The organism is Streptomyces sp. NPDC101166 (assembly GCF_044768125.1).
Lineage (GTDB): Bacteria > Actinomycetota > Actinomycetes > Streptomycetales > Streptomycetaceae > Streptomyces.
Genome location: NZ_JBIWPF010000022.1, coordinates 1 through 53179 on the forward strand (window position 1 = coordinate 1; position 53179 = coordinate 53179).

General features: G+C 71.1%; 37 protein-coding genes and 2 tRNA genes. 25 read left to right on the plus strand and 14 right to left on the minus strand.

Going from position 1 to position 53179, the window contains the following annotated elements; translation table 11 throughout:
- Positions 1–91 precede the first annotated feature (91 nt).
- Positions 92–1354 carry a GNAT family N-acetyltransferase gene (locus ACIRS4_RS30265; RefSeq protein WP_404202068.1) on the minus strand — a complete coding sequence of 421 codons (1263 nt, stop codon included), beginning with the start codon at positions 1352–1354 and terminating at the stop codon, positions 92–94.
- 162 nt (positions 1355–1516) lie between these two features.
- On the opposite strand from ACIRS4_RS30265, the gene ACIRS4_RS30270 reads away from it, so the two are divergent.
- Positions 1517–2710: a PP2C family protein-serine/threonine phosphatase gene (locus ACIRS4_RS30270; RefSeq protein ID WP_404202070.1), complete on the plus strand. Its 1194-nt coding sequence runs from the start codon at positions 1517–1519 to the stop codon at positions 2708–2710.
- 147 nt (positions 2711–2857) lie between these two features.
- Positions 2858–3313 carry an HD domain-containing protein gene (locus tag ACIRS4_RS30275; RefSeq protein ID WP_404202072.1) on the plus strand — a complete coding sequence of 152 codons (456 nt, stop codon included), beginning with the start codon at positions 2858–2860 and terminating at the stop codon, positions 3311–3313.
- Positions 3314–3322: 9 nt separating this feature from the next.
- On the opposite strand, the gene ACIRS4_RS30280 is transcribed toward ACIRS4_RS30275, so the two are convergent.
- Positions 3323–4495 (minus strand): acyltransferase family protein, encoded by a 1173-nt coding sequence (locus ACIRS4_RS30280; protein WP_404202074.1) that lies wholly within the window; start codon positions 4493–4495, stop codon positions 3323–3325.
- A gap of 441 nt (positions 4496–4936) precedes the next feature.
- Between ACIRS4_RS30280 and ACIRS4_RS30285 the strand changes: the two genes are divergently transcribed.
- Complete coding sequence (locus tag ACIRS4_RS30285) at positions 4937–5131, plus strand: hypothetical protein (RefSeq protein ID WP_404202076.1); 195 nt, start codon at positions 4937–4939, stop codon at positions 5129–5131.
- 145 nt (positions 5132–5276) lie between these two features.
- Here ACIRS4_RS30285 and ACIRS4_RS30290 read toward each other — a convergent pair.
- A tRNA-Gly gene (locus tag ACIRS4_RS30290) sits at positions 5277–5347 on the minus strand.
- A gap of 164 nt (positions 5348–5511) precedes the next feature.
- Between ACIRS4_RS30290 and ACIRS4_RS30295 the strand changes: the two genes are divergently transcribed.
- The 5 genes from ACIRS4_RS30295 (at position 5512) to clpX (ending at position 10374) form a co-directional block, all read left to right on the plus strand.
- Positions 5512–5588 (plus strand) — tRNA-Pro (locus ACIRS4_RS30295).
- A 199-nt stretch (positions 5589–5787) separates the two neighbouring features.
- Positions 5788–7167, plus strand: coding sequence for a trigger factor (gene tig, locus ACIRS4_RS30300; RefSeq protein WP_404202078.1), 1380 nt, complete (start codon positions 5788–5790; stop codon positions 7165–7167).
- A 390-nt stretch (positions 7168–7557) separates the two neighbouring features.
- Positions 7558–8163 carry an ATP-dependent Clp protease proteolytic subunit gene (locus ACIRS4_RS30305; RefSeq protein WP_351091287.1) on the plus strand — a complete coding sequence of 202 codons (606 nt, stop codon included), beginning with the start codon at positions 7558–7560 and terminating at the stop codon, positions 8161–8163.
- A gap of 67 nt (positions 8164–8230) precedes the next feature.
- Entirely contained in the window at positions 8231–8896 is a 666-nt protein-coding gene (locus ACIRS4_RS30310; RefSeq protein WP_358794277.1) for an ATP-dependent Clp protease proteolytic subunit, read from the plus strand.
- Between the two features lie 191 nt (positions 8897–9087).
- Complete coding sequence (clpX, locus tag ACIRS4_RS30315; protein ID WP_404202080.1) at positions 9088–10374, plus strand: ATP-dependent Clp protease ATP-binding subunit ClpX; 1287 nt, start codon at positions 9088–9090, stop codon at positions 10372–10374.
- Positions 10375–10667: 293 nt separating this feature from the next.
- Here clpX and leuA read toward each other — a convergent pair whose 3' ends face one another.
- From leuA to ACIRS4_RS30365, 10 genes are all read right to left on the minus strand, one after another.
- A complete protein-coding gene (leuA, locus tag ACIRS4_RS30320; protein WP_404202082.1) occupies positions 10668–12392 on the minus strand; it encodes a 2-isopropylmalate synthase in 1725 nt (574 codons plus the stop codon).
- 72 nt (positions 12393–12464) lie between these two features.
- Complete coding sequence (locus ACIRS4_RS30325) at positions 12465–13910, minus strand: DHA2 family efflux MFS transporter permease subunit (protein ID WP_404202084.1); 1446 nt, start codon at positions 13908–13910, stop codon at positions 12465–12467.
- Positions 13907–15070 carry an AMP-binding protein gene (locus ACIRS4_RS30330; protein WP_404202086.1) on the minus strand — a complete coding sequence of 388 codons (1164 nt, stop codon included), beginning with the start codon at positions 15068–15070 and terminating at the stop codon, positions 13907–13909. Before ACIRS4_RS30330 ends, ACIRS4_RS30325 begins: the two co-directional genes overlap by 4 nt.
- Positions 15067–16071 carry a RimK family alpha-L-glutamate ligase gene (locus ACIRS4_RS30335; protein ID WP_404202088.1) on the minus strand — a complete coding sequence of 335 codons (1005 nt, stop codon included), beginning with the start codon at positions 16069–16071 and terminating at the stop codon, positions 15067–15069. The genes ACIRS4_RS30330 and ACIRS4_RS30335 overlap by 4 nt, the downstream gene beginning before the upstream one ends.
- 7 nt (positions 16072–16078) lie before the next feature.
- Positions 16079–16879: an alpha/beta fold hydrolase gene (locus ACIRS4_RS30340; protein ID WP_404202090.1), complete on the minus strand. Its 801-nt coding sequence runs from the start codon at positions 16877–16879 to the stop codon at positions 16079–16081.
- 5 nt (positions 16880–16884) lie between these two features.
- Complete coding sequence (locus ACIRS4_RS30345) at positions 16885–18381, minus strand: class I adenylate-forming enzyme family protein (RefSeq protein ID WP_404202092.1); 1497 nt, start codon at positions 18379–18381, stop codon at positions 16885–16887.
- Positions 18378–19058: a class I SAM-dependent methyltransferase gene (locus tag ACIRS4_RS30350; RefSeq protein ID WP_404202094.1), complete on the minus strand. Its 681-nt coding sequence runs from the start codon at positions 19056–19058 to the stop codon at positions 18378–18380. Before ACIRS4_RS30350 ends, ACIRS4_RS30345 begins: the two co-directional genes overlap by 4 nt.
- Positions 19059–19077: 19 nt before the next feature.
- Positions 19078–20334, minus strand: coding sequence for a vanadium-dependent haloperoxidase (locus ACIRS4_RS30355; RefSeq protein WP_404202096.1), 1257 nt, complete (start codon positions 20332–20334; stop codon positions 19078–19080).
- Positions 20335–20470: 136 nt separating this feature from the next.
- Positions 20471–24718: an amino acid adenylation domain-containing protein gene (locus ACIRS4_RS30360; protein WP_404202098.1), complete on the minus strand. Its 4248-nt coding sequence runs from the start codon at positions 24716–24718 to the stop codon at positions 20471–20473.
- Between the two features lie 455 nt (positions 24719–25173).
- Positions 25174–26121 carry a hypothetical protein gene (locus tag ACIRS4_RS30365; protein WP_404202100.1) on the minus strand — a complete coding sequence of 316 codons (948 nt, stop codon included), beginning with the start codon at positions 26119–26121 and terminating at the stop codon, positions 25174–25176.
- Positions 26122–26257: 136 nt separating this feature from the next.
- On the opposite strand from ACIRS4_RS30365, the gene ACIRS4_RS30370 reads away from it, so the two are divergent.
- From ACIRS4_RS30370 to ACIRS4_RS30415, 10 genes are all read left to right on the plus strand, one after another.
- Complete coding sequence (locus tag ACIRS4_RS30370; protein WP_404202102.1) at positions 26258–28888, plus strand: valine--tRNA ligase; 2631 nt, start codon at positions 26258–26260, stop codon at positions 28886–28888.
- Positions 28889–28992: 104 nt separating this feature from the next.
- Complete coding sequence (locus ACIRS4_RS30375) at positions 28993–30513, plus strand: bifunctional folylpolyglutamate synthase/dihydrofolate synthase (RefSeq protein WP_404202104.1); 1521 nt, start codon at positions 28993–28995, stop codon at positions 30511–30513.
- Positions 30514–30517: 4 nt separating this feature from the next.
- Positions 30518–30883 (plus strand): DUF4233 domain-containing protein, encoded by a 366-nt coding sequence (locus ACIRS4_RS30380; RefSeq protein ID WP_404202106.1) that lies wholly within the window; start codon positions 30518–30520, stop codon positions 30881–30883.
- A 64-nt stretch (positions 30884–30947) separates the two neighbouring features.
- Positions 30948–31361 carry a nucleoside-diphosphate kinase gene (ndk, locus tag ACIRS4_RS30385; RefSeq protein WP_404202108.1) on the plus strand — a complete coding sequence of 138 codons (414 nt, stop codon included), beginning with the start codon at positions 30948–30950 and terminating at the stop codon, positions 31359–31361.
- A 358-nt stretch (positions 31362–31719) separates the two neighbouring features.
- Complete coding sequence (locus ACIRS4_RS30390) at positions 31720–32739, plus strand: rod shape-determining protein (protein ID WP_130436780.1); 1020 nt, start codon at positions 31720–31722, stop codon at positions 32737–32739.
- A gap of 164 nt (positions 32740–32903) precedes the next feature.
- On the plus strand, positions 32904–33845 hold the full coding sequence (mreC, locus tag ACIRS4_RS30395) for a rod shape-determining protein MreC (RefSeq protein ID WP_404202110.1): 942 nt from the start codon (positions 32904–32906) through the stop codon (positions 33843–33845).
- 13 nt (positions 33846–33858) lie between these two features.
- Positions 33859–34530: a rod shape-determining protein MreD gene (gene mreD, locus ACIRS4_RS30400; protein WP_404202112.1), complete on the plus strand. Its 672-nt coding sequence runs from the start codon at positions 33859–33861 to the stop codon at positions 34528–34530.
- 151 nt (positions 34531–34681) lie between these two features.
- Positions 34682–36949 carry a penicillin-binding protein 2 gene (gene mrdA, locus ACIRS4_RS30405; RefSeq protein ID WP_404202114.1) on the plus strand — a complete coding sequence of 756 codons (2268 nt, stop codon included), beginning with the start codon at positions 34682–34684 and terminating at the stop codon, positions 36947–36949.
- The gene (rodA, locus tag ACIRS4_RS30410; protein WP_404202116.1) at positions 36946–38145 is read left to right on the plus strand and encodes a rod shape-determining protein RodA; all 1200 of its coding nucleotides are present in this window, start codon (positions 36946–36948) and stop codon (positions 38143–38145) included. The genes mrdA and rodA overlap by 4 nt, the downstream gene beginning before the upstream one ends.
- 77 nt (positions 38146–38222) lie before the next feature.
- Entirely contained in the window at positions 38223–40172 is a 1950-nt protein-coding gene (locus ACIRS4_RS30415) for a TIGR03960 family B12-binding radical SAM protein (protein ID WP_404202118.1), read from the plus strand.
- A gap of 81 nt (positions 40173–40253) precedes the next feature.
- On the opposite strand, the gene ACIRS4_RS30420 is transcribed toward ACIRS4_RS30415, so the two are convergent.
- Positions 40254–41369, minus strand: coding sequence for a hypothetical protein (locus tag ACIRS4_RS30420; protein WP_404202120.1), 1116 nt, complete (start codon positions 41367–41369; stop codon positions 40254–40256).
- A 197-nt stretch (positions 41370–41566) separates the two neighbouring features.
- Between ACIRS4_RS30420 and ACIRS4_RS30425 the strand changes: the two genes are divergently transcribed.
- The 7 genes from ACIRS4_RS30425 to ACIRS4_RS30455 all read left to right on the plus strand — a co-directional run.
- A complete protein-coding gene (locus tag ACIRS4_RS30425; RefSeq protein ID WP_404202122.1) occupies positions 41567–42499 on the plus strand; it encodes a hypothetical protein in 933 nt (310 codons plus the stop codon).
- 48 nt (positions 42500–42547) lie between these two features.
- Positions 42548–43312 (plus strand): TIGR03936 family radical SAM-associated protein, encoded by a 765-nt coding sequence (locus tag ACIRS4_RS30430; protein WP_404202124.1) that lies wholly within the window; start codon positions 42548–42550, stop codon positions 43310–43312.
- A 277-nt stretch (positions 43313–43589) separates the two neighbouring features.
- A complete protein-coding gene (locus ACIRS4_RS30435) occupies positions 43590–47903 on the plus strand; it encodes a ribonuclease E/G (protein WP_404202126.1) in 4314 nt (1437 codons plus the stop codon).
- A gap of 281 nt (positions 47904–48184) precedes the next feature.
- Positions 48185–48505, plus strand: coding sequence for a 50S ribosomal protein L21 (gene rplU, locus ACIRS4_RS30440; protein WP_004931419.1), 321 nt, complete (start codon positions 48185–48187; stop codon positions 48503–48505).
- 14 nt (positions 48506–48519) lie between these two features.
- Positions 48520–48774: a 50S ribosomal protein L27 gene (gene rpmA, locus ACIRS4_RS30445; RefSeq protein ID WP_130436790.1), complete on the plus strand. Its 255-nt coding sequence runs from the start codon at positions 48520–48522 to the stop codon at positions 48772–48774.
- Positions 48775–48882: 108 nt separating this feature from the next.
- Positions 48883–50319 carry a GTPase ObgE gene (gene obgE / locus ACIRS4_RS30450; RefSeq protein WP_404202128.1) on the plus strand — a complete coding sequence of 479 codons (1437 nt, stop codon included), beginning with the start codon at positions 48883–48885 and terminating at the stop codon, positions 50317–50319.
- 1577 nt (positions 50320–51896) lie between these two features.
- Positions 51897–53179 (plus strand): trypsin-like serine protease (locus tag ACIRS4_RS30455; protein WP_404202130.1); only part of this gene is annotated, 1283 nt, incomplete at its 3' end.

A 53179-nucleotide genomic window follows, 5' to 3' on the forward strand; every position in this document is an offset into this window, starting at 1 on the left:
CCACGCTCGAACCGAACTCGCGCGGGAGGTGCCCCCATCGCCGCCGCGAGCCCCGCCCTCCGGGCGGACGACGCTACTTTCGAAACACGCCCTAGAAGCCGTGCGGCAGCCAGGGCGCCGCCCAGCCGCCGAACGCCACCGACGCCTCCTGAAGCGCCCCCGGGCGCAGCTCCCGCACCCGGCCGGCCGCGCCCAGCGATCCCAGGCTCACGCCGCCGAGATACACCGCCCCCAACTCCCGTACGGAAAGGGCGAGATCAGCCGCGTCCGTCGTCCGCTCACAGCTCGCCCCCTTCGCGTCGCCTGCCAGCCGCCAACGCCCCGTGTTCCATGGGCAGAAGGCGTCCTCGACCTCCAACACCACGTCCACCGGGGCCGGATACGTCCGCGCCTCGAGCGCGGCTCCGACGTCGACCGGCCGCACGTACAGCGAGTCCCGCACCCGCAGGTCGCACCGGCGGATGTCCGAGACGAGGTGCTGCCAGCTCTCGTCCACGGGCCGGCCCCGCACCTTCAGCGAGGTGGTCAGGTCGATCCCGAACAGGAACCGCCACAGCGCCGCGCCCGACTCGGGGTCCGCCGCGACCAGATCCTGCAGCGTCACCTGTCCGTTGTGTCCGGCGTCCGTCCACCGCGGACTCACCCGGAACCGGGCGTACCCGGTGATCTCGCCGTCCCGTTCGGCGAGCACGCACTGCAGCGCCGACGCGCCGCCCCGCGCGCTCTCCGGGTCGAGCACCCCCAGCCGCTCCCACCCGGGCCGCCGCGCCAGCATCCCCGGCCGCAGCGGCACCGTGCGCGCGTACAGCGCCTCGCACACGTCCAGGCTGCTCAGGGGATCGGCGTAGCGCAGGCGTACGTCATCGGCGCCGGGCGGGACGGACAGCCGCACCCGGCTCGTGTCGATCTCGGCGTGGAGGGACGAGGTCGCCGCGCCGTACCCGAACCGGCCGTAGATCGCGGGCTCGGAGGCGGTGAGGACGGCCAACGGATCGCCCCACGCGCGTATGTCGTCGAGCTGGCGCCGCATCATCGAGGTGAGGACGCCGCGCCGCCGGTGCGTGGCCGCCACGGAGACCATCGTCACGCCCGCGGCCGGCACCGAGGCCCCGCCGGGCACCGTCAAGCGGAAGTCGAACGCCCCCGCGGTCCCCACCAACAGGTCGCCGTCCCAGGCGGCCAGGGAACGCTGGTGGGGAGTGAGCGCTCTCCACAACTCACGCTCCTCGCCGGGTTCGTCGACGCCACCGAAGGCGCGGACCAGATTGTCGTACCATTCGTCCCAGCCATCCTGCCGCAGCACCGTGAGGGCTGCGGCCGGAAGGGCCGCACGCCCCGTCGCCTCAGTCGTCATGAATCATGCCTACCAGCGCAATGCGGGACGAGCCAGGGAATTTCTCCCTCCTCGCGGCGGAATCGCTTTCCGTGCCGTTCACTGTGAAGTCGAAGCTCGGACGGGGGACAAGTGGGACCTCCCGTGCCAAGCGGCGGGTCGGATGGATAGGGTCCCGAACTAATGGCGGCAGGACTACAGCGGCGCGCGGAAGCCGAGACGTCGACGGCCCGGTTGAAGCACCTGGTGCACCGGGTCCGCACCGGCGTGCGCCGGAGCGCCGTCGACTACTTCCGCGGCGACGGCTCGGACTGGATCGCGCTGGCCGGACTGCTGCTCACCGTCCCCCTGATCGCCGCCACCACTCTCGCCAACTCCGTGTGGTGCTCGCCGGCCGCGCTCGTGCTGCCGATCGTCGCGGGCGGCCTCCTGCTGCGCCCGGCGAGCCTGTTGGGCCTGTACGCGGCGGCCGCCACGGCACTCATCGTGGAGTCGGTGCAACTCGGCCCGTACACCGAGGGCCCCTCCCGGGTCACCCCGGGCGTCGTGCTCGTCGTCGCGGCCTGCGGTCTCTTCGGGCTGCTCATCGCCCAGTTCCGCAGCCGGGTCGGCGTGCCGTGGCGGCGCGGCGGCACGATGCTGTTCGACCTGCGTGAACGCATCCGCGTACAGAGCAAGTTGCCGACGCTGCCGCAGGGCTGGCACCGCGAGATGGCGCTGCGGCCCGCCGGCGGCCAGTCGTTCTCGGGCGACTTCGTCGTCGCCGCCCGCACCAACGGCGGCCGCACCATGGAGGTCGTCCTCACGGACGTCTCCGGCAAGGGCATGGACGCCGGCTCTCGCGCCCTGCTGCTGTCCGGCGCCTTCGGCGGCCTGCTCGGCTCGCTGCCCCCGCACGCCTTCCTGCCCGCCGCCAACGGCTACCTCCTGCGCCAGGACTGGGACGAGGGCTTCGCCACCTCCATCCACCTCGTCCTGGACCTCGACTCCGGCGACTACGAGCTGTACTCGGCCGGGCATCCGCCGGGCCTCCAGCTCAGCGCGGGCAGCGGCCGCTGGGAGGAGAAGGCGGCCGAGGGCCCGCTGCTCGGCGTGTACGAGGGCGCCCAGTTCGACCCGGTGAAGGGCGCCCTGCGCCCCGGCGACGTGCTGATGCTCTTCACGGACGGTCTGGTGGAGACCTCCGACCGGGACATCGTCGAGGGCATCGACCGCCTCACCGGCGAGGCCGACCGCTATGTCGCCGGCGGCTTCCAGGGCGCCGCCTGGCATCTGATCGAGGCCGTCGCCAAAGACGTCAACGACGACCGCGCCCTGCTCCTGATCTGCCGCGAGGGCCCCACGGCCCAGACGCCGCCGCTCTTCCAGGGCCGCTAGGGCGCGTGTGGAAAGTCCTTCCCCCACTGCCTCCAGGGCGTGGGAGGTGCGTGCGGGAGGCGCCCCCATCGCGCCGCGAGCCCGCCCTCCGGGCGGACGACGCTACGTTCGAAACACGCCCCAGCCGACACGAGGGAGAGGCCCCGCATGCTCACGCTGACCGAGGTGGAGGCGCTCGCCCGCGCCGCGCACGAGGGACAGACCGACAAGGCGGGCCGCCCCTACGCCGAGCATCTCCAGGCGGTGGCCGAGGGCGTACGGGACCGGGGCGGGGACTCCGACCAGATCGCCGCCGCCTGGCTGCACGACGCCGTCGAGGACGACGCCCTGACCGAGACCTGGCTGCGCGAGGCCGCGCTGAGCGACCGTACGAAGGCGGTCGTGCTGGCCGTCACCAAGCGGGCCGGGGAGACGCCCGAGGCGTACGCGGGGCGCGTCCTCGCCACCCCGGGCGCGCTGCTGGTGAAGGAGGCCGACCTGGCGCACAACGCGGACCCGGCCCGGCTGGCCGTCCTGGACGCCCCGACCAGGTCCCGGCTGACCGAGAAGTACGCGCACATGCGCGCGCTGCTCGGCCTCACCGACGGCGCCGGGACGCCCTAAGGACAGCCTCTAGGCCGAGACGCTCTCGCGCCGCTGCTCTCCGGCGCGGAGACGTTCGCGGTCCCGCTCCTGCTCCCGCTCGCGGGCCTCACGGCCGGCGTCCCGGCGGAACGCCCACTCCATCTTCGGCTCCACCACGCACCGGAACACCCGCCGGACGGGCTCGGTGCACAGCAGGGTGACGGCGGCGCCCACGGTCAGGCTGACGGCGATCACGCCGAGCGGGCCGTGCAGCCAGGCCGGCTCGAACAGCCCGGTGTAGATCGCGCTCTTGAGCAGGAAGCCGTGCAGCAGATAGCCGTACAGGGTGCCCGCGCCGAGCGGGGTGAACCAGGTCGTGCGACCCGGAACCAGCGCGAGGAAGCAGGCGGTCAGCAGCAACGAGCAGCCGAACATGGCGAGTTGCATGACCGGGCCGGTCCACCAGGGCGCGCCCATCTCCTGCGCGGAGTCACGGTGGTAGAACCAGGCGTGGTCCATCCGCGGCACCGCCCAGTAGGCGAAGGCCAGCGCGAGGGCGAACAGCGGCACCGCAGCGATCCGCGCCGAACGGCGGCGCACCAGCTGGAAGTGCTCGGGCCTCAGGCACAGCCCCAGCACGAAGAACGGCAGGAACTGCAGCAGGCGCTGGAGGTCGAGGTCGTCGCCGATGGCGGGGGAGAGGGACGCCAGCATGGCGACGGCGAGCGCGACCGGCAGCGGACGGCGGAGCAGGTTCCACACGGGGGTGGTCAGCCGCCAGACGAACAGCGCGCACAGGAACCAGGTCAGGTAGTACGGGTCGAGGAGATTGAGCTCCTGGCCGGGGTCGCCGCCGGCGTAACGCGCGAAGAGGGTGTAGCCGGCCTGGAACACGACGTATGGCACGGCGACGCCGGTGACCAGCCGCTTCAGCCGGTTCGGGCTCGCGTCGAAACGACGGGAGAAGTAGCCGGAGATGACGATGAAGGCCGGCATGTGGAACGCGTACACGACGAGATACGCCGCCTGGAGCGGCCGGTCGCCGCCCTTGAGCGGCTCCCAGGAGTGAGCGACCGCGACCAGCACGATCGCCAGGTACTTGGCGTTGTCGAAGAACGCGTCACGCTGCTCGGGCCGTCTGTCGGGGGACTCCCGGCGCTGATCTTTCTCGCTCGGGGAAGAGCGCGGGCTCGGCACGAGAGACGAAGCGGCGTGGAACATCTGAGGCACCCTAGCGTTGTCCGCGGCGATACGTGAAACGCGTGAGTGCGCTTCTCCTTATCCGCGCCCGGCTACCCGCGAATTCGCCGAACTCGACGCTCCCATTGTTGTCTTGTGGGTCACAGGCCGCCCCGAATGTCATGAATCATCCAGACTAAAAAGTACATACCGCCGGTTGTGCGCCCGTGGCCATCCGCCTCCCTCACAATTCGAATCAATTACGCAGCAGTTGTGAACGAATCGCGGGAACGAGCCCTCGAATTACGGTGCGGCGCCTTTTCCGGCGGCCTCGCCCGCGGTACGTGACGGACGGCCGGTGTCGAGGATGCGTCACGGGCCGCATATAAGGGCCCTGTTGGTGGCACGATGGTCTCTGCGGGGTACGCGGGGTCGCGACCCCGGGCCGGCAGTGCGGAACCGACCGAGGGTGCGTGATCAGTTGTGGCCATCTCACTGTCAGTGGTGCTGCTGTTGGCGATCGTCCTGGTCGTCCTGATCCGGGGCGGCTCCATCAAGCCGGGCCCCGCCGTCGTGGCGATCCTCTTCGGCTTCTTCCTCGCCTCGACCGGCATGGCCCCCTCGATCAACCGCTTCCTCAACTCCCTGGCGGAGACGATCAACCAGATCAGCTTCTGAGGCGCGCGGCCCCGGGTGTTCGTCGGGGCGGCGGAAGGGCCGCGGGAGGGGCACGAGAGGGGCACGGCGGGCTGCCCGGCGCCCCTGGAACTGATCAGGGCCAGGCCGGAGGAAAGATCCTCCGGCCTGGCCCTGAGTCGTACAGAGCGGGCGACGGGAATCGAACCCGCGTAGCTAGTTTGGAAGACTAGGGCTCTACCATTGAGCTACGCCCGCGCAGGACGCGCCGCGGTCCAGGCCGCGGCACTGCAGGCATCGTAGCGGGTCCGGCCGTCTTGTCGCACACCGTGGTCCTCGGGGCGCGTCACCGCTCGTCCGGCGGCTCGGCGAAGGCGGCGGTCGGGCGGGCCGCGGGCATGTACCCTACGTGTCGCACCAGACGGGGTGTGGCGCAGCTTGGTAGCGCGTCCGCTTTGGGAGCGGAAGGCCGTGGGTTCAAATCCCGCCACCCCGACCACCTGCGCGAACCGCCTGCGCGATCCCGCCGTACGCCTGGCCGTTGATCGTCTTTTGGGCGGTCCCCCGGCTGCGGCTACTATGCAAACTGCGCGCCCGTGTGTCCCGAGCCCACTCGGCCTGAGAATCCCGGGCGGCGAATCGCCGGACCTGTCTGGCTCCGGCGAAACCCAAGAAGTCAGCCACAAGGAGACCGAACCGTGAAGAGCGCCGTGGAGACCCTGAACCCGACCCGGGTTCGGCTCACTGTCGAGGTGCCCTTCGAGGAGCTCAAGGACAGCCTCGACGCGGCGTACAAGAAGATCAACCAGCAGGTCACGGTGAAGGGCTTCCGCAAGGGCAAGATCCCTGCGCGCGTCATCGACCAGCGGTTCGGCCGCGGTGCGGTCCTGGAGGAGGCCGTCAACGACGCGCTTCCGAAGTTCTACACCGAGGCGGTCAACGAGGCCGAGATCGACGTTCTCGGCCAGCCGGAGGTCGACATCACGGAGCTGAAGGACGGCGAGACGCTGAACTTCACCGCCGAGGTCGACATCCGCCCCTCCCTGGACCTCCCGGAGGACTTCTCCTCCATCGAGGTCGAGGTCGACGCCGTCGAGGTGACCGACGAGGACGTCGAGAAGTCCGTCGAGCAGCTCCGTGAGCGCTTCGCCTCCACCTCCCCGGTGGAGCGGGCCGCCGAGGACGGCGACGTCGTCACCGTCGACCTCGAGGCCAAGGTCGACGGCGAGGTGCTGGAGGACGGCGTCGCGAGCGGCGTCTCCTACACCATCGGCTCCGGCGAGCTCCTCGACGGCATCGACGAGGCCGTCAAGGGCCTGGAGGCCGGTGGCGAGACCACCTTCACCTCCGAGCTCAAGGGCGGCTCCGCGGCCGGCAAGGAGGCCGAGGTCACCGTCAAGGTCACCCAGGTCGCCGCGCGTGAACTGCCCGAGCTGGACGACGACTTCGCGCAGCTCGCGTCCGAGTTCGACACGCTCGACGAGATGAAGGCCGACAGCCGCAAGCGCCTCGCCGACATGAAGCAGTTCGACCAGGCCACCCAGGCCCAGGAGCGCGTCCTGGAGAAGCTCCTGGAGCTCGTCGAGGTGCCCGTCCCCGAGAAGCTGCTCGAGGACGAGGTCAACACCCGCAAGCACAACCTGGAGCACCACCAGCTCGGCCAGATGGGCCTCGACCTGGCGAAGTACCTGGAGATCCAGGGCAAGACCGCCGAGGAGTTCGAGACCGAGACCCGCGAGGCCGCGGTCAAGGGCATCAAGACCCAGTTCGTCCTGGACGAGCTGGTCAAGCGGGAGAAGCTCAACGTCAACCAGGAGGAGCTCACCGAGCACCTCATGCGCCGTGCCGCCTCCTCCGGCATGTCGCCCGACCAGTTCGCCCAGGCCGTCGTCGAGGGTGGCCAGGTGCCCCTCCTCGTCGGCGAGGTCGCCCGCGGCAAGGCCCTGGCGCTGGTCGTCGAGTCCGCCACGGTGAAGGACACCAACGGCGAGGTCATCGACCTCGACGACGAGGACGAGGAGACCGAGGAGACCGCTTCCGCCGAGGCGGAGACCTCCGAGGACAAGACCGAGGCCTGAGTCGCCGAGCGTCACCGCTGAGGCGGTCGAAAGGGGCCCTGGGGCGATCAAGCTCCGGGGCCCCTTCGCCGTACGCCGGGGCAGCGCCCCAGCGGCCCGGCCGGCCCGCTGTGCGGCTCCGCCGCGCGGGCGCGCCGGGCCGCGGTCGCTCCCGCGGCCCGAACACCACCGAAGGGCCCCCGACGATCCGCACCGCCCCTCCGGCGGAGCTCTACGCCCCCGGCGAACACTCACCTCTCCGGGATTCCCCGAAGGGACCCGCGCGTTAGGGTCCATGAATACGAGGGCAGGGGAGTCGCCGAACCGCCGGACGGCCCCACGCCCCGGCAGAACACGTGAGACGGCCCGGCGCCGTCGTAAAGACGAGCAGGTGGATACGTGACGAATCTGATGCCCTCCGCCGCCAGCGAGCCTTCCTTCGGTGGCGGCCTCGGTGACCAGGTCTACAACCGGCTGCTCAACGAGCGAATCATCTTCCTCGGACAGCAGGTCGACGACGACATCGCCAACAAGATCACCGCACAGCTGCTGCTCCTGGCCGCGGATCCGACCAAGGACGTCTACCTGTACATCAACAGCCCCGGCGGCTCGGTGACGGCAGGCATGGCGATCTACGACACGATGCAGTACATCCCGAACGACGTGGTCACCATCGCCATGGGCATGGCCGCGTCGATGGGTCAGTTCCTGCTGACCGGCGGCGCGGCCGGCAAGCGCTTCGCGCTGCCCCACGCCGACATCATGATGCACCAGGGCTCCGCGGGCCTCGGCGGCACCGTCTCGGACATCAAGATCCAGGCCGAGTACCTGCTGCGGACCAAGAAGCGCATGTCCGAGCTGACCGCCCAGCACTCGGGCCAGACGGTCGAGGCGATCATCCGCGACGGTGACCGCGACCGCTGGTTCACCCCGCAGGAGGCCAAGGACTACGGCCTCATCGACGAGATCATCACGCATGCCTCCGGTGTTCCGGGAGGCGGCGGCACCGGAGCCTGACCGCCCCGGCCTCGCCACGCACCGCCGAGACTTCAGCCCGAAACGCACCAGGATGGTGAACACGCACATGAGCAACTTCCCCGGCGCCGCCAGCGGCCAGTACGAAGGGCCCCGGCCCGACAGCCGCTACGTGGTCCCGCGCTTCGTCGAGCGCACCTCCCAGGGCATCCGCGAGTACGACCCGTACGCGAAGCTCTTCGAGGAGCGCGTGATCTTCCTCGGCGTCCAGATCGACGACGCCTCCGCCAACGACGTCATGGCGCAGCTGCTGTGCCTGGAGTCGATGGACCCCGACCGGGACATCTCGGTCTACATCAACAGCCCCGGCGGCGACATGACCGCCCTCACGGCCATCTACGACACGATGCAGTTCGTGAAGCCGGACATCCAGACGGTCTGCATGGGCCAGGCGGCCTCCGCCGCGGCGATCCTGCTCGCCGCCGGTACGCCGGGCAAGCGCATGGCCCTGCCGAACTCCCGCGTGCTGATCCACCAGCCGGCCGGCTCCACAGGCCGCGGGCAGCTCTCCGACCTGGAGATCATCGCCAAGGAGTTCACCCGGATGCGCGACCAGCTGGAGAACATGCTGGCCAAGCACTCCAACCAGCCGCTCGAGAAGATCCGCGAGGACATCGAGCGCGACAAGATCCTCACGGCCGAGGAGGCGCTGGAGTACGGCCTGGTCGACCAGATCATCTCCACCCGGAAGATGAACAACAGCGAAGTACGCTGACGCGGGCGTGGTAACGTCCGCCGCCCCTTGGCGCGGTGTGTGACACGGTCCACGTGCGGTGGGTCGCAGTGAACCGTGCCAAGGGGGGCCCGAACGGGGGGCCCGGCAAGGTACCGTCGGACATAAGGCAGCACCAGGAGCCGCTGGACTCTTAGCGTCCAGGCGTCTCCCAGGCGAAGGGGAAGCACACCGTGGCACGCATCGGTGACGGCGGCGATCTGCTCAAGTGCTCGTTCTGCGGCAAGAGCCAGAAGCAGGTCAAGAAGCTCATCGCAGGGCCCGGTGTGTACATCTGCGACGAGTGCATCGATCTCTGCAACGAGATCATCGAGGAGGAACTCGCCGAGACGAGCGAGGTGCGCTGGGAGGAGCTCCCCAAGCCCCGCGAGATCTACGAGTTCCTGGAGGGGTACGTCGTCGGCCAGGAGCCCGCGAAGAAAGCCCTCTCCGTCGCGGTGTACAACCACTACAAGCGGGTCCAGGCCGGCGAGAACGGCGGCGCCCAAGGCCGTGACGACGCCATCGAGTTGGCGAAGTCCAACATCCTCCTCCTGGGCCCCACGGGCTCCGGCAAGACCCTGCTCGCGCAGACCCTCGCGCGCATGCTGAACGTCCCGTTCGCGATCGCCGACGCCACCGCGCTCACCGAGGCGGGATATGTCGGCGAGGACGTCGAGAACATCCTGCTGAAGCTGATCCAGGCCGCCGACTACGACGTCAAGAAGGCCGAGACCGGGATCATCTACATCGACGAGATCGACAAGGTCGCGCGCAAGAGCGAGAACCCCTCCATCACGCGTGACGTGTCGGGCGAGGGCGTCCAGCAGGCCCTGCTGAAGATCCTGGAGGGCACCACGGCATCGGTGCCGCCGCAGGGCGGCCGCAAGCACCCGCACCAGGAGTTCATCCAGATCGACACGACGAACGTCCTGTTCATCGTGGGCGGCGCCTTCGCGGGCCTGGAGAAGATCATCGAGACTCGGGCCGGCGCCAAGGGCATCGGCTTCGGCGCGACGATCCGCTCCAAGCGGGAGCTGGAGGCCAAGGACCAGTTCGAGGACGTCATGCCCGAGGACCTGGTCAAGTTCGGCATGATCCCCGAGTTCATCGGCCGCCTCCCCGTCATCACCTCGGTGCACAACCTTGACCGCGAGGCCCTGCTCCAGATCCTCATCGAGCCGCGCAACGCGCTGGTGAAGCAGTACCAGCGCCTCTTCGAACTCGACGGCGTGGAGCTGGACTTCGAGCGCGAGGCCCTCGAGGCCATCGCCGACCAGGCCATCCTCCGCCAGACCGGCGCGCGCGGCCTGCGCGCCATCATGGAGGAGGTGCTGATGTCGGTGATGTACGAGGTGCCCTCCCGCAAGGACGTCGCCCGCGTCGTCATCACCGCCGACGTCGTCCACTCCAACGTCAACCCCACCCTCATCCCCCGCGACGCCCGCGGGCGGGGCTCGGGGGAACAGAAGACGGCGTAGCGGTCCCGTACGCGGATCAGGGCGCCCCGGCCTCGGCCGGGGGCCCTAGGGCCTGTCTGACAAATCCCCGCCTGCTCTGCGGCGTCCGGTACGCACGCTCGCCGCGTTGCCGAACCGCCCACGTGACTCCGCCACCCGGGCGCCCCGGCGTCTTGCGATCGCACGCACCGGACGCCGCAGAGCCCGCCCTTCGGGCGGACGACGGGGATTTGTCAGACAGGCCCTGATCCGTTCCACGGCGCTCCCGGGCCGGCCTGCGCCGGTCCCGGTCGCGCGCTGACCGCGCGGCGCGGTCACACGCCTTCGCTGCGGTGCAGGGCGGTGCACACGGCCCTCAGCGTGGCCGTGGTCCCGTCCGGGCCGAAACCGCAGCCCCAGTGCCCGGCCCCGCCCGCGGCGCACCTGATGTAGGCGAGGGTGCCGTCCTGGCCGTCGAGAGTGACCGGCTGGGTCGTGTGCTCCAGCACCTCCAGCCGCCGTCCCTCGCCCGCGAGCGCGTCCGTGAAGGCGCTCAGCGGGTCGGGGCCGGAACCGCACACGGTCCGGGACTCCCCGTCGAGGGTGATCTCCGCCTTCAGCGTGGTCTGTTCGGCCGGGCCCGTCGACGTCTCGTGGCGCAGCAGCGCGACGCGCGCCGCAGAGGGCAGGAACTCCCCGGTGAACAGCGACCACAGTTCCTCCGGGGACACCTCGCGGCCCTCCCCGTCGGACAGCGACTGGACCATCCGGGAGACCTCGGCCTGCAGGCCGCGCGGCAGCCGCATGCCGTACACGGAGTTCAACAGGTAGTCCACACCGCCCTTCCCGGACTGGCTGTTGACCCGGACGATCGCCCGGTAGGAGCGGCCGATGTCCTTGGGGTCCACGGGCAGGTAGGGCACGTCCCAGGCGAACTCCGAGAGGGGGACCCCCTCTTCGGCTGCGCCGCGCTCCAAGGCCTTCAGCCCCTTGTTGATGGCGTCCTGGTGCGAGCCGGAGAACGAGGTGTGGACCAGCTCGCCCGCATACGGGTAGCGCTCGTGCACCCGCATGCGCGTGCACTCTTCGGAGATCTCGCGGATCGTGTCGAGGTCGGAGAGGTCGACCTGCGGGTCCACGCCCTGCGTCATCAGGTTCAGGCCGAGGATCACCAGGCAGACGTTGCCCGTTCGCTCGCCATTGCCGAACAGGCAGCCCTCGATGCGGTCGGCGCCCGCGAGGATGCCCAGTTCCGCCGCGGCGACGCCGGTCCCGCGGTCGTTGTGGGGGTGCAGGGACAGGCACACGTGTTCACGCCGGGAGAGGTTCCGGCTCATCCACTCGACCTGGTCGGCGAAGACGTTGGGCGTCGAGCATTCCACCGTGGACGGCAGGTTGAGGATGATCTCCCGTCCCTCCTCCGGCTCCCACACGTCCATCACGGCCTCGCAGACCTCGAGCGCGAATTCCGGCTCCGTCTGCGAGAACGACTCGGGCGAGAACTGAAAGCCGATGCGGCCCGGACGGCGGTCGGCCAGGTCGCGGCAGAGCCGGGCGTGGTCCACGGCGAGCTTCGTCAGACCGGCTCGGTCCAGCCCGAAGACGACACGGCGTTGCGTCGGCGAGGTCGACGTGTACAGGTGGGCGATGGCCTGTGGGGCGCCTTCCAGTGCGTCGAAGGTACGTCGGATCAGGTCCTCGCGGGCCGGCACGATCGCCTGGATCAGGACGTCGTCCGGTATCTCGTCGTTCTCGACGAGACTGCGGACGAAAGCGAACTCCGTCTCGCTGGCGGCCGGGAAGCCGACCTCGATCTCCTTGTAGCCCAGTCGCACGAGGAGCCGGAACAGGCGGGTCTTGCGGTCGAGGTCCATGGGGACCGGCAGGGCCTGGTTGCCGTCCCTCAGGTCGGTGGAGAGCCAGCGCGGCGCCTTGGTGATGCGCCGCTGCGGCCAGGTGCGTTCGGCGAGGTCCACCGCGGGGGCCGGCCGGTAGCGCCCGTAGGGCAGGGACGTGGGTTGCTGCCGGAGCGCGTCCACTGCGAAGGTTGCTTTGCTCATGAGCGGTTCTCCCTATACCGGATGCGATCAGCTCACGGGCGGGCGGCGAACCGGCGGGCCGTACCCGTCCGGTTACCGAGCGCCGCTGTCGGTGGGCGGCCGCCGGGCCGCCCGGAGGGCTCCGGGGCCGCAGACGAGGGCCCCGATGACGATGGCGCTGATGGGCAGGGCCATGCCGAGCCGCAGGACGTCGGCGTACTCACCCGACGTCGTGGCCTCCCCGTCCGGCACGCGCTGTTCGATCAGCAGGCCGACGAGGGTCACCGCGAGGACCGGACCGAGCTGGCGCATCGTGCCCAGCACGCCGGAGGCGGCGCCGGCCAGCTGCGGCGGCATCTCCCGCATGGCCACCGCGGCCATGGGGGCGATGAGCAGGCCGTTGCCCAGCCCGATCACGACCATGGGGGCGAGGAACGTGCTCCAGGAGGCGGCAGGGTCCATGACCGCAGTCGTCCAGATCATGCCGACGGCGGTGAGCACCAGACCGGCCAGCAGGATCGTCCTCGCGTCGAAGCGGTCGGTGAACCGCCCGGCGAAGGGTGCGAGCGCCGTCGAGATCAGCGCCGGCGGCGCCAGAGCCAGGCCCGCCCGCAGGGCGGAGAAGTCCAGCACGGACTGGAAGAACAGGGTCAGCAGCAGCATCAGCGCGATGATCCCGAAGGCCACGGAAGCGGCCACCACCAGCATCGCCGAGAAGTTCCGGTCGCGGAACAGCGGGAACGGGACCAGCGGCTCGGCGTTCTGCCTGCGCCGCTCGTGCAACAGGAAAGCGGCGCCCAGGACGACCGACGCCGCCAGCATCACCAGCACCCACGGCGCCCAGTCGAAGCGCTCACCCTCCATCAGGGGGAAGGTCAGACAGAACAGCCCGGCCGAGGCGAGGGAGATCCCGCCCAGGTCCAGCCGGTGCCGGCGGTCGAAGCGCAGGTCGGGCACGGCCAGCAAGGTCAGCACCACGGCCGCCGCGCCCACCGGGACGTTCACGTAGAAGATCCACTGCCAGCCGAGCGAGGTGACCAGCACCCCGCCCAGGGAGGGGCCGACGACGGCGGCGACGCCGCCGACGGCCCCCCACACGCCGAGCGCGAGACCGCGCCGCTCGGCCGGGAACAGACTCACGATCATCGCCATCGTCTGCGGCAGCAGCAGAGCCGCGCCGAGACCCTGCAGGGCCCGGGCGGCGATCAGCACGCCGATGCTGTCCGCCAGGCCGCAGACCAGGCTGAACACGGTGAAGACGACGATGCCCAGGAGGAAGAGCCGACGAGGACCGTACAGATCACCGAGGCGCCCGGCGGTGATGAGCAGCACCGCCACCACCAGCACGTAGGCGTTGACCGCCCACAGGACGTCGGGGAGCGAGGCGGATAAGTCCTCCCGGATGTCGGGGATGGCGATGTTGACGATCGACACGTCGAGCATCGTCAGGAAGAAGCCCAGAGCGAGCACGATCAGGCTCGTCCAGGGGTTCGTCCGCCATCCCCGTCGGCTCTCGGCCTTCTGCTGGACCGATGTCATTCTTCCCTCCACACAGCCGGTGGCACCTTGTTGGTGCGCTCAACCCGGCTCAGTCTGCCCGTCCGGCGGGCGGTGATGGCGCCGGGGAAACGCGCGTGCACCGCGGCCAAGTGGTAGAACTCGGAGGTCAGATGGGCTCGTACGGCCTCGGCGTCCGCGTCGCCGGTGTACTCCAAGGTGAGCGCGGTGGCCGCCTTGAGGGAGTCGGTGGCCCGGGTCAGCACCAGCTGGGCCTCGTCCACCCCGGCCAACTCCCGCGCGTGGGCGAGTACTTCGCCGACGCTGAACAGGGCGCTGCGCAGGCTCACCGCGTCGTCCGCCCGGCCGAGGACGCGCAGTGCGTCGGGGCGGCCGCACCGGCACTCGGCGGCGGCCAGCCGGTCGCCGAGCCGGTAGCGGACGGCCGGCATGGTCCAGCCGGCGCCGCGCCTGGTGAGCAGGGCCCCGGCCTCCTCCAGCTCCAGCATCTGGTCGGGCATGAGGTGCAGCGTCTGGAGCTCGCACTCGGGAGTGTTGGTGCCGATGATGTACGTCTCCACCGAGCCGTAGTTGGCCCAGTAACCCGCGTCGGGGAACGCCTTCGCGACGGTCTGGTGCTTGGCGTCGGTCCAGGGCTCGGCCATCCAGATGACGGTCCTGATCGGCAGGGGCTCCCCGGCCGCGAGCACGCCCTCGGCGAAGTCCGCCAGCGCGGTGGGCGTGCCGGCCAGCGCGTCGAGGCCGATGTCCCGGAACATCGGCAGCCAACCGGCGACGTCCTCGGGCGCGAACGGGCCGGAGGGGACGACGGTGCAGTGAGATCGTTCGCCCAGCGTCTGCATGTAGTAGTGGGACGCCCACAGCCTGCCCGGGTTGAACAGGTTGAGCATGACGCTTTCCGGTGTCAGCGGCCGCCACTGCTCCAGCAACCGGTCCACCGCCTGGTGGTAGGGCACATAGGTGAGCTTCGGCTTGCCGGTGGTGCCGCCGCTGGACATCAGCAGCGCGCCCGGGCCGACCGCGGCCTCCCGGGTGACGGAGAGGATCTCGGCGGGACCCGTGACCGGCAGGTCGGACAGACGGGCGGCGTCCGGCGGCACCTTGGCACCGCCGCGCGTCTCCAGCCGGCGCGCCTGGGCGAGGACGTCCTCCCAGGGCAGGTCACCCAGGGTGGCGGTCATACGGCGGCCTCCCGGCGGGCGGCGATCCACCGGGCGTGCGCCGCCGTGTAGGCGCGGAAACGCCCCTCGATGACCTGCCGTTGGATTTTGGCCACTTCATCGTTCGGGGCGTAGCCGCAGGCTCCGTCGGGTTCCACCTCCGACAGCCAGAACTGCTCGCCGTCCCAGAGGAAGTCGGCGCAGAAGTACGGCATGTCGAGCCGGTCGGCGATGTAGTCGATGGAGCTCTTCAGCTCCTCGGGCACCTCCGGGTACTCCAGCCGGCCGCCGTTGACGAGGTTGGCGGTGAGCGAGGCTCCCTGCGGGATGCGGCGCAGCACCGTGTGGGGCTTGCCGTCGATCACGTAGACCCGGAAGTCGTTGACGCCCTCGCCCAGGTAGGGCTGCACGACGAGCGCCGTGTCGGCGCCGCCCGCGAGGCCGATGAGCCCGCGCAGCTCGTGCTCGTTGCGCGCGAGGCACACGCCTATGCCCATGCCCCAGTAGGCGGGCTTGACCATCAGCGGGTACTCGAGGTTCTCCAGCGTCGGCTCGTAGTGCCTGCTGATGGCGTCGCGTCCGGCGCCGATGCGGACGGTGGGCACCTGGGGCACCGGGCAGTCCCTCAGGTACAGCATGGTCGCCATCTTGTCGGTGGTGATGTACGACTTGTGCGGGTGGATGGGCAGGTAGAAACCGGCCTGTTCGAGGATGGAGTAGGCGAACAGCTGGTTGCACACTTCGGGCACCTGATGCGGCAGCGACCACAGCGAGGTGACGAGGATGGTGTTCTCCGGTGTGATCCGCTCGCCGTCGAGGAAGACACGGGGCTCGGCGCCGGCGAAGTCGACGGCGAGCGCCTCGGCCTTGTGCAGGGACATCTGCAGGCCGCAGTCGGCGGCGATCTCGGTGTACGTCGTCCAGATGGCGGCGGCCTCGGCGGCCCGCTGGCGTACGGTGCCGCGGTCCGGATAGATCCAGCACAGGCGACGCGCCAGCTGTTCGGGGGCTGCTGTGGTCACGCGGCACTCACCTTTCCGTCGTCTCGTGTGTCAGGAACGCGCGGATGGCTCCGCAGAACTGTTCGGGCTGTTCCAGGAAGCACAGGTGTCCGGAGTCATCGAGGAGCTCCAGACGGGACCCGGGAACGGCCTTGGCGAGCCACGCGCCGACCTCGGGCGGATAGACCTGGCTACGGGCGCCGTGCACCCACAGGACCGGCACGTCGATGGCGGACACCCGCTCCCGCCAGTCCTGGCTCAGCACGTCGGCGAGGAGCCCGTGCATCGCCGCCGCCGATGTGCGGCGGGCCTGCGCCACCAGAGACTCGACCATGGCGGGGTCCGGCGTGGAGCCTGCCGCGAACGATCCGCGGACCAGGTTCTCGGCGACCGCGCCCGGGTCCCGGCCGGCCGTCTCCAGCAGGACGTCGGCCGCGTCCCTGTCGAGGGTGCCGAAGGCGGCGTGGTCCCAGCCGTCCCCGGCCAGCAGCCAGGGCGTCTGCTCCACGGAGACCAGCGCCCGCACCCGCCGGTCGCCGAACTCCTCCAGATACGTCCAGGCGACGGTCGCCCCGAGGGACCAGCCGACCAGGGTGACCTGGTCGGGGCCGCATGTCTCGACGACCTCCGCCAGCCCTGCCGCGGCCCGCCGCAGGGTCGGCTCGGTGTCCCCTGCGGGAGAGCCGCCGTGGCCGGGCAGGTCCACGCTCACCACGGTGTGGTCACGGGCGAGATCGGCCACGACCGGCGCGAAGAAGTCCTTGGTCGCGCCCAGGCCGTGCACCAGGACGACGGCCGGGCCGCTGCCTCGGCGCTCGTGGTTCAGCATCGGTCTCACCCTCCTGTCCGGTTGGCGTTGAGCCCGAAGCGGGCCCGCAGCCGAGGCTTGTCGATCTTGCCGACGGGGGTACGCGGTATCTCCGGTACGACCTCGACGGTGGCGGACAGACCGCGACCGGCCAGCACACCGGTGACCTGCTTGACCACGTCGTCGGCCGTGCCGTCCGCGACGGACCGCACCACGGCCACGACCCGGTCGGTGAACTCGCCCGGATCCACCGGCAGCACCACGGCCTCCGCGCCCGGGCACTCCTCGGCGATCTCCGCGTCCAGGACGGGAGCCAGGACGGGCCCGCCCGGAGTGGACAGCACCTCGGTCACCCGGCCGATGATGCGCAAGCCCCCGCCCGGCACCTCCTGCGCGACGTCCCCGGTCCAGAACTCGCCGCCCCGGAAGGTGCGCGCGTTGGCCTCGTCCGCGAACAGATAGCCCTCACTGGTGCAGTCGGAGCGCAGCACCAGCTCACCGGTGTCCGGGGCGCGGTCCGACAGCGCCGCGATCCGCGCGCCCACGCCCCGCACCGGCACCATGGCGCCCGAGGTCTGCACCTCGTCCGTCATGTTGCCGAGCGCGATGCCGAACTCGGTGGATCCGTAGATCTGCCGGATGCGGATGCCCAGCACCTCCGCGGCGCCCCGTACGACGGCGGGGCCGAGGTAGGCGCCGCCGCACAGCGGCCGGCGCAGCGCCGACAGGTCCGCCCCGCCCGTCTCCTGCGCGGAGCGGATCAGTGCCTCGTAGTGGCTCGGCAGCGCACTCATCACGGTGGCCCGCTCGTCGCTCAGCCGCCGCAGATGGGCCGCGGCCGACGCGGTCGGATCGGCCAGCACCAGCCGCGCACCGCTCAGCAGCGCGGCGAAGACGTGCAGGTCGGTGGCGTGGGCGACGTCCAGCGGGTGACGGCAGTAGAAGACGTCGCCGGCGCCCAGCCGGGTGTCCGCGAGCCAGCGCAGCCGCTCGGCGACGAACTTGTCCTGCCGCCACACCATCATCTTGGGGAAGCCCGTCGACCCCGAGGTCCACAGCTGCCGGAACAGCCCGTCGTGCGGTCGGCCGGGCAGCGGCGCGGGCGGCGTGGACCCGTCCGCCACGGCGGCGAGCGGCACCGTGGGAACGGCGTCCGCCGGGGCGTGGTGGGCGCGGTCGGCGACCAGGAGCACAGGCCGGGCCAGCTCCAGGGCGCGCGCCGTCTCCTCGGGGGTGAAGTCGCTCATCAGCGGCACGTAGCGGGCCCCGAGCCGGGCCACGGCGAGGATCAGGCCGACGTAGCGGGCGCTGTTGGGCAGCGCGAACGCGACGGTGTCGCCCGGGCGCACCCCGTGGGCGTGGAGTCCGGCGGCGAGCCGCTCGACGAGCGGGAGCAGCTCACCGTAGCGGACCTCGCCGCCGTCCACATCGGTGATCGCGACGTCGCCGGGGCGCCGCGCGGCGCTGTCGGCCACCGCCTGGCACAGCACCGCGCCGACGTGGCCGGCCAGGGTGTCCGTCATGCGGACATCCACGCGGCGTAAGTGCCGTAGCGCCAGTCCTTCGCCAGGCAGTCGACGTGGCTGAAGCCGACCTTGCGCAGCCACTCCATCTGCATCTCCAGCGTGGCGCAGATGTCGATCTTCATGCGCTCCTTGCCGGCCTCCCATTCGTCCGGCGGGCACTGCTCGCGCTGGACGTGCGCCTCGTGCTGGTGGTCGTACATCACGTCGACAGCGGCGTTCGGTCCGCAGAACTGCTCGACGTTGACGAAGACGCCGCGCGGGGTGAGGGCCTGGTGGATGCGCCGGAACAGGTCCTCCTTCTCCGCGTGGGTGAGGTGGTGGATCGCCAGTCCGGAGACGACGGCGTCGAACGGGCCCTCGGGCAGCGGGTCCTTCATGTCGGCGACCTGGATGCTGACGCGCGGGTTGTCTGCGAACCGTTCCCGGGCCTTCTGCAGCATGGCCGAGGAGTGGTCCACCAGGACCAGTTCCGCCTCCGGCAACTGCTCCAGGAGAGCGCCGCCGAGCAGTCCCGTGCCCGCGCCGAGGTCGAGGATGCGGGCCTGCTTCGGCACGCTCTGCACCACCGCGTACACACCACTGGCGTAGATGAGGTCGAAGGAGGGGATGAGCTTGCGCCGCATCGAGTCGAAGGTGCTGGAGTTCCAGATCTCGGGCTTGCCGGTGGTGGTCATGGTGTGACTTCTCCGTTCGTCAGCTGAACAGGTGGGGGAGGTCGGCCAGGTGGTGGGCGGCCACTTCCCGGCCGAGGGCGGCACTGATGGTGTCGGTGTTGCGGTAATGCACTCCGGCCCAGACCCGGGCGTCGACGGTGTCCTGGGTGAGCTGCCGCCAGTCGGTGTAGGCACGGCTCACCAGGCCCGGGAAGAAGGAGTTGGTGAGGGTGAACGGCTGAGGGGCCCGGGCGCCGAGCACCGTGGTGAGCACGGCTCCCGCGGCCCCCGCGAAGCATGCGTGACCGCTGGGGTACTCCGGATGCGGCGGGGTCGGGATGAGCGGCGCCCAGTCGGTCTCGCCCCGGGTGTGCAGGGCGGTGACAGGGCGCCAGTACGCGTAGAAGTACTTGGCCTCCTGGCACACGATCTGCGTGTCCACCGAAGCGGTGTGGAAGACGGCCAGCAGAGCGACCCGGGTGTGCAGCGGCCGCGTCAGGTCGGCGACCGCGTGGCGCAGGACCTGGGTGTAGGCGGTGAGCGTGCCCTGGGCCCAGATCCGCGCCGTCACCGTCTGCTGCTCCGTGCGCGTGTGGCTGTCGGCGGAGCCGACGGCCCGCACCTCGGCGAGGTCGTCGAGGAACGTGCGGGAGCCCACCGCGGGCGGCGGGCCCGGACGGAACCGGGTGACGTCACGGAGCAGGAAGGGGCGCGCGCGGCCCTGGCCGGCCTGGATGGCCGGGGCGTGGGCGGGCGGAGTCGGCCGCCACACGCCGTCCGCCGGGGGCGGTGGGGACCACGGGATGTTGATCGACGCCTCGTCGAGTCCGTCCCCGGCGCGGTCCGCGAGCAGCCTGGCCGCCTCGGCGCGCCCCGCTTCGACGCCCGCCTGCCGGGCGGCGCCCGCCGGGAGGGCGTCCAGCGAGCGGGTGAGCTCCGTCTCCAGGGCGGCGGTCTGGCTGGGCAGCCTCGCCACGAGGGCGTCGTGCACGGCCGTGGCGACCGCCGCCCGGCGGGCCACTTCGGACGGCGAGCGGCGCACCGCCCGGGCCGCCGCGAGCCAGGCGATGGCCCAGGTGGCGGAATCGATCACCGGGGTGAGGGGGGTGCCGGCCGCGGCGATCGCCCGGCTGGTCGCCTCGTACCAGCGGACCACCGTGTCCTCGTCGTCGACGGCGCCGGAGCCGACACCGGTGTCCCGGGCGGCGGCCGGGCGGGCCGCCACCGTGGACATCCCGGCGGCGAGCAGAAGGCCGAGTGCGGCGCGGCGGGACGTGCTGATGCGCGTGCTGTGCAATGCGGTTCCCTTTCACAGGCCGTGAGAAGACGCGGCGGATCATGAACGCGACCGGATCGGGCGGTGAGCCCGGTGAAGACGTGCGGCTACCGCCGCCGGCCCAGGGAGGGCCCGTCGGGAGTGCGCCGGCCGGCGCTCAGCACCAGAGGGCGGAACGGAAGTACGGGTCCTCGTCCGGGCGATGACCGGTCAGCCGTTCCGCGACGAGCCTCGCGATCAGGTCGGCCCCCTCCGGGGCCATGACCGAGTGGTGGTCCCCGTCCACCCAGCAGGGCTTCGCCGCTTCGGCGAGCCGTTCCTCCAGGGGAACGAGGCCGGGGAAGGCCCGGCCGTCACTGCTGCGGGCCCGCAGCAGGAACAGCCCGCCGGGCGCTCTGCCCGGTTCGTGGGCCTCCAACAGCGCGGAGTTGTCCGCGTAGACCTGGAACAGCCGCAGCAGGTCCTCGTCGGCCACCGGTCCGGCGAGCAGACCGGCGGTCACCAGGGTGTCCTGCACGGACCTCAGGCACGCGGCCGGATCGCCCTGGTCGGTCAGGCGTTCGGGCACGTGGGTACTCACGTCCGCTCCCTGCGCCAGGTCCGAGAAGAAGCCCGTCACCCGGTTCCGGAAGGAGACGGGGGACACCTCGGGCGCACCGGTGAACGAGTCGATCGCCATGACCGAGGCGACCACCCGGCCCCGCCGCCGCAGCCAGTCGGTCAGGCTCACGGCGATCGTGCCGCCCATGGACCAGCCGACCAGGTGGAACTCACCCTCCGGGACCGCTTCCAGCAACGCCGCGCCGTAGGAGGCCACCAAGGCGGCCATGTCGGGCGGCGGGTGCTCGCCCGGCGACAGTCCGGCGGCACGCAGCCCGTGGACCGTGGTGCCCGCGGCCACCGGATGCTGCTCCAGAGCCCGCACGAGCCACTCGTAGCAGAGCACGTCGCCGCCCACCGGGTGCACCAGGACCAGGTGCCGCCGCGAGTCAGGCGCCACGGCGTCCCTGATCGGCACCAGGCACGACGCGGACGGCTGCGCATCCTCACGCCCGCCGCCCAGTTGGGCGGCCTGCTCGGCGATGGTGCGCCCACGCATCAGCGCGGCCAGCGGCAGCGTGCGGCCGAAGGTCTCCTTGATCCGGTGGAACAGGCGTACCGCGAGCAGGGAGTTGCCGCCCAGGGCGAAGAAGTCGTCCGTGACCCCGCGGACCGCCGCGCCCAGCAGGTCCCGCCACAGTTCGAGCAGCCGGGCCTCTTCGGCGGTGCGCGGGGCGGCCCCCGCCCCAGAAGTGCCGGCGGGTGCGCCGGCCGCCGGGTCGAGTCGGCCGAGCAGCGCCTTGCGGTCCACCTTGCCGTTGGAGCTGAGCGGCACCGCGTCCATGACCTGGATCATGGACGGGACCATGTAGGACGGGAGCTCCGCGGCGAGATGCGCGCGCAGTTCCGCACGGTCGGGGTCCCCGCCGGGAGCCGGACTGACGAACGCTGCCAGACAGGGCTCATCCGGTGCTCCGGCGACCAGGGCGACCGCCGTCTCGACCTCCGGCCGGGCGGCCAGCCTGGTCTCGATCTCCCCCAGCTCGATCCGGTGGCCGCCGATCTTCACCTGGTCGTCCTCGCGGCCCAGGAACTCCAGGATGCCGCCGGGCCGGTAACGGGCCCGGTCCCCGGTGCGGTAGAGCCGCTCACCGGTCGCCGGGGCGGTCAGGAACGAGGCCTTCGTCAGCTCGGGCTCGTTGTGGTAGCCCTCGGCGACGCCGGCGCCACCGATGTAGAGGTCGCCGGGCACCCAGACCGGCACGTCGCCGAGCTGGCGGTCGAGGACGTGCATGGTCTGGTTGGCGAGGGGAAAGCCGTACGGCACGCTCGACCAGCCGTCCGGCTGCTGCTCGGTCCAGAAGTGGTTGGACCAGATGGACGCCTCGGTCGCGCCGCCCATCGCGATGACCCGGGCCGACGGGCAGGCCTCGGCGATGCGGTCGAGCAGCGGCAGCGGAATCCAGTCGCCGCTCAGCATGATCAGCCGCAGCGAGCCGAGCACCTCGGCGGCCCGAGCCCCGAAGTACTCCAGGGTGACCTGGAGGAGCGCGGGAACGGAGTTCCACACCGTGACGCCGTGGCTCCGGCAGAGTTCGCCCCAGCTCTCCGGGTCGGGCACGTCGCGTTCGGGCGGTACGACGAGACAGCCGCCGGCTCCGAGGACGCCGAAGACATCGAACACCGACAGGTCGAAGGCGAGCGAGGACACCGCCAACACCTTGTCCCGCGGCGTCAGTTCGAGCCGGTCGACCAGGTCGCGCAGCGTGTTGGCGGCGGCTCCGTGGGAGATGACCGCGCCCTTGGGCGTCCCTGTCGAGCCGGAGGTGTAGATGACGTAGGCGGTACGGCTCAGCTCGCCGCCGAGCCCGTCGGGCGCGTCGGCCGCGGCGTCCGCCTCCGTGAGCTCGGCGAGGCCGGGCACGGCGACGGTCGGGAGGGTCGCGCGTTCGTCGTGCGGGGTGTCGGCGGGCACGACCACGGCGGCGGTGCAGCTCTGCCGCAGCACCTGCGCCACGCGCGAGGCGGGCCAGTTGGGAGCGATGGGCAGATAGGCGCCGCCGGCCCGGAGAACGCCGAGGACGGCCACGCTCTGCTGCCACGACTTCGGCACGCGCACGGCGACCAGATCGGGCCGGGCCGGGTCGCGTCCGACGCCCGCGGCGCGCAGCCGGGTGGCGAGGAGACCGGAGAGCCGGTCGAGTTCGCCGTGACGGAGGAGATGGTCGCCGTCGGCCACAGCGGGCGCGTCGGGGCGCCGCCGCAACCGCTCGATGGCTGCCTCGTGCAGTTCGCCCGCCAGGCCGGGGACGGCCGTGTCGTTGGCCCGCCGACGGTCGCTCAGCTGGTCGTCGGGGAGGGGGGCGGGTTCGTTGCGGGTCCAGGCGCGGGGGTCGGCGGCGAGGCCGAGCAGTCGCTGCCGGTGGTAGGCCGCGAGGTCGTCGACGAGCCCCGGCGGGAAGGCTGTCGGGTCGTGGTCGAAGTTGCAGACGAGGTCCCCGGACTGTTCGTAGACCTGATGGTCGAGGAGGACCTCGGGGGTGCTGATGGCGCTGTACACGAGAGCGGCGCCCGGCAGACCCAGGCGGAAACCGTCCGTGATGCCGTCCACCAGGTCGAGCCCGCTGCTGAAGACGAAGGGGACAGGGTTGCCGCTCTCACCGCGCCGTTGGTTCAGCATGCGTCCGACCTCGACGCCGGACACGTCACGGGCCTCCAACGCGGTGTAGAGGCGCTCCTGGTAGGCCTGACATCGTTCGACGAACGAGCCTTCCCGCGGGGTGTAGTCGACGAGGACCGTGGTGCTGCCGCAGCCCCACAGACGGTCCGCCCCGGGGCTGCCGCCGGCCCGGTGGGAGGCGAGGACGGTCACGCTGCCGGCGCGGTCGCCCGACCATCGCAGCAGGCATTCGACGTACAGCCCGAACAGGGCGGCGCCGGGGGACAGGCCCGCTTCGGCGGCGTGGCGCTGGAAGCCCTTCCAGGCGTCCGGGCCGACCCGGTGCCCGCTGCGGTGCAGGGCCTGCCTGGGGCTCGCGGGGTCGCCGTCGGAGGTGGCCCGGGAGACGTCGGCTCCGGCGGCGCGGGGCAGGTCCGGGGCGGCGGGCAGGGAGTCGAGGCGCTCTTCCCAGTGGCGCAGGGCGTTTCGGTACGCGGGGGAGGAGAGGCGTTCATCCTGTTCGCGGACGAACTCTTCGAAACTCAGGAGTTCTGCCTGCGGCTGGTGTTCGGGATTCGCGTAACACTGTTCGAGTTCGGCGAAGAAGAGCTGGATCGTGACGCCGTCGAATGCTGTCAGACGGAGGGCTGTCTGAAGGTGTACGGATCCCTCGGGTAAGTACACCAGACGTAAAAGGAAAGGTTGCCCCGCCGCGTGGTCCGGGATATCCGCGGGTATCGAATCCCGAAGTCTGCCGAGTTCTTCCCGTGCGGCCGCCGGATTCAGGTGGGAAAGATCGCACACCGTCACAGGTGGGGCGTTCTTCTCGCTGTCGGCGACGGATGCGAAGGATTGCGTGCCGTCGGCCGAGATGCGCAGTCGGAGGACGGGATGAACACGTCGCATCCTGTTCAGCGCATCGGCGAGCCGGGCCGGGTCCGGGGCCGCGTGCGCCGGGAAGCCGTACTCGTGGATGTAGAGCGCCGGTGCGGCCAGGTGGCCGACTCCCTGTTCGCCGACGAAGTACGCCTGCTGGAGATCTGTGAGCGGGAAAGGAGCCTCGGGGATGTCGTCGCTTCCCCGGAGAAGTGAGCTCAGCTCATCGATGCAGGTCTGGATGATTGCCCTTGATCGGGCGTCGAGAGGTGGTTCCGGTAAATCCGGACATCGATGGTCCGATTCGGGTGCTTTTCCGTGCTGCGCCATGGACACATTACCCCCTGTTGGCTATGTCCGAAGCGGGTGGCTCAGGTGTTGCCAAAGGTGTTCAAGTGCGAAGTCGGTATACCGACCGTAGTCTCCGACGCCGTTGACGCGCGACCGTGAATGATGTGACTTGCATCACTGTCGATTTTGTTTTGCTTTTACAATCGGAATAGGAATTTCCGCTACCGCTTGAGGTGTGGGGGCCCTTTTGATCTCCCCATGGAGGGCGCGGGAGCACCGCCTGGCGGGGGGGCGCGCTCCACCGGCCTGGTGAGCGGACCTGCCGTCCTCGCCGACGATCGGGTCGCCCCGACTTCGAGCTCGGAGGGCACGCAAGCGGAAGCCGGTACCACCGACGCATGCGGCGGTACCGGCTACCGGGCCGTCCCGGGGTGTTGCGACGACTCCTGGAACCCGAGCATGCGACCGGGGCCCTTCGTCCCACCGCTTCGGCGTCAGGCCTTGACGCGGACCTCGTCACGGAACTTGGCCGTCAGCTCGGCCGCGCCGTTCAGGTCGGCGGCCTTGCCGCCCATCGCGTCCGCCAGGTCCATGCTGATGACGATGCCCAGCGTGCTGTGGTCGCCCCAGATGCACACCGGCATGCTGAACTCGCTCGGCCCGGCCTCCGCTTCGGCCCCCGAGCCGCTGGAGATCTTCGTCTCCTGGCACTTGAGGACCGCGCCCTTCAGCGTGGCCGGCTTGAACTCCTTCGGCGAGCCGACGAGCTCGCCCTCGTCGTCCTTGCCCGCCTCCTTCTTCATCTCGGCGAACATGCCGTCGACGACCGCCTCCGGGTCCGCGATGTCACCCGAGACGCCCATGAACTTGATCATCCGCTGGGAGAGCGGATTGCTCTTGTCGCCGGATTCGTACTCGGCTTCCACGTCCTTGGCGTTCTTCACGCCGTGCTTCTCGGCGTCCTTCAGGTCGTCCTCGCTGAAGGCGTCCTCGTCCGAGTTCTTCGTCTTCTTGTAGTCGGTGAGCACGGTCGCCGGCGTGGTCAGTTTGTGCGGGCCGTCGTCGGCGACGTCCGAGCCGCCGCCGTCGTTGCCGAGGACGAGCGCCGCACCCACCGCGATCGCGGCGACGACCGCCACCGCGCCGATGATGATCGCGGCCTTCTTCTTCCCCCCGCCGGCCGGTGCGGGCGGCTGCGGAACGCCGTACGGGGGCTGGCCGTAGGGCGCCTGGCCCATGGGCGCGGTGGGCGGCTGCTGGCCGTAGGGGCCCGGCTGCTGCTGCGGGTAGCCGTAGCCCGGCTGCGGGGCCTGGGGCTGCTGGGGGTAGCCATAGCCGGGCTGCGGGGCCTGCGGCGGCTGGCCGTACGGGCCGGGCTGGCCGTACGGACCGGGCTGCTGAGGCTGCTGCCCGCCGTACGGGCCCGGCTGGTTGTAGCTCATTCCTGGGTTCCCCTCCAGATGCTTATGTAGTTCTCACATCCTGTCTTAAGCCTTGGGAACCGTCGGCTGTGGGGCCCTCACCGTTACAGAACAAAGGCGTTTCGGGACTGCCCCGTGACACCCCTAAACTGAGCCCGTGACCGAGAACGCTCAGCAGCAGCCACCAGCGCCCAGCACCGAACTGCCGACCCAGTACGCGCCGGCCGAGGTAGAGGGGCCGCTGTACGAGCGCTGGGTGGAGCGCGGTTACTTCGAGGCTGACGCGAAGAGCGACAAGCCCGCGTACACCATCGTCATCCCGCCGCCGAACGTCACCGGTTCCCTGCACCTGGGCCACGCCTTCCAGCACACGCTGATGGACGCGCTGACCCGCCGTAAGCGGATGCAGGGTTACGAGTCGCTGTGGCTGCCCGGCATGGACCACGCCGGCATCGCGACCCAGAACAAGGTCGAGCAGCAGCTCGCCGAGGAGGGCAAGTCCCGCCACGACCTCGGCCGCGAGGAGTTCGTCGAGCGCGTCTGGCGGTGGAAGGAGGAGTACGGCGGCAAGATCCTCGGCCAGATGCGCCGCCTCGGCGACGGAGTCGACTGGGAGCGCGAGCGGTTCACCATGGACGAGGGCCTGTCCAAGGCCGTCCTCACCATCTTCAAGCGGCTCTACGACGACGAGCTGATCTACCGCGCCGAGCGCATCATCAACTGGTGCCCGCGCTGTCTGACGGCCATCTCGGACATCGAGGTGGAGTACCAGGAGGACGCGGGCGAGCTCGTCTCCATCCGCTACGGCGAGGGCGAGGACAGCCTCGTCGTCGCCACCACGCGCGCGGAGACGATGCTCGGCGACACCGCCGTCGCCGTCCACCCCGAGGACGAGCGCTACAAGCACCTGGTCGGCAAGCAGATCAAGCTCCCGCTGACCGACCGGACCATCCCCGTCGTCGCCGACGAGCACGTCGACCCCGAGTTCGGCACCGGCGCGGTCAAGGTGACCCCGGCCCACGACCCCAACGACTTCGCCATCGGCCAGCGTCACGGCCTGCCGGCGCTGACCGTCATGGACGAGCACGGCGTCATCACCGTCCATGGCCCCTTCCTCGGCCTGGACCGCTTCGAGGCCCGCTCGGCGGTCGTCGGCGCGCTCAAGGACCAGGGCCGCATCGTCGCCGAGAAGCGCCCGTACATGCACTCCGTGGGCCACTGCTCGCGCTGCAAGACCACGGTCGAGCCGCGGCTGTCGATGCAGTGGTGGGTCAAGGTCGGCCCGCTGGCGAAGGCCGCGGGGGACGCCGTCCGCGACGGCCGGGTCAAGATCCACCCCGAGGACATGTCGAAGCGGTACTTCGACTGGGTCGACAACATGCACGACTGGTGCATCTCGCGCCAGCTGTGGTGGGGCCACCGCATCCCGATCTGGTACGGCCCCGACGGCGAGGTCGTCTGCGTCGGCCCCGACGAGGAGCCGCCGGGCACCGAGGCCGAGGGCTGGAAGCAGGACACCGACGTCCTGGACACCTGGTTCTCCTCGGGCCTGTGGCCCTTCTCCACGCTCGGCTGGCCCGAACAGACCGACGACCTGCGCAAGTTCTACCCGACCGACGTCCTGCTGACCGGCCACGACATCATCTTCTTCTGGGTCGCCCGGATGATGATGTTCGGCCTCTACGCCATGGACGGCGAGGTCCCCTTCCGCACGATCGCGCTGACCGGCCTGGTCCGCGACGAGCGCGGCAAGAAGATGTCGAAGTCCTTCGGCAACGTCGTCGACCCGCTCGACTGGATGGACAAGTACGGCTCCGACGCCGTCCGGTTCACCCTCGCCCGCGGCGCCAACCCCGGCACCGACGTGCCGATCGGCGAGGACTGGGTCCAGGCGTCCCGGAACTTCGCCAACAAGATCTGGAACGCGACGCGCTTCGCGCTGATGAACGGCGCGACGGTCGACGGGCCGCTGCCCGACCCGTCCGAGATGTCCTCGACGGACCGCTGGATCCTCTCCCGCCTCGGCAGGACGGTCGCCGCGGTCGACGCGTACTACGAGGACTACCAGTTCGCCAAGCTCTCCGACGCGCTGTACCACTTCGCGTGGGACGAGGTGTTCGACTGGTACGTCGAGCTGTCCAAGACGACCTTCCAGGGGGGCGGCGAGCCGGCGAGGGTCTCCGGCCGCGTCCTCGGCGAGGTCCTCGACGTCACGCTCAAGCTGCTGCACCCGGTGGTCCCGTTCGTCACGGAGTCCCTGTGGACGACCCTGACCGGCGGCGAGTCGATCGTCGTCGCCCAGTGGCCGACCGACTCCGGCTTCCGCGACGCCGACGCCGAGCGTGAGATCGAGACGCTCCAGTCGGTCATCACCGAGGTCCGCCGCTTCCGCGCCGACCAGGGTCTCCAGCCCGGCCAGCGGGTCCCGGCCCGGCTGAACCTCGACGGCACCGCTCTCGCGCCGCACGAGGCCGCCATCCGCCAGCTGCTGCGCCTCCAGCCGGAGGGCGAGACCTTCGCGGCGACGGCGACCCTGCCGGTCGCGGGAGCGACGGTCGCGCTGGACCTGTCCGGCACGATCGACGTGGCGGCGGAGCGCAAGCGACTCGCGAAGGACCTCGCGTCGGCGGAGAAGGAGAAGGCCCAGGCGAACGCCAAGCTCGGCAACGAGGCCTTCCTCGCCAAGGCGCCCGACCAGGTCGTGGACAAGATCCGCACCCGGCTGGCGAAGGCGGACGAGGACATCGCCCGCATCCAGACCCAGCTGGAGCGCCTGCCCCAGGCGTGAACAGCGCGTCAGCGGACCGAAGGCCTCCGGAGCAACCGACCGTGTTCATCCAGCTCCGGGGGCCTTCGCCCATCTCTGTCACCGCCCGTCCGTAGACTGGCCCCGTGAGCGACGAAGACCCCGGCAACGGCCCCCATGACACGCCCGACTCCCTCGACGCCTTCGAAGAACTCATCGCGGCCGAGACGGATCGCGACCCCGATCTCGCGGTGATCGAGGCCGGCAGCCGCACCCTGCGCACGCAGGGCGGCCCGCCCAGCGCCGACGTGCCCGCGCGCCCCGAGGACCCGGAGGTCGACAAGGCGCTGCGCGAGGTCGAGGCGGAGCTGGCCACGCGCTGGGGCGAGACCAAGCTGGAGCCGTCCGTCGCCCGCATCGCCGCGCTGATGGACGTCCTCGGGGACCCACAGCGCTCGTACCCCTCCCTGCACATCACGGGCACGAACGGCAAGACCTCCACCGCCCGCATGATCGAGGCCCTGCTCGGCGCGTTCGAGCTGCGCACCGGCCGGTACACCTCCCCGCACGTCCAGTCGATCACCGAGCGGATCAGCCTGGACGGCGCGCCGATCTCCGCCGAGCGGTTCGTCGAGACGTACCACGACGTCAAGCCGTACATCGAGATGGTCGACGCCCAGCAGGAATACCGGCTGTCCTTCTTCGAGGTCCTCACCGGCATGGCGTACGCCGCCTTCGCCGACGCGCCCGTCGACGTCGCCGTCGTCGAGGTGGGGATGGGCGGCTCCTGGGACGCCACCAACGTGATCGACGGGGACGTGGCCGTCGTCACCCCCATCGACCTGGACCACACCGACCGGCTCGGTGAGACGCCCGGCGCGATCGCCGGCGAGAAGGCCGGGATCGTCAAGCAGGACGCGACGGTCATCCTGGCCCAGCAGCCGGTCGACGCCGCTCAGGTGCTGCTGAAGAAGGCCGTCGAGGTGGACGCCACGGTCGCCCGTGAGGGCCTGGAGTTCGGGATCGTGTCCCGGCAGGTCGCCGTCGGCGGGCAGCTGCTCACCCTGCGCGGGCTCGGCGGCGAGTACCCCGAGATCTACCTCCCGCTGCACGGCCCCTACCAGGCCCACAACGCGGCCGTCGCGCTCGCCGCCGTCGAGGCGTTCTTCGGCGTGGGCGCCCAGCGGCCGGAACCGCTGGACATCGACACCGTCCGCAAGGCGTTCGCCGCGGTCTCCTCGCCGGGCCGCCTGGAGGTCGTACGCCGGTCGCCGACCGTCGTGCTGGACGCCGCCCACAACCCGGCCGGCGCCCGGGCCACCGCCGAGGCGATCGGCGAGGCGTTCGACTTCAGCCGGCTGATCGGCGTCGTCGGCGCGAGCGGCGACAAGAACGTGCGCGAGCTCCTGGAGGCCTTCGAGCCGATCTTCGCGGAGATCGTCGTCACGCAGAACTCCAGCCACCGCGCGATGGACGCGGACGAGCTCGCCGCGATCGCCGTCGAGGTGTTCGGCGAGGACCGTGTCCAGGTCGAGCCCCGGCTGCCCGACGCCCTGGAAGCGGCGATCACGCTCGCCGAGGAGGAGGGCGAGTTCGCCGGCGGCGGCGTCCTGGTCACCGGATCGGTCATCACCGTCGGGGAAGCCCGGCTGCTGCTGAAGGGCTGAGTCCATGCGCACGCTCTGTTCCTCGACCCTGATCGGCGAGTTCTTCATCATCGGCTTCGCCGGTCTGGTCGCCATGAAGGACCCCGACCTCTCCATGTCCACCGTGTGGACGGTGTGCGGCGTCGCCATGCTGCTCAGCGTGCTGCTGTGCGCCATGGTGACCCGGCCCGGGGGAGTGGCCCTGGGCTGGGCCCTCCAGATCGCCCTGGTCGCCGCCGGCTTCGTCGTGCCGATGATGTTCGTGCTGGGCGTCCTCTTCGGCGCCCTGTGGTGGGCGTCCGTGCACTACGGCCGCAAGATCGACGAGGCGAAGGCCCGCTTCGCGGCGCAGGCGGACACCCCGTCCCCGGACGCTGCTGACGCTGTGTGACAGGCGCGCGGACACGCCCTGTAGCCTCGTCCCACCGCACACCGGCAGTAGAAGGAGTCCTCCCGTGAGCCAGCGCACCCTCGTCCTGCTCAAGCCCGACGCCGTTCGTCGAGGCCTGACCGGCGAGATCATCAGCCGCATCGAGCGCAAGGCCGATTGGCGGATCACGGCGCTGGAGCTGCGCACGCTGGACCAGGACACGCTGGAGCAGCACTACGGCGAGCACAAGGGCAAGCCCTTCTACGAGCCGCTCGTGGAGTTCATGTCGTCCGGGCCGGTCGTCGCGCTGATCGTCGAGGGCGAGCGGGTCATCGAGGGCGTGCGCGCGCTCGCCGGTCCCACCGACCCGATCGCGGCCGCGCCCGGCTCCATCCGCGGCGACTACGGCGTCATCGTCCGCGAGAACCTGATCCACGCCTCCGACTCCGAGGAGTCCGCCGAGCGCGAGGTGAAGATCTTCTTCCCCGGCCGGGCCTGAGCGACCCCGGGGGAAGGGCGCTGGGGCCGCGCCGGCGCGGCGGCCGACGCTTCCCGCGAAGGTTTCGCGGATTTTTCTGATGGGCCGTCATCGCGACCGTCCGTCTGACCTGGGACGGCCGTGTCCTTTTCGGCCGTCCCTCGGCATATGCGCGGCGATCGGGGGAACGGATGCCCCCTATGGACCGTCTCCACAAGCGAGGCGCTCCGGCATCTGCTGACAATGGCGAAGACCCTCGCGCAGTGTCCGTGCAGGCGCGTCTACGATGGAAGCCTTCACGTCACAGCACCCACCTCGCCGACCTGAAAAGCCCTCAAAAGCTCATGGGAAGGCCTGTCGAATCCTGATGGGGAACTCAATGTCGTTCATCGGCCGTGACATGGCTGTCGACCTCGGGACCGCCAACACGCTGGTGTACGTCAGGGGTCGCGGGATCGTACTCAACGAGCCGTCCGTCGTCGCGATCAACACCAACACCGGTGGCATCCTCGCGGTCGGCGCCGAAGCCAAGAAGATGATCGGCCGCACGCCCGGCAACATCGTCGCCGTGCGTCCGCTGAAGGACGGCGTGATCGCCGACTTCGAGATCACCGAGCGGATGCTCCGCTACTTCATCCTGAAGATCCACAAGCGGCGCTACCTGGCTCGCCCGCGGGTCGTCGTCTGTGTGCCCTCGGGCATCACCGGTGTCGAGCGCCGCGCCGTCATCGAGGCGTCGACCCAGGCCGGAGCACGCCAGGTGCACATCATCGAGGAGCCCATGGCCGCGGCCATCGGCTCGGGGCTGCCGGTCCACGAGGCCACCGGCAACATGGTGGTGGACATCGGCGGCGGCACCACGGAGGTCGCGGTCATCTCGCTCGGCGGCATCGTCACCGCCCAGTCCATCCGCGTCGCGGGTGACGAACTGGACAACGCGATCATCCAGCACATCAAGAAGGAGTACTCCCTCCTCCTGGGTGAGCGGACGGCCGAACAGATCAAGATCACGATCGGTTCGGCGTACGACCTCGACGCCGACGAGCACACCGAGATCCGCGGCCGGGACCTGGTCTCCGGGCTGCCGAAGACCGTCGTCATCTCCGCCGCGGAGGTGCGCAAGGCGATCGAGGAACCGGTCAACGCCATCGTCGACGCCGTCAAGACCACCCTCGACAAGTGCCCGCCGGAGCTGTCCGGCGACATCATGGACCGCGGCATCGTCCTGACCGGCGGCGGCGCCCTGCTGCGCGGCCTCGACGAGCGGCTGCGGCGCGAGACCGGCATGCCGATCCACATCGCCGAGGACCCGCTGGACAGCGTGGCGCTCGGATCCGGCAAGTGCGTCGAGGAGTTCGAGGCGCTCCAGCAGGTCCTGGACGCCGCGCCGCGCAGATGACGTAACACTTCGATTCCGCCGTACGAGACGATCTCCTCTCGTGCGGCGGATCGTTGATATCGAGGCATAAGCTCCCACAAAGCGCCCCTTGGCCGCGCAGGCCGGGGGCCACCCGAATTCCCCGCAGAGGAAATTCCTACAGAGGAAGGGCACGGCCGCCGCACGTGAGGGACACACGAGAGAGCCGGCTGCTCCTGGTGCTGCTGATCGCCGTCGCGTTCGCACTGATCACGGTGGACATCCGCGGCGGGGAGGACTCCCCGGTCGACGGTGCCCGACGGGCCGCGGCCGCGGCCTTCGGCCCGATCGAGGACGGCGTGTCCTCGGCGGTCGACCCGGTCGGCAACGCCGTCTCCGCGGTCCGCGACTCCGGTGAGCGACACGACCGGCTGGCGGAGCTGGAGCAGCGCAACGCGGCTCTCGAGGCGAAACTCGGCAGCGACGACCGCAACCGCAGCCGGCTGACGCAGCTCGACAAGATGCTGAAACTCGCCGGCGCCGGCCAGTACGGGATCAAGGGCGCCCAGGTCATCGCGATAGGAGCCGCCCAGGGCTTCTCCTGGACCGTCACCATCGACATCGGCGCCGCCGACGGCGTCAAGCGCGACATGACCGTCCTCAACGCCGACGGCCTCGTCGGGCGGGTGACGACCGTCGGCCCGAACACCGCGACCGTGCTCCTCGCCAACGACCCGGACTTCACCGTCGGCACGCGCATGGAGGCCGGTGACGAACTCGGCTTCGCCTCCGGGCAGGGCGACCGGCCGCTGCGCGTCGAACTCCTCAACGGCAAGGCGGAGGTGAAGGCGGGCGACCGGCTCGTCACCTTCGGCTCCCAGGCGGACCGGCCGTTCGTGCCGGGTGTCCCCGTCGGCGTGGTCTCCCGCGTCGACCCCTCCGGCGGCGACCTCACCCGCACCCTCTACGTCACGCCGTACGTCAGCTTCACCAAGCTCGACATCGTCGGCGTCGTCGTCGAGGCCCCGAAGAAGGACCCGCGTGACACGGTGCTCCCGGCCAAGCCCAAGCCGGTCCCCACGCCGACGGTGACCGTCACGGTCACACCGAACGCGAACGCACCCGCCGACGGCCAGGACGAGCAGTAGGAGCTGACAACGAATGCGCGTCAACCGGATCCTGCTCTCCGTGCCCCTGGTGATCGTCGCCCTGGTGGTCCAGGTGAGCGTCCTCGCCCGCCTCCATCTCCCGGGCGCCGTGCCCGACCTGCTGCTGCTGACCGTGCTGGGCCTCGCCCTGGTCTACGGCCATGTCGGCGGCGCCCTCATCGGCTTCGGCGCCGGACTGCTCGCCGACCTCGCGCCGCCGGCCGACCACGCCGCCGGGCGCTACGCCCTGGTGCTGTGCGTGATCGGCTATCTCGCCGGGCTCGTCAAACCGGAGAACGGCCAGGTCAAGTCGGCCACCGGACCGATGGTGGTGGTCGTGGCCGCCGCAGTCGGCTCCACCCTGCTGTACGCGGGCGTCGGCGCCCTCGTCGGCGACACCGCGGCCCGAGGCGTCGGCCTGACCGGCCTGCTGTTCACGGCGGCCCTGTACGACCTGCTGCTCGCCCCGTTCGTGGTGCCGGGCGTGATGTTCCTGGCCCGGCGCGCGGAGAACGACCCGCTCGCCGAGACCACCTCCGGCGGCAAGGCCGCCGACATCTCCTCCGGCTGGCTCTCCTCCGGGACGGGCCTGAGGGTGGGCGGACAGCGCGGCGGACTGCGGATGAAGGCGGCCCGGGCCCGGGTGGCGCGGGCCGGGCGCATCAAGGGGGTCAAGCGGCTGTGAGCGGCGGCGAGTTCACCCGGACGGGGGACCGCCCCGGCGGAACGGGGCGGAGCGGGCCGGACGTTCATCATTCGTACGCGGCGGCATCCGCACAGAGAGACGCACGACAGACAGACGCACGTCAGCGCACTGAGAGGGGGAGGCAGCCGCAGTGACCAACATTCCCGAGACCGGGCGGACCCCACGGGTCCAGATCCGGCTCGTCGTGATCCAGATCCTCGTCCTCTCCCTGCTCGGCACCCTCGGCGGCAGACTGTGGTACCTCCAGATCCGGGAGGGCGCCGCCTACGCCAAGGAGGCCTCCGGCAACCACGTCCAGCAGGTCGTCGAGCCCGCCGTGCGCGGCTCCATCCTGGACGCGCGGGGCGTGCCCCTCGCCGACAACGAGACCCGCCTCGTCGTCTCCGCCTCCCGTACCGACCTGCTGAAGCAGAAGGACGACGGCAAGGCCGTCCTGACCAAGCTCGCGGGCGTCCTCGGCATGAGCGCCGACGAGGTCACGCAGAAGGTCCGGCTGTGCGACGCGCAGACGCCCCAGCCCTGCTGGAACGGCTCGCCGTACCAGCCGATCCCCATCACCGACGAGGCCACGCCCAAGCAGGCCCTGCAGATCCGCGAGCGCGCCGAGGACTTCCCCGGCATCACCGCCGAGCCGGAGGCCGTGCGCCGCTACCCGGCCCCCGGGGCCGCCAACACCGCCCAGGTCCTCGGCTACCTCTCCCCGGTCACCGACGAGGAGATCACCAAGGCCCAGGACACCGACTCGCCCTTCCTGCGCTCCGACCAGGTGGGCCGCAGCGGCCTGGAGCGCGAGTACGACAGGGAACTGCGCGGCAAGGCCGGCGTCACCCGCTACGAGGTCGACAACCTCGGCCGGGTCATCGGCCAGGCCGAGGCCGACGCGGCGCAGCCCGGCTCCAACCTCGTCACCAGCGTCGACGCCCGGGTGCAGCGGGTCGCCGAGTACGAGCTCAACGAGGCGATGAAGGCCGCCCGCAAGGAGTGGGACCGCAACACCAACGAGCGCTACAAGGCCGACTCCGGCGCGGTCGTGGTGATGGAGGCCAAGACCGGCCGCATCGTCGCCATGGCGTCCAACCCGACCTACGACCCGAACGCCTGGGTGGGCGGCATCTCCGCCAAGGACTACAAGCGGCTCACCGGCAAGTCCTCGAACTACCCGCTGCTCAACCGGGCCATACAGGGTCAGGCAGCCCCCGGCTCGGTGTTCAAGGTGGTCTCCACGGCCGCCGCGGTCCAGGCCGGCTACCCCTTCGACGGCCGCTACAACTGCTCCAGCTCGTACTCCGTCGGCGGCCAGGTCTTCAAGAACTTCGAGTCCCAGAACCACGGCCCGATCAGCCTCGGCCGTGCGCTGGAGGTCTCCTGCGACACCGTCTACTACGGGCTCGCGCACCGCGAGTGGCAGAAGGACGGGGGCATCAACCCCAAGAAGAAGCCCAAGGACTTCTTCTACAAGACGGCTCACCAGTTCGGTCTCGGCGCGGAGACCGGCATCGACCTGCCCAACGAGGTCAGCGGCCGTGTCCCCGACCGCGAGTGGAAGCAGGCGTACTGGGACGCCAACAAGAGCGCCTGGTGCAAGACGGGGAAGAAGGACGGCAGTTACGTCGAGAAGATCGCGTACGAGAACTGCCTCGAAGGCAACAAGATGCGCGCCGGTGACGAGATCAACTACTCCATCGGCCAGGGCGACACCCTGGTGACGCCCCTTCAGATGGCCACCATCTACGCGGCCATCTCCAACGGGGGCACGCTGTACGACCCGACGGTCGGCAAGGCAGTCATCAGCGCGGACGGCAAGAGCGTGCAGGAGATCAAGCCGAAGTCGCACGGCAAGCTGCCCGTCAGCAGGCAGACGCTGGCGCAGATGGACGACGCCCTCGCCGGCGTCGCCACCCGCGGCACCGCCGCCTGGCGCTTCGGCGGCTGGCCGCAGGACAAGATCCAGATGCACGCCAAGACGGGCACCGCCGAGGTCTACGGCAAGCAGACGACGTCGTGGTTCGCCACGTACACCAAGGACTACGCGATCGTGATGACGATCTCCCAGGGCGGCACGGGCTCCGGAGCCTCCGGCCCGGCCGTGCGCAACATATACGACGCGTTGTACGGCATCTCCGACGACGGCACGATCACCCCGAAGAACGCGCTGCTGCCCACCCCCCAGAAGGTCCTGCCGACGATCAAGACGGATGGCACCATCGCGTCCCCGAAGATCACCAAGGACCCGGCGAAGGAGCAGCAGGCCTTCCAGAAGGCCCCCGAGGAGGGCGCCGCGGCGGCCGGCGGTTCGCAGCCGGCCGCGACGGTGGCCTCGCCCGAGGCCAACCGCGACACCCGGCGGCGACGACGGCGCGGTCCGCGCGGTCGGGGAAGCCGGAGGGTGAGCTCATGACCGGCGCGAACGGGTTCTCCGTCTCCGGGTACGGGCCGCAGCGGGCCGGCTGGACGCGGCTGCTGGCCCGCGACTCGGTCGCCCGGCGTCTGGACTGGCCGATCCTGCTGTCGGCCACGGCCCTGTCGCTGATCGGCTCGGTGCTGGTGTACTCGGCGACGCGCAACCGCACCGAGATCAACCAGGGCGACCCGTACTACTTCCTGATCCGGCATGTGATGAACACCGGGATCGGACTGGCCCTGATGGCCGGGACGGTCTGGCTCGGCCACCGCGCCCTGCGCAACGCGGTGCCGGTCCTCTACGGGCTGTCGGTGCTGCTGATCCTGATGGTGCTCACCCCGCTGGGCTCCACGGTCAACGGCGCGCACTCCTGGATCGTGCTGGGCGGCGGATTCTCGCTCCAGCCCTCGGAGTTCGTGAAGATCACGATCATCCTGGGCATGGCGATGCTGCTGGCGGCCCGGGTCGACGCGGGCGACAAGCCCCACCCCGACCATCGCACGGTGCTTCAGGCGCTGGGCCTCGCCGCGGTGCCGATGATGATCGTGATGCTCATGCCCGACCTCGGCTCGGTCATGGTCATGGTGATCATCGTGCTGGGGGTGCTGCTGGCCTCGGGCGCCTCCAACCGCTGGGTCCTCGGCCTGATCACCGCGGGCGCGGCCGGCGCGATCGCCGTCTGGCAGCTGCACATCCTCGACGAGTACCAGATCGCCCGCTTCGCGGCCTTCGCCAACCCCAGCCTCGACCCGGCGGGCGTCGGCTACAACACCAACCAGGCCCGGATCGCGATCGGTTCGGGCGGACTGACCGGAGCGGGGCTGTTCCAGGGCTCGCAGACGACGGGTCAGTTCGTCCCCGAGCAGCAGACGGACTTCGTGTTCACGGTCGCCGGCGAGGAGCTCGGCTTCGTCGGCGGCGGCCTGATCATCGTCCTGCTCGGCGTCGTCCTGTGGCGCGCCTGCCGCATCGCCCGTGAGACGACCGAGCTGTACGGCACGATCGTCGCCGCCGGCATCGTCGCCTGGTTCGCCTTCCAGGCCTTCGAGAACATCGGCATGACGCTGGGCATCATGCCGGTCACCGGCCTTCCGCTGCCGTTCGTGTCGTACGGCGGATCGTCGATGTTCGCGGTGTGGGTGGCGGTGGGACTGCTGCAGTCGATCAGAGTGCAGCGGCCCATGTCGGCGTGATTCCCGGGCGGTCCGAGGGCCACCGGGGGCGCGTTACGCTAGATGGTCACCCCTGCCAGCTCAAGAAGGTTCGAGAGATGCCTGTCGCATCGGTCTTCCCGCAGCTCGAAGCTCTGCTCCCGCATGTGCAGAAGCCGATCCAGTACGTGGGCGGCGAGCTGAACTCCACCGTCAAGCCCTGGGACGACTGTGACGTCCGCTGGGCGCTGATGTACCCGGACGCGTACGAGGTCGGTCTGCCCAACCAGGGCGTCATGATCCTCTACGAGGTCCTCAACGAGCGGGAGGGCGTCCTCGCCGAGCGCACGTACAGCGTGTGGCCGGACCTCGAGGAGCTGATGCGCCAGCACGGCGTCCCGCAGTTCACCGTGGACAGCCACCGCCCGGTGAAGGCCTTCGACGTGTTCGGCCTGTCCTTCTCCACGGAGCTGGGCTACACGAACATGCTCACCGCCCTCGACCTCGCGGGCATCCCGCTGGAGTCGAAGGACCGCACGATCGACGACCCGATCGTCCTCGCGGGAGGCCACGCGGCCTTCAACCCCGAGCCGATCGCTGACTTCATCGACGCGGCGGTCATCGGCGACGGCGAGCAGGCCGTGCTCGACATGACGGAGATCATCCGCGCGTGGAAGGCGGAGGGCCGTCCCGGCGGCCGCGAGGAGGTCCTGCTGCGCCTGGCCAAGACCGGCGCGGTGTACATCCCGGCGTTCTACGACGTGGAGTACCTGCCCGACGGCAGGATCGGCCGTGTGGTCCCCAACCGCTCGGGCGTGCCGTGGCGTGTGTCGAAGCACACGGTCATGGACCTCGACGAGTGGCCCTACCCCAAGCAGCCGCTGGTCCCGCTGGCCGAGACGGTCCACGAGCGGATGTCGGTGGAGATCTTCCGCGGCTGCACCCGCGGCTGCCGCTTCTGCCAGGCCGGCATGATCACCCGCCCGGTCCGCGAGCGGTCGATCACCGGCATCGGCGAGATGGTCGACAAGGGCCTGAAGGCGACCGGTTTCGAGGAGGTCGGCCTGCTGTCGCTCTCCTCCGCCGACCACAGCGAGATCGGCGAGGTCGCCAAGGGCCTCGCGGACCGCTACGAGGAGGACAAGATCGGCTTGTCCCTCCCGTCGACCCGTGTGGACGCCTTCAACGTCGACCTGGCGAACGAGCTGACGAGGAACGGCCGCCGCTCCGGTCTCACCTTCGCCCCCGAGGGCGGCTCCGAGCGCATGCGCAAGGTCATCAACAAGATGGTCTCGGAGGAGGACCTGATCCGCACGGTCGCCACCGCCTACGGCAACGGCTGGCGGCAGGTGAAGCTGTACTTCATGTGCGGTCTGCCGACGGAGACCGACGACGACGTCCTCCAGATCGCCGACATGGCGATGAACGTCATCCAGAAGGGCCGCGAGGTCTCCCGCTCCAACGACATCCGCTGCACGGTGTCGATCGGCGGGTTCGTGCCCAAGCCGCACACGCCGTTCCAGTGGGCGCCGCAGCTGTCCGCCGAGGAGACCGACGCCCGGCTGGAGAAGCTCCGCGACAAGATCCGCGGCGACAAGAAGTACGGCCGTTCGATCGGCTTCCGCTACCACGACGGCAAGCCCGGCATCGTCGAGGGCCTGCTGTCCCGGGGCGACCGCCGTATCGGCGCCGTCATCCGCGCCGTCTACGAGGACGGCGGCCGCTTCGACGGCTGGCGCGAGCACTTCTCCTACGACCGCTGGATGAGCTGCGCGGACAAGGCGCTGGCGGAGTTCGGCGTCGACGTGGACTGGTACACCACCCGGGAACGCGGCTACGAGGAGGTCCTGCCCTGGGACCACCTGGACTCCGGCCTCGACAAGGACTGGCTCTGGGAGGACTGGCAGGACGCCCTCGACGAGACGGAGGTCGAGGACTGCCGCTGGACGCCGTGCTTCGACTGCGGCGTGTGCCCGGCGATGGGCACCGAGATCCAGGTCGGGCCGACCGGGAAGAAGCTGCTGCCGCTCTCGGTGAAGCAGCCCGCGGGCAGCGGGCACAGCCACTGAGCGCGCGCCGCCTGACGCGGTGAGGGGCGTTCGAGGGGTCGGAGACCCTTCGGACGCCCCTTTCGCGTGGCGGCGCGGGCGTCAGGACGCCGGGGTGGTCCCGCTGTTCAGGGCGCCCTTCCTCGGACGCAGTGACACTTCCGCCCACACCTGGTCGGTGCAGTCGAGGATGGACGCGTCGCTGTCGTTGATCTCCCTGGTGCAGGTGATCTCGTAGACGCGTCCGGTGGTGGTGAGGACGTCGAAGGCGACGGTGTCCGTCTCCGCGAGCCCCGACACCGCGGCCGCGCAGGGAAGGCCGGCGCCCTTGCCTCCGGCGGGGTAGCCCTCGTTGCCGGTGAGGTCGGTCCACAGCATGGGGCGGTCGCCGTCGCCCGCGATGTCACGGACGCCCGCGTAGTAGCGTCCGCCGGTCAGCACGCTGCGGTACTCGACGCCGGCCTCGGCCCGCAGGGCGTCGATGTCGGAGCACGGGACGCGGGCGCCGCCCGGTGCGGCCGGGCTCGGCCGCCCGTGCCCGTATTCGCCCTTGGGGTCCTTGCACTCCTTGTCGCCGCGCCCGCTCCGCGACCCGGCGTCCCCCGGCTTGTGGAAGGCGGGCTTGGCGGGGCCGGGCTTGGTCCGGCCGGGCTTGTGCGCGGCGGGCTTGGCAGGTCCCGGCTTGGTCTGACCGGGCCGGTGGGAGACGGGCTGCGTGGCGCCCGGCTTCTGCGCGGCGGGCTTCGCGGGGCCGGGCTTGGTCTGGTGGGGCTTGTGTCCGGCCGGTCCGGCGACGCCGGGCTTCTGCGGGGAGGGCTTCTGGGCGGCGGGCTTCGCGGGGCCGGGCTTGGTCTGGTGGGGCCTGTGTCCGGCCGGTCCGGCGACGCCGGGCTTCTGAGTGCCGGGCTTGTGCTGGGCGGGCTTGTGCGCGGCGGGCTTCGCCGGGCCCGGCTTGGTCTGGTGCGGCTTGTGGGGGGACGGCTTGGCCGGGCCGGGCTTCTCGTGGGCCGGCCTCGGGGCGGTCACCTCGCAGGCGTCGGCCGGGGTGACCGCCGTCGCGGTCGCGGGGCCCGCCGGGGCCCACGCCGTCGCGGCGGCGGGGCCGGCCGCGCCCGCAGCCAGCAGCAGCGCGAGGGTGGCGGCCAGGCCCGCCGTCCGGAACCCGGCGCGGACCGACGGCCCGAGACATGAGGGCGGTGTCCTGAGGACAGGACTCATCTCTGTGCTCCTTGCTCTCCCGGTTCGGGCGATTCCCCTGAACCCGAGTGCGAGCGTGACGGGAACACGTGGGGCAGGGGCGTGTACGGGGGCGGAACGCGCCGACAATCGACGTATCGGGCTAACGCCGTGGACGTCGGGCGAATCCGGACGGGCGACAGCGGATCCGGACGGGCGGCCACGGCGTCTACCTGGGCATGGACCTCCAGAAGAAGCCGCCGGCCCAGCCCGCCCGGCCGGACCCCGAGGGGTGTCTCGTCGTCGCGCTCCGGCTGCCCGTGCGAATCGTCGCGTTCGTGCTCGTCGTGCCGGTGCGGATGGCCTGGGACGCGCTCGTCGGGGCCGGCCGCCTGCTGCGCGACGCGGTGCTGCGGCCTTGCGGCCGGGCCCTGCTGTGGCTGGGCGAGGTCCTCGTCGTCCTGCCGCTCGGCCTGCTGTGGCGGTACGGCGTCGTCCCCGTCGCCCGAGCCCTCGCCTGGCTCGTTCGCGTCCTGGTGGTCGTGCCGCTGGTGTGGCTCTGTGCACACGTGCTGGTCCCGGTGGCCCGGGCCCTCGCCTGGCTCGCGCACGGTCTGATCGTGGTCCCGGCCCGCTGGCTGTTCGAGTGGATCCTCGCCCCCGTCGGGCGGGCGATCGGCTGGGTCCTGTACTGGGCCGGGCGGATCCTGCTCGTGCTGCCCGTGCTCTTCCTCCACCGCTGGGTCCTCGCCCCCGTGGGCCGGGTCCTCCTCGTCGTCGGCCGGGAGATCCGGGACGCCCTCGGGCACGCCTGGCGGATCGCGGGACATGTGTCGCTCGCCGTGGGGCGGTTCCTCGGCGCCCTCCTGCGGTGGACCTTCGTGGAGCCCGCGCGCTGGGTGTACCGCACGGTGCTGACGCCCGTCGGGCACGTCGTCCGCGACGCGGTGCTGCGCCCGGCAACCCGGGCCGCCCGCGCGGTCGGCCGCACGGCGCGGCAGGCGCTGAGCGCCGTCCGAGAGTCCGCCCGGCAGGCCCGCGCCGACATCCGCCGGCTGCTCCTCGGGGAGCCCCGTGACCCGCGTGTGCGCGAGGCCGTCGGCCGACGGGAACCTTCGGCTCTCGGGGCACGTACTCTTGGTAGCAGTACGACCGCTCTCACGAAGGACTGAACGACACTGGGCAAGCGACAGCCCGAAGGCCCGCCGCCCGCACCCGCGGTGCAGCGCATCCGACTGCGCTACACCAAGCGCGGCCGCCTCCGGTTCACCAGCCACCGTGACTTCCAGCGCGCCTTCGAGCGCGCGTTGCGCCGTGCCGAGGTGCCGATGGCGTACTCGGCGGGGTTCACGCCGCACCCGAAGGTGTCGTACGCCAATGCCGCACCCACCGGCACGGGCAGTGAGGCGGAGTACCTGGAGATCGCGCTCACCGAGGCGCGAGACCCGCAGAAGCTGCGTGAGCTGCTCGACGAGTCGATGCCCGACGGGCTGGACATCGTCGAGGCGGTCGAGGCCCGCACCTCCGGCCTCGCCGACCGGCTCACGGCCTCCGTGTGGGAACTGCGCCTGGACGGCGTGGACCCCGCGGACGCCGACCGCGCGGTGGCCGCCTTCAACACGGCCGACACCGTGGAGGTCCAGCGCCGCACCAAGAACGGCGTCCGCACCTTCGACGCCCGCTCCGCCGTGGTCCGGCTGGAAACGCACCTTCCACAGGCTGATAGGCCTATCGACCAGCCCTGTGCGATACTGCGGCTGGTTGTTCGGCACGTGACGCCTGCCGTACGACCCGACGACGTCCTGTCCGGTCTTCGCGCCGTGGCCGACCTGGCGCCGCCGGTCCCCGCAGCGGTGACCAGGCTGGCGCAGGGGCTGTTCGATGAAGAGACCGGCGCGGTGACCGACCCGCTCGCGCCCGACCGCGAGGCAGCCGGGGCCCGTTCAACGGCCGATGCGACTGCCGCCGCGAAGGCGCCGGCGTAAGGAAGGTTCCGCACAGGGACGGACGTCGTAGCGCCGCCCTCGTACTCGGGAGCCACCTGGGTCGGGCAGCGCACCGACCAGAAGACTTTCGCCAGGCCGTAGGCAAATCGGCGTACGGAACCGGCGAGACAGGACACAGAGAGCTCCCGTGCGGCGGCCGCGCCCCGGGCGGCGGCACCGCGCACAGCGCGAGCCGCGGACGTCAACGGCGACCGATCCCCTGTGATCGGCACCGGACCAGCGCGGCGCCCGGGAGCCTGACGGGAGACACACCCGCATGCTCGAGCCGACCGAACCCACCCAGGGTTCCGAAGAACACAACAACACCCCCAGCGACACCCTGCCGCCGCGTCGTCGGCGCCGTGCCGCCTCCCGCCCCGCCGGTCCGCCGGTGGGCGCCTCCGCCGACGCCCCGGCCGAGACCGTCGAACCGGCCGTGCCGGCCGTCGCGTCCGCCGACCTGGCGGACGACGTCGACGAGGAGAAGGCCGACGAGACGGTGGAGACCGTCGAGGCCGCCGGGACCGACGCGACACAAGAGGCCGCGGAGGCGGTCGAGGCCGCGCCCGTGCGTCCGCGTCGTCGTGCGACCCGGCGTGCCTCCGCGCCCGCCGGTGCTCAGGACGCGGCGCAGGCCGTGGTGACCGCCGAGACCATCGCGCCCGCCGAGGCGGCAGCGCCCGTCGCGGAGACCACCGCACAGGAGACCGCCGTGACGGAAGACGCCACCCCGCCCCGCCCCCGTCGTCGCGCGACGCGGCGCGTGGCCACTCCCGCCACCGCCCCCGAGGCGACGGAGACCGCGCCCGCGAGCGGCGCCGACGAGGCGACCGCCGACACCGCCGGGGAGTCCGCCGCCGAGGCCGCGCCCGCCCCCCGCACCCGTCGTCGTGCGACCCGCCGGGCCTCCGCGCCCGTCGGAGCGCCGCAGGAGGCGGAGGCCGCCGCGCCGGTCGAGGCCCCCCAGGCCGTCGAGACCCCGGCAGAGGCCCCCGCGGTGGAGACCCCCGCCGAGCAGGCCCCCGCCGAAGAGGCCGCCCCGCGTCGTACGCGTCGTCGTGCCACGCGCCAGGCGTCCGCGCCGGCCGAGGAGCAGAGCGCGACCACCGCGACCACCGAGACCCCTGAGGCAGAGGCGCCCGCCGCGCCCGCCGCCGCCGAGAAGCGGCAGGCGCCCGCCGCGCAGGCCGCCGAGGCGCCCGCCCCCCAGGCCGACGAGGACGCCGCTCCCCGCCGGCCGAGGCGCCGGGCGGTCCGCAAGGCCGCCGGCGGCTTCTCCGAGCCCGCGCGTCCGGCCGGCGACGAGGGCGACGGGCCGCGTCGTCCCGCCCGCCCCGCCGTCGCCGTGTTCCAGGCGCCCGTCTTCACCGAGCCCCGCTTCCAGACCCCGGAGCGCGCGGCCGCCGAAGCCGCGGCCGCCGAGGCGGAGCCCGTCGCGCCCGCGCAGGCCGTCGCGCCCGTGCAGTCCGCGCAGCCTGCGCCGACCGCCGGGACCGAGGAGCCGTCGGAGGAGCAGACCGGGGCGCGCCGCCGCCGTCGCCGCCGGGGAGCCGGTCAGGGCGACGAGGCCGCCGAGACCACGCGTCAGAGCGCCCCGAGCCCCCAGGCCGCCGAGGCCGCCGAGACCGTCAAGCCGTCCACCGAGGACGAGACGGTGCCGGAGGAGCCCGAGTACGCCGACGAGGCGGCCGAGGCCGCGGACGGCGCCGAGGGCATCGACGAGGCAGCTGAGGGCGATGACGACGGCGACGAGGGCGGCTCGCGTCGCCGTCGCCGCCGGGGCGGCCGTCGTCGCCGTCGTGGCGACGCCTCGGACGGCGAGTCCGGGGACGCCGACTCCGACGACCTGGCCGCCGAGCACACCGAGCAGGACTCCGAGGACACCTCCGAGCAGGACGAGGACGACGCCGACGAGGGGGACGAGGCCGCCGGCTCCACCGCGGGCAGCCGCCGTCGCCGCCGTCGTCGCCGTCGCGCCGGGGACAGCTCCCCCGACACCGAGCCGGGCGAGGGCGACCCGGAGCGCACCGTCGTCAAGGTCCGTGAGCCGCGCAAGGCCGGCGAGCCGTCCGACGAGGTGCAGTCCATCAAGGGCTCGACCCGCCTGGAGGCGAAGAAGCAGCGCCGCCGGGAAGGCCGCGAGCAGGGCCGTCGTCGTGTCCCGATCATCACCGAGGCGGAGTTCCTCGCCCGCCGCGAGGCCGTCGAGCGTGTGATGGTCGTCCGCCAGCACGGCGACCGCACGCAGATCGGCGTCCTGGAGGACGGCGTGCTCGTCGAGCACTACGTCAACAAGGAGCAGTCGACCTCGTACGTCGGCAACGTCTACCTGGGCAAGGTCCAGAACGTGCTGCCGTCGATGGAGGCCGCCTTCATCGACATCGGCAAGGGCCGCAACGCCGTCCTGTACGCCGGCGAGGTCAACTTCGAGGCGCTGGGCATGGCCAACGGGCCGCGCCGTATCGAGTCCGCCCTGAAGTCGGGCCAGTCGGTGCTCGTCCAGGTCACCAAGGACCCGATCGGGCACAAGGGCGCCCGTCTCACCAGCCAGGTCTCCCTGCCGGGCCGCTACCTCGTGTACGTGCCCGAGGGCTCGATGACCGGCATCAGCCGCAAGCTGCCCGACACCGAGCGGGCCCGGCTGAAGACCATCCTCAAGAAGATCGTCCCCGAGGACGCGGGCGTCATCGTGCGCACCGCCGCCGAGGGCGCGAGCGAGGAGGAGCTGCGCCGCGACGTCGAGCGGCTCCAGGGGCAGTGGGAGGACATCCAGAAGAAGGCCAAGAACGGCGGCGGCTCCAGCGCGCCCACGCTGCTCTACGGCGAGCCGGACATGACCGTCCGGGTCGTGCGCGACATCTTCAACGAGGACTTCACCAAGGTCGTCGTCAGCGGCGACGACGCCTGGTCGACGATCCACGGCTACGTCTCGCACGTCGCGCCGGACCTGGCCGAGCGGCTGTCGAAGTGGACCTCCGAGGTCGACGTCTTCGCCACCTACCGGATCGACGAGCAGCTCGCCAAGGCGCTGGACCGCAAGGTCTGGCTGCCCAGTGGCGGTTCGCTGGTGATCGACCGGACCGAGGCGATGGTCGTCGTCGACGTCAACACCGGCAAGTTCACCGGTCAGGGCGGCAACCTCGAGGAGACGGTCACCAGGAACAACCTGGAGGCGGCCGAGGAGATCGTGCGTCAGCTGCGGCTGCGCGACCTCGGCGGCATCATCGTGATCGACTTCATCGACATGGTGCTGGAGTCCAACCGGGACCTCGTCCTGCGGCGCCTCCTCGAGTGCCTGGGCCGGGACCGTACGAAGCACCAGGTGGCCGAGGTGACCTCGCTGGGGCTCGTGCAGATGACCCGTAAGCGGGTCGGGCAGGGGCTGCTGGAGTCGTTCTCCGAGACCTGCGTCCACTGCAACGGCCGCGGTGTCATCGTGCACCTGGACCAGCCGTCGGCGTCCGGTGGCGGCGGCAAGCGCAAGAAGCGCGGTCGCGGCGGCGACGGACAGGGCCACGAGCACGAGCACGAGACCGTGACCGCGGAGGCCACCGAGGCGGAGGCCCTGCCGGCCGTCGCCGACGTGGAGTCCGAGGCCGAGGTCGCCGCCGAGGTCGCCGAGCCGGTCGCCCTGGAGGCGCCCGACTTCGCGCCCGACGAAGAGCTGTACAGCAGCGTCGCCGAGGCGGAGGCCGCGGCCACGCGCGGTCGCGGTCGGCGTCGGGCGAGCCGTCGGGTGTCCGCTCCGGCGGGCGCTCCGAGGGGCAACGCCAGGCGGACGGCCGCCGCTTCCGAGTCCGGGGAGACGGCCGAGCCGTCCGCCCGCCGGGAGACCGTGCCCACGGCGCAGGACGTCACCGCCGAGCAGGAGGCCGAGCGTCCGGTGCTGCCGGACGAGGCCGCCACGGCGCAGGCCGAGCCGGTCGCCGCGGAGGACCCGGTGGTCGAGGCGGCCGCCGCCGCCCAGGCCCCGGCCGCCGAAGCCCCGGCCGCTGAGGAGGCCGCGCCCAAGGGCCGTACGCGCCGCCGTGCCACCCGTAAGGCGTCCGCGCCGGCCGGGTCGCCCGCCGGGGCGGAGAGCGCCGTGGTGACGGTCGCCGAGACCGCGCCCGCTCAGGCCCCGGCGGAGGAGCCCGAGCCGGCCGCACAGGCCGCTGCCGAGGCCGCCGAGGCCCCGGCGGAGCCGGTGGCCGCCGAGAGCGCCGCTCCGGCCCGTCCGAGGCGTCGTGCCGTCCGCAAGGCCACCGCGTCCACCGCGTCCGAGGAGACGGCCGTCATGGTCGTCCCGTCGGAGGCGACCGGTGCGGAGACCGCCGCTGCCCGGACCGCCGGCGCGGAGACCGCCGAGCCGGTCGCCGAGACGGCGGCGGCCCCGGCCAAGAAGGCGGCCCGCAAGACCGCCAAGAAGGCCACGGCGAAGAAGGCCGCCACCAAGAAGGCGACGGCCACGGCGGAGAAGACCGCCGCGAAGAAGACGGCCGCGAAGAAGACGACGGCCAAGAAGGCGGCAGCCAAGTCGACGGCCAAGAAGACGACGGCGGCGGCGCGGCGCACCGCGCCCTCGGTGTCGGCCACGACCGACGAGGACTGAGCCGACAAGGGCTGAGCCGAGGGGCCGCCGGTGAACACCGAGCGGCCCCTCGGTGTTCACCGGCCCCCGCCCGCCCCGCCCTGCGGGGGCCGGACTCGGCCGGTTTGACCCCTGACCAGCCGCCCCGTAACCTTGACCGTCGGCGTGTCGTGTGGCGCGCCACATCCCCGTAAACCTCTTCCTCCCGGGTGCCTCGGCGGCCGGGAGAGGTCCGTTCGTGGCGTTCCGCCCGGCGGCTGGACTGCGGGGGTGCCGTTCCCGAGCGAGAGAGTGAGATCCGCGTGTACGCCATCGTGCGCAGCGGTGGTCGCCAGCACAAGGTTGCTGTCGGCGACATCGTTGAGGTTGACAAGATTTCCACTGCCAAGGTTGGCGACACGGTCGAGCTCTCGACCCTGCTCGTTGTCGACGGCGACGCTGTGACCAGCGACCCGTGGGTGCTGGCCGGCATCAAGGTCCAGGCCGAGGTCGTGGACCACCACAAGGGCCAGAAGATCGACATTCTGCGCTACAAGAACAAGACCGGCTACCGCCGTCGTCAGGGCCACCGCCAGCAGTACACGGCGATCAAGGTCACTGAGATCCCCGCGGCTGCGAAGTAAGGGACTGAGGAGAGATGGCACACAAGAAGGGCGCATCGTCCACCCGGAACGGTCGCGACTCGAATGCCCAGCGGCTCGGCGTGAAGCGCTTCGGCGGTCAGGTCGTCAACGCGGGTGAGATCCTGGTCCGCCAGCGTGGCACCCACTTCCACCCCGGCGCCGGCGTCGGCCGTGGCGGCGACGACACGCTGTTCGCGCTGCTGCCGGGCGCGGTGGAGTTCGGCACCCACCGCGGCCGCAAGGTCGTGAACATCGTCCCGGTCGGCTGATCGGACGCTTACGCGAGGCGGACCTCACTTCCCGGTCGGGAAGGCGGGTCCGCCTTTCGCGTGTTACCCCCACAACACAGACGTACGTTTCTCTGGAGGCACCGAACCATGACCACCTTCGTGGACCGCGTCGAGCTGCACATCGCCGCGGGTAACGGAGGTCACGGCTGTGCCTCCGTCCACCGGGAGAAGTTCAAGCCGCTCGGCGGCCCGGACGGCGGCAACGGCGGACGCGGCGGTGACGTCGTGCTCACCGTCGACCAGTCCGTGACCACGCTGCTCGACTACCACCACTCCCCGCACCGCAAGGCCACCAACGGCAAGCCCGGCGAGGGCGGCAACCGCTCCGGCAAGGACGGCCAGGACCTGGTCCTGACCGTGCCGGACGGCACCGTCGTCCTGGACAAGGCGGGCAACGTCCTCGCCGACCTCGTCGGCCACGGCACGTCGTACATCGCCGCACAGGGCGGCCGGGGCGGCCTCGGCAACGCCGCTCTCGCCTCCGCCCGGCGCAAGGCCCCCGGCTTCGCGCTGCTCGGCGAGCCGGGCGACCTCCAGGACATCGTCCTGGAGCTGAAGACCGTCGCCGACGTGGCGCTGGTCGGCTACCCGAGCGCCGGCAAGTCGTCGCTGATCTCGGTGCTGTCCGCGGCCAAGCCGAAGATCGCCGACTACCCCTTCACCACCCTCGTGCCCAACCTCGGCGTGGTGACCGCCGGTTCGACCGTCTACACCATCGCCGACGTGCCCGGTCTGATCCCGGGCGCGAGCCAGGGCAGGGGGCTCGGCCTGGAGTTCCTGCGCCATGTGGAGCGCTGCAGCGTCCTCGTGCACGTCCTGGACACCGCCACCCTGGAGTCCGACCGCGACCCCACCTCCGACCTCGACGTCATCGAGGAGGAACTGCGGCAGTACGGCGGGCTCGGCGACCGTCCCCGCATCGTCGTCCTGAACAAGATCGACGTGCCGGACGGCAAGGACCTCGCGGAGATGGTGCGCCCGGACCTCGAGGCGCGCGGCTACCGCGTCTTCGAGGTGTCAGCGGTGGCGCACATGGGCTTGAAGGAGCTGTCCTTCGCCCTCGCCGACCTGGTGGGGCAGGCGCGGGCCGCCAAGCCCCAGGAGGAGGCCACGCGCATCGTCATCCGGCCCAAGGCGGTCGACGACACCGGCTTCACCGTCTCGCAGGAGGAGGACGGCCTGTACCGCGTCCGCGGTGAGAAGCCCGAACGTTGGGTGCGCCAGACCGACTTCAACAACGACGAGGCCGTCGGCTACCTCGCCGACCGGCTCAACCGCCTCGGTGTCGAGGGGGAGTTGATGAAGGCCGGCGCTCGCGCCGGGGACGGCGTGGCCATCGGGCCCGAGGAGAACGCGGTCGTCTTCGACTGGGAGCCGTCCATGACCACCGGCGCGGAGATGCTCGGCCGGCGCGGCGAGGACCACCGCTTCGAGGCCCCCCGCCCCGCCGCCCAGCGCCGCCGCGACCGCCAGGCCGAACGGGACGAGGCCGAGCGGGAGTTCGACGAGTTCGACGCCTTTTAGGGCGTATTGCGAAAGGGGCGTCGCGAAAGGGCGTCGCCCCTCCGAGGGCCTATCCCCCGTCTGGTGTGTGCGATCGCCAGGCGGAGGGGTGCCCTCGTCCTCCCACGGCCCCCTGGAGTGATGCACGCGAGGCGTCATGGCCTCGGCATACGCCGAGATGGTGCACCCTCGCCAATGACGGGGACCCGACGGACCCTCACCTCCGCCGAGCAGCAATCTGGCGCACTGACCCTCGGCGCACACCCTCCCGGATTCGCCATCCGCGTCGGAACTTTGCGAGCTGGTTCGCGCCCGGGGGCCGAAACTGCGGCCCCGGAGGACGGACCTGCGGGGCCGCACGGTGAATATCTCCGCCGACTGCTCCGTATGTACGGCCTTGCTCTTGTGCGCACACGGAAAACGGAAAGTATCGTTCCGGAATTCATTGTTGGTTGCGTCGGCTTGCTGCAGCACCGCGATTCAAGGTCGACGCGTCAGAACGCCGAAATCCTCAATGGCCGATATCGGCCTGTGGGGTGGCCGATTCGAGCCGATCAGTGATCCATGGTGATCGCTTTGCGTGACAGGCGTGCGGTCCTGACGCTCGCGGCTGCTGGTTGCGGCGCGACAGCGGGACTCCTGCGCAGTTCGTGGCGGTGACGGCGGACGAGTTCGCCACCCGGCCCCAGCCCGCCGAGGGGTGGGGCTTTACCTTTTCTTGGCTTTCACCCCGGCAACCATATTTGTTGTGAGTGGGCTCACATCAAAAACGTCGAGGGTGTCTCGGTTTGCCAGTTTCGTCGAGTGGACGCACCTGACCGCCTGGGATTTCATGTGCGTGTTCGAGTGTATTCCGACGCGCAAGCTAGTTCTTGCCCGGTCGGCGGCGGGTGGGGGAACAGCGCTATGGCCAGTCGTGTCTCAAACCCATTCTTGCTTCCCTTTCGGAGTGGAAAGCGAGGAGCTTCATGAAGGTGATGGCCTTAATCAAGGCAACGTCTCGTGGGAGGAGGGACATGGGCACCACGCCGGCCGCACCCGGCGGGTCGGGTGCGGTCATGTCCGTGGCGGGTGAGGCTCCCGGCTTCGCGATGGAGCACTTCGACTACCCGCAGGCCGACAAGATCCCTTGCCGAGAACGAGCGTCGTCCTCAAGCGCGGTGACGGCCACATCACCCTTGCCGACTGCACGAACGCCGGAGATCGGCTGGAGATGCTGACGTCCGGATGGCTGACCCTGGAGGCCGCCTCCGTCTACGCCTTCCGTGGCAACGACCACTCCACCGAGGTGGACATGACGGCCGGGGCCGAGAAGAAGACCTTCGAGACCGGTGGGAACTCGTGGACCTCGGTCGGGCAGGCGGCGGACCCGGGCGGTGCCCGCACACGCTCCTGGAGATCAGGTCCGTCACGTAGCGACGCCGAGGCGCTCGTACCCTCCGCACCGGCTACCCGGGCATGCCCCACCAGGCGAGGCGGCGTTCGACGTCTCTTTGACGTGTCTGCCTCAGGTGTGCCTGCCGTCCGCCGACCCAGCGGCGTCGGCCTCGTCGGCCCGCGATTACAAAGACTGTCGCCCTTCTGAGAAGGATCAAAGAATGAAGCGTTCCCGTCCCCTCCGCGCCCGACAGACAGAAGCCGCGGGGGCAGTGGCCCTGATCGCGGCCTCGCTGCTGGCGACCTCCGTGCCGGCCGGCGCGGTATCGGGTGCCGGCGCGTCCGGCGCCGGTTACGGCTTCACCGCCCGTCTCGACATCGGTGAGGGTGAACGTGCTTGCTCCGGCGCCCTGGTCGACCCGCGCTGGGTCGTCACGGCCGCCTCCTGCTTCTCTGCTGACCTGACGACGGGCGCGCCCCCGGCAGAGGGCAAGCCCGCCAAGAAGACCACCGTCACCATCGGCCGCACCAACCTCACCGAGACCGCGGGCCTCGTCACCGAGGTCACCGAGCTGGTTCCCTTCCAGGGGCGCGACATGGTGCTGGCGCGGCTGGCACAGCCGGCCACCGGCATCACGCCCATTCCCTTCGCCGCCACCCCGCCCACGGTCGGCGAGACGCTCAAGGCTGCCGGTTTCGGCCGCACCAAGAGCGAGTGGTCCCCTGTCGCCCTGCACACTGGCTCCTTCACGGTGGACGCCGCTCAGGATGACCAGGTCGCGATCACCGGCCAGAACGGTGCCGCAGTGTGCGCCGGCGACGCCGGCGGCCCCCTGATCCGGGAGAGGGAGGGCAGGGTGGAACTCGTCGCCGTCAACAGCCGTTCCTGGCAGGGCGGTTGTTGGGGCACGGACAGTTCGGAGACCCGCACGGGCGCACTGTCCGCCCGCATCGACGACACCACGGCTCAGGCGTGGGTCAAGGGGACTCGGGAACGCCTGCGGGAGATCGTCCATGCCGCAGACGTCAACGGCGACGGGCTGAGTGACCTGGTGATCCAGCAGGTGGACGGGGCTCTCATGGTCCGGACCGCGAAGGCGAAGGTCACGGGCACTGCCGGACAGCCCGTGTACCGCTTCAACGCCGGGGCCCGCTGGAGCGTCGGCTGGGGCAATTACACCGGTCAGCCCGGCAAGGGCCGGTTGTACTTCGCTGACATGGACGGTGACGGCAAGGCCGACATGGTCGTCCATGGCGCCGACGGTGCCGTCTCCGTCCGTGGGAACAGGGGTAGTTACTTCGACGGTGGCACTCAGTGGAGCTCCGGCTGGGGCAACTACCTCGGGTGGGAGGGCAAGGGCCGGTTGTACTTCGCTGACATGGACGGTGACGGCAAGGCCGACATGGTTGTCCATGGCGCCGACGGTGCCGTCTCCGTCCGTGGGAACAGGGGTAGTTACTTCGACGGTGGCACTCAGTGGAGCTCCGGCTGGGGCAACTACCT

What these genes read in the sequence shown, in the direction of transcription:
- ACIRS4_RS30265 (WP_404202068.1), bottom strand. Translation starts at nt 1,354, where the DNA reads ATGACGACTGAGGCGACGGGGCGTGCGGCCCTTCCGGCCGCAGCCCTC.
- ACIRS4_RS30270 (WP_404202070.1), top strand. Translation starts at nt 1,517, where the DNA reads ATGGCGGCAGGACTACAGCGGCGCGCGGAAGCCGAGACGTCGACGGCC.
- ACIRS4_RS30275 (WP_404202072.1), top strand. Translation starts at nt 2,858, where the DNA reads ATGCTCACGCTGACCGAGGTGGAGGCGCTCGCCCGCGCCGCGCACGAG.
- ACIRS4_RS30280 (WP_404202074.1), bottom strand. Translation starts at nt 4,495, where the DNA reads ATGTTCCACGCCGCTTCGTCTCTCGTGCCGAGCCCGCGCTCTTCCCCG.
- ACIRS4_RS30305 (WP_351091287.1), top strand. Translation starts at nt 7,558, where the DNA reads ATGCCCTCCGCCGCCAGCGAGCCTTCCTTCGGTGGCGGCCTCGGTGAC.
- ACIRS4_RS30310 (WP_358794277.1), top strand. Translation starts at nt 8,231, where the DNA reads ATGAGCAACTTCCCCGGCGCCGCCAGCGGCCAGTACGAAGGGCCCCGG.
- leuA (WP_404202082.1), bottom strand. Translation starts at nt 12,392, where the DNA reads ATGAGCAAAGCAACCTTCGCAGTGGACGCGCTCCGGCAGCAACCCACG.
- ACIRS4_RS30325 (WP_404202084.1), bottom strand. Translation starts at nt 13,910, where the DNA reads ATGACATCGGTCCAGCAGAAGGCCGAGAGCCGACGGGGATGGCGGACG.
- ACIRS4_RS30330 (WP_404202086.1), bottom strand. Translation starts at nt 15,070, where the DNA reads ATGACCGCCACCCTGGGTGACCTGCCCTGGGAGGACGTCCTCGCCCAG.
- ACIRS4_RS30340 (WP_404202090.1), bottom strand. Translation starts at nt 16,879, where the DNA reads ATGCTGAACCACGAGCGCCGAGGCAGCGGCCCGGCCGTCGTCCTGGTG.
- ACIRS4_RS30345 (WP_404202092.1), bottom strand. Translation starts at nt 18,381, where the DNA reads ATGACGGACACCCTGGCCGGCCACGTCGGCGCGGTGCTGTGCCAGGCG.
- ACIRS4_RS30350 (WP_404202094.1), bottom strand. Translation starts at nt 19,058, where the DNA reads ATGACCACCACCGGCAAGCCCGAGATCTGGAACTCCAGCACCTTCGAC.
- ACIRS4_RS30360 (WP_404202098.1), bottom strand. Translation starts at nt 24,718, where the DNA reads ATGGCGCAGCACGGAAAAGCACCCGAATCGGACCATCGATGTCCGGAT.
- ACIRS4_RS30365 (WP_404202100.1), bottom strand. Translation starts at nt 26,121, where the DNA reads ATGAGCTACAACCAGCCGGGCCCGTACGGCGGGCAGCAGCCTCAGCAG.
- ACIRS4_RS30380 (WP_404202106.1), top strand. Translation starts at nt 30,518, where the DNA reads ATGCGCACGCTCTGTTCCTCGACCCTGATCGGCGAGTTCTTCATCATC.
- ACIRS4_RS30390 (WP_130436780.1), top strand. Translation starts at nt 31,720, where the DNA reads ATGTCGTTCATCGGCCGTGACATGGCTGTCGACCTCGGGACCGCCAAC.
- mreD (WP_404202112.1), top strand. Translation starts at nt 33,859, where the DNA reads ATGCGCGTCAACCGGATCCTGCTCTCCGTGCCCCTGGTGATCGTCGCC.
- rodA (WP_404202116.1), top strand. Translation starts at nt 36,946, where the DNA reads ATGACCGGCGCGAACGGGTTCTCCGTCTCCGGGTACGGGCCGCAGCGG.
- ACIRS4_RS30415 (WP_404202118.1), top strand. Translation starts at nt 38,223, where the DNA reads ATGCCTGTCGCATCGGTCTTCCCGCAGCTCGAAGCTCTGCTCCCGCAT.
- ACIRS4_RS30420 (WP_404202120.1), bottom strand. Translation starts at nt 41,369, where the DNA reads ATGAGTCCTGTCCTCAGGACACCGCCCTCATGTCTCGGGCCGTCGGTC.
- ACIRS4_RS30425 (WP_404202122.1), top strand. Translation starts at nt 41,567, where the DNA reads ATGGACCTCCAGAAGAAGCCGCCGGCCCAGCCCGCCCGGCCGGACCCC.
- ACIRS4_RS30435 (WP_404202126.1), top strand. Translation starts at nt 43,590, where the DNA reads ATGCTCGAGCCGACCGAACCCACCCAGGGTTCCGAAGAACACAACAAC.
- rpmA (WP_130436790.1), top strand. Translation starts at nt 48,520, where the DNA reads ATGGCACACAAGAAGGGCGCATCGTCCACCCGGAACGGTCGCGACTCG.
- obgE (WP_404202128.1), top strand. Translation starts at nt 48,883, where the DNA reads ATGACCACCTTCGTGGACCGCGTCGAGCTGCACATCGCCGCGGGTAAC.